Source organism: Paraburkholderia sp. 40 (genome assembly GCF_050434105.1).
Taxonomy (GTDB): Bacteria; Pseudomonadota; Gammaproteobacteria; order Burkholderiales; family Burkholderiaceae; genus Paraburkholderia; species Paraburkholderia tuberum.
On the sequence record NZ_JBNPVY010000004.1, the window covers coordinates 2,242,881 to 2,299,976 of the forward strand.

51 protein-coding genes and 1 pseudogene (2 of these 52 running past the window's edge) are annotated in these 57,096 nt (G+C 65.3%); 19 read left to right on the forward strand and 33 right to left on the reverse strand.

Annotated features, from left to right (window positions below):
* Both OKW28_RS32130 and OKW28_RS32135 read right to left on the reverse strand, forming a co-directional pair.
* Window positions 1-656 carry the 5' portion of a substrate-binding domain-containing protein gene (locus tag OKW28_RS32130; protein ID WP_429454529.1) on the reverse strand. 265 nt of this gene lie to the left of the window's left edge, so the window shows 656 of its 921 coding nt (coding positions 1-656); it begins with the start codon at window positions 654-656; its stop codon lies beyond the left edge, outside the window.
* 144 nt (window positions 657-800) lie between these two features.
* Window positions 801-1,778, reverse strand: coding sequence for an AraC family transcriptional regulator (locus tag OKW28_RS32135; protein ID WP_429451514.1), 978 nt, complete (start codon window positions 1,776-1,778; stop codon window positions 801-803).
* A gap of 377 nt (window positions 1,779-2,155) precedes the next feature.
* On the opposite strand from OKW28_RS32135, the gene dalD reads away from it, so the two are divergent.
* From dalD to OKW28_RS32150, 3 genes are all read left to right on the forward strand, one after another.
* Window positions 2,156-3,577, forward strand: coding sequence for a D-arabinitol 4-dehydrogenase (dalD, locus tag OKW28_RS32140; protein ID WP_429451516.1), 1,422 nt, complete (start codon window positions 2,156-2,158; stop codon window positions 3,575-3,577).
* 67 nt (window positions 3,578-3,644) lie between these two features.
* Window positions 3,645-5,126 (forward strand): xylulokinase, encoded by a 1,482-nt coding sequence (gene xylB, locus OKW28_RS32145; RefSeq protein WP_429451518.1) that lies wholly within the window; start codon window positions 3,645-3,647, stop codon window positions 5,124-5,126.
* Between the two features lie 77 nt (window positions 5,127-5,203).
* Complete coding sequence (locus OKW28_RS32150) at window positions 5,204-6,151, forward strand: sugar-binding transcriptional regulator (RefSeq protein ID WP_429451520.1); 948 nt, start codon at window positions 5,204-5,206, stop codon at window positions 6,149-6,151.
* Window positions 6,152-6,218: 67 nt separating this feature from the next.
* Here OKW28_RS32150 and OKW28_RS32155 read toward each other — a convergent pair whose 3' ends face one another.
* From OKW28_RS32155 to OKW28_RS32195, 9 genes are all read right to left on the reverse strand, one after another.
* Window positions 6,219-6,509, reverse strand: coding sequence for a contact-dependent growth inhibition system immunity protein (locus OKW28_RS32155; RefSeq protein ID WP_429451522.1), 291 nt, complete (start codon window positions 6,507-6,509; stop codon window positions 6,219-6,221).
* A gap of 21 nt (window positions 6,510-6,530) precedes the next feature.
* Window positions 6,531-6,941, reverse strand: coding sequence for a hypothetical protein (locus tag OKW28_RS32160; RefSeq protein ID WP_429451524.1), 411 nt, complete (start codon window positions 6,939-6,941; stop codon window positions 6,531-6,533).
* A 15-nt stretch (window positions 6,942-6,956) separates the two neighbouring features.
* Complete coding sequence (locus OKW28_RS32165) at window positions 6,957-7,787, reverse strand: RNase A-like domain-containing protein (RefSeq protein WP_429451526.1); 831 nt, start codon at window positions 7,785-7,787, stop codon at window positions 6,957-6,959.
* Between the two features lie 268 nt (window positions 7,788-8,055).
* The gene (locus OKW28_RS32170) at window positions 8,056-9,165 is read right to left on the reverse strand and encodes an ABC transporter ATP-binding protein (protein WP_429451529.1); all 1,110 of its coding nucleotides are present in this window, start codon (window positions 9,163-9,165) and stop codon (window positions 8,056-8,058) included.
* An 87-nt stretch (window positions 9,166-9,252) separates the two neighbouring features.
* Window positions 9,253-9,954 (reverse strand): HAD family hydrolase, encoded by a 702-nt coding sequence (locus tag OKW28_RS32175; RefSeq protein WP_429451531.1) that lies wholly within the window; start codon window positions 9,952-9,954, stop codon window positions 9,253-9,255.
* Window positions 9,951-10,826, reverse strand: a complete 876-nt coding sequence (locus OKW28_RS32180) for a carbohydrate ABC transporter permease (RefSeq protein WP_429451532.1) — start codon at window positions 10,824-10,826, stop codon at window positions 9,951-9,953. The genes OKW28_RS32175 and OKW28_RS32180 overlap by 4 nt, the downstream gene beginning before the upstream one ends.
* Window positions 10,823-11,758, reverse strand: a complete 936-nt coding sequence (locus OKW28_RS32185) for a carbohydrate ABC transporter permease (RefSeq protein ID WP_429451535.1) — start codon at window positions 11,756-11,758, stop codon at window positions 10,823-10,825. The genes OKW28_RS32180 and OKW28_RS32185 overlap by 4 nt, the downstream gene beginning before the upstream one ends.
* Before the next feature lie 168 nt (window positions 11,759-11,926).
* Window positions 11,927-13,249: an ABC transporter substrate-binding protein gene (locus tag OKW28_RS32190; protein WP_429451536.1), complete on the reverse strand. Its 1,323-nt coding sequence runs from the start codon at window positions 13,247-13,249 to the stop codon at window positions 11,927-11,929.
* A gap of 97 nt (window positions 13,250-13,346) precedes the next feature.
* Window positions 13,347-14,126, reverse strand: a complete 780-nt coding sequence (locus OKW28_RS32195; protein ID WP_429451539.1) for an L-iditol 2-dehydrogenase — start codon at window positions 14,124-14,126, stop codon at window positions 13,347-13,349.
* Between the two features lie 297 nt (window positions 14,127-14,423).
* Between OKW28_RS32195 and OKW28_RS32200 the strand changes: the two genes are divergently transcribed.
* The 4 genes from OKW28_RS32200 (at window position 14,424) to OKW28_RS32215 (ending at window position 17,721) form a co-directional block, all read left to right on the forward strand.
* A complete protein-coding gene (locus tag OKW28_RS32200; RefSeq protein ID WP_429451541.1) occupies window positions 14,424-14,918 on the forward strand; it encodes a Fur family transcriptional regulator in 495 nt (164 codons plus the stop codon).
* 91 nt (window positions 14,919-15,009) lie between these two features.
* Window positions 15,010-15,999 (forward strand): metal ABC transporter solute-binding protein, encoded by a 990-nt coding sequence (locus OKW28_RS32205; RefSeq protein ID WP_429451543.1) that lies wholly within the window; start codon window positions 15,010-15,012, stop codon window positions 15,997-15,999.
* On the forward strand, window positions 15,996-16,946 hold the full coding sequence (locus OKW28_RS32210) for an ABC transporter ATP-binding protein (protein ID WP_429451545.1): 951 nt from the start codon (window positions 15,996-15,998) through the stop codon (window positions 16,944-16,946). Before OKW28_RS32205 ends, OKW28_RS32210 begins: the two co-directional genes overlap by 4 nt.
* The gene (locus OKW28_RS32215) at window positions 16,939-17,721 is read left to right on the forward strand and encodes a metal ABC transporter permease (protein ID WP_429451547.1); all 783 of its coding nucleotides are present in this window, start codon (window positions 16,939-16,941) and stop codon (window positions 17,719-17,721) included. Before OKW28_RS32210 ends, OKW28_RS32215 begins: the two co-directional genes overlap by 8 nt.
* An 84-nt stretch (window positions 17,722-17,805) precedes the next feature.
* Here OKW28_RS32215 and fghA read toward each other — a convergent pair whose 3' ends face one another.
* From fghA to OKW28_RS32230, 3 genes and pseudogenes are all read right to left on the reverse strand, one after another.
* The gene (fghA, locus tag OKW28_RS32220; RefSeq protein ID WP_429451548.1) at window positions 17,806-18,657 is read right to left on the reverse strand and encodes an S-formylglutathione hydrolase; all 852 of its coding nucleotides are present in this window, start codon (window positions 18,655-18,657) and stop codon (window positions 17,806-17,808) included.
* Between the two features lie 15 nt (window positions 18,658-18,672).
* On the reverse strand, window positions 18,673-19,779 hold the full coding sequence (locus OKW28_RS32225) for an S-(hydroxymethyl)glutathione dehydrogenase/class III alcohol dehydrogenase (RefSeq protein ID WP_184023024.1): 1,107 nt from the start codon (window positions 19,777-19,779) through the stop codon (window positions 18,673-18,675).
* Between the two features lie 147 nt (window positions 19,780-19,926).
* Window positions 19,927-21,394, reverse strand: a pseudogene (locus OKW28_RS32230) (xylulokinase).
* Between the two features lie 465 nt (window positions 21,395-21,859).
* On the opposite strand from OKW28_RS32230, the gene OKW28_RS32235 reads away from it, so the two are divergent.
* Entirely contained in the window at window positions 21,860-23,269 is a 1,410-nt protein-coding gene (locus OKW28_RS32235; RefSeq protein WP_429451552.1) for a nucleobase:cation symporter-2 family protein, read from the forward strand.
* A 115-nt stretch (window positions 23,270-23,384) separates the two neighbouring features.
* On the opposite strand, the gene OKW28_RS32240 is transcribed toward OKW28_RS32235, so the two are convergent.
* Genes OKW28_RS32240 through OKW28_RS32250 form a run of 3 tightly spaced genes read right to left on the reverse strand, consistent with a single transcriptional unit; the run spans window position 23,385 to window position 29,379 of the window.
* Window positions 23,385-24,905: an efflux transporter outer membrane subunit gene (locus OKW28_RS32240; RefSeq protein WP_429451555.1), complete on the reverse strand. Its 1,521-nt coding sequence runs from the start codon at window positions 24,903-24,905 to the stop codon at window positions 23,385-23,387.
* A gap of 1 nt (window position 24,906) precedes the next feature.
* Window positions 24,907-28,137, reverse strand: coding sequence for an efflux RND transporter permease subunit (locus OKW28_RS32245; RefSeq protein WP_429451558.1), 3,231 nt, complete (start codon window positions 28,135-28,137; stop codon window positions 24,907-24,909).
* A gap of 18 nt (window positions 28,138-28,155) precedes the next feature.
* Window positions 28,156-29,379, reverse strand: a complete 1,224-nt coding sequence (locus OKW28_RS32250) for an efflux RND transporter periplasmic adaptor subunit (RefSeq protein ID WP_429451561.1) — start codon at window positions 29,377-29,379, stop codon at window positions 28,156-28,158.
* 428 nt (window positions 29,380-29,807) lie between these two features.
* Between OKW28_RS32250 and OKW28_RS32255 the strand changes: the two genes are divergently transcribed.
* Window positions 29,808-30,449 carry a TetR family transcriptional regulator gene (locus OKW28_RS32255; RefSeq protein ID WP_429451563.1) on the forward strand — a complete coding sequence of 214 codons (642 nt, stop codon included), beginning with the start codon at window positions 29,808-29,810 and terminating at the stop codon, window positions 30,447-30,449.
* 92 nt (window positions 30,450-30,541) lie between these two features.
* Here the strand turns inward: OKW28_RS32255 and OKW28_RS32260 are convergent, their stop codons facing one another.
* Entirely contained in the window at window positions 30,542-31,180 is a 639-nt protein-coding gene (locus OKW28_RS32260) for a cysteine hydrolase family protein (RefSeq protein WP_429451566.1), read from the reverse strand.
* Between the two features lie 170 nt (window positions 31,181-31,350).
* Here OKW28_RS32260 and OKW28_RS32265 point away from each other — a divergent pair, with 170 nt between their 5' ends.
* Complete coding sequence (locus tag OKW28_RS32265) at window positions 31,351-32,346, forward strand: helix-turn-helix domain-containing protein (RefSeq protein WP_429451568.1); 996 nt, start codon at window positions 31,351-31,353, stop codon at window positions 32,344-32,346.
* Window positions 32,347-32,454: 108 nt separating this feature from the next.
* On the opposite strand, the gene OKW28_RS32270 is transcribed toward OKW28_RS32265, so the two are convergent.
* From OKW28_RS32270 to OKW28_RS32295, 6 genes are all read right to left on the reverse strand, one after another.
* Window positions 32,455-33,177, reverse strand: a complete 723-nt coding sequence (locus OKW28_RS32270; protein ID WP_429451570.1) for a CoxG family protein — start codon at window positions 33,175-33,177, stop codon at window positions 32,455-32,457.
* 35 nt (window positions 33,178-33,212) lie between these two features.
* Window positions 33,213-33,593: a DUF427 domain-containing protein gene (locus OKW28_RS32275; RefSeq protein ID WP_429451572.1), complete on the reverse strand. Its 381-nt coding sequence runs from the start codon at window positions 33,591-33,593 to the stop codon at window positions 33,213-33,215.
* A 147-nt stretch (window positions 33,594-33,740) separates the two neighbouring features.
* Window positions 33,741-34,235: a carboxypeptidase regulatory-like domain-containing protein gene (locus OKW28_RS32280; RefSeq protein WP_429451574.1), complete on the reverse strand. Its 495-nt coding sequence runs from the start codon at window positions 34,233-34,235 to the stop codon at window positions 33,741-33,743.
* A 279-nt stretch (window positions 34,236-34,514) separates the two neighbouring features.
* Window positions 34,515-36,032 (reverse strand): DegQ family serine endoprotease, encoded by a 1,518-nt coding sequence (locus OKW28_RS32285; RefSeq protein ID WP_429454531.1) that lies wholly within the window; start codon window positions 36,030-36,032, stop codon window positions 34,515-34,517.
* Window positions 36,033-36,200: 168 nt separating this feature from the next.
* Window positions 36,201-37,499, reverse strand: a complete 1,299-nt coding sequence (locus OKW28_RS32290; RefSeq protein WP_429451576.1) for an ATP-binding protein — start codon at window positions 37,497-37,499, stop codon at window positions 36,201-36,203.
* 4 nt (window positions 37,500-37,503) lie between these two features.
* Window positions 37,504-38,166, reverse strand: a complete 663-nt coding sequence (locus tag OKW28_RS32295; RefSeq protein WP_027198735.1) for a response regulator — start codon at window positions 38,164-38,166, stop codon at window positions 37,504-37,506.
* Between the two features lie 271 nt (window positions 38,167-38,437).
* On the opposite strand from OKW28_RS32295, the gene dacB reads away from it, so the two are divergent.
* From dacB to OKW28_RS32310, 3 genes are all read left to right on the forward strand, one after another.
* Window positions 38,438-40,078: a D-alanyl-D-alanine carboxypeptidase/D-alanyl-D-alanine endopeptidase gene (gene dacB, locus OKW28_RS32300; protein ID WP_429454533.1), complete on the forward strand. Its 1,641-nt coding sequence runs from the start codon at window positions 38,438-38,440 to the stop codon at window positions 40,076-40,078.
* A 188-nt stretch (window positions 40,079-40,266) separates the two neighbouring features.
* Window positions 40,267-41,055, forward strand: a complete 789-nt coding sequence (locus OKW28_RS32305) for a sterol desaturase family protein (RefSeq protein WP_429451578.1) — start codon at window positions 40,267-40,269, stop codon at window positions 41,053-41,055.
* Between the two features lie 95 nt (window positions 41,056-41,150).
* The gene (locus tag OKW28_RS32310) at window positions 41,151-42,374 is read left to right on the forward strand and encodes an SGNH/GDSL hydrolase family protein (protein WP_429451580.1); all 1,224 of its coding nucleotides are present in this window, start codon (window positions 41,151-41,153) and stop codon (window positions 42,372-42,374) included.
* A 151-nt stretch (window positions 42,375-42,525) separates the two neighbouring features.
* Here OKW28_RS32310 and OKW28_RS32315 read toward each other — a convergent pair whose 3' ends face one another.
* The 9 genes from OKW28_RS32315 to OKW28_RS32355 all read right to left on the reverse strand — a co-directional run bounded on the left by OKW28_RS32315 (window position 42,526) and on the right by OKW28_RS32355 (window position 52,209).
* Complete coding sequence (locus tag OKW28_RS32315; RefSeq protein ID WP_429451582.1) at window positions 42,526-43,575, reverse strand: L-threonylcarbamoyladenylate synthase; 1,050 nt, start codon at window positions 43,573-43,575, stop codon at window positions 42,526-42,528.
* Window positions 43,576-43,585: 10 nt separating this feature from the next.
* On the reverse strand, window positions 43,586-44,782 hold the full coding sequence (locus OKW28_RS32320; protein ID WP_429451584.1) for a 5-(carboxyamino)imidazole ribonucleotide synthase: 1,197 nt from the start codon (window positions 44,780-44,782) through the stop codon (window positions 43,586-43,588).
* 104 nt (window positions 44,783-44,886) lie between these two features.
* Window positions 44,887-45,405: a 5-(carboxyamino)imidazole ribonucleotide mutase gene (purE, locus tag OKW28_RS32325; protein ID WP_429451586.1), complete on the reverse strand. Its 519-nt coding sequence runs from the start codon at window positions 45,403-45,405 to the stop codon at window positions 44,887-44,889.
* Between the two features lie 56 nt (window positions 45,406-45,461).
* Window positions 45,462-46,352 carry a phosphoribosylaminoimidazolesuccinocarboxamide synthase gene (locus tag OKW28_RS32330; RefSeq protein WP_429451587.1) on the reverse strand — a complete coding sequence of 297 codons (891 nt, stop codon included), beginning with the start codon at window positions 46,350-46,352 and terminating at the stop codon, window positions 45,462-45,464.
* A 133-nt stretch (window positions 46,353-46,485) separates the two neighbouring features.
* Window positions 46,486-47,550 carry a class II fructose-bisphosphate aldolase gene (gene fba / locus OKW28_RS32335; RefSeq protein WP_184226434.1) on the reverse strand — a complete coding sequence of 355 codons (1,065 nt, stop codon included), beginning with the start codon at window positions 47,548-47,550 and terminating at the stop codon, window positions 46,486-46,488.
* A gap of 187 nt (window positions 47,551-47,737) precedes the next feature.
* Complete coding sequence (gene pyk, locus OKW28_RS32340) at window positions 47,738-49,174, reverse strand: pyruvate kinase (protein WP_429451589.1); 1,437 nt, start codon at window positions 49,172-49,174, stop codon at window positions 47,738-47,740.
* A 487-nt stretch (window positions 49,175-49,661) separates the two neighbouring features.
* Window positions 49,662-50,855, reverse strand: coding sequence for a phosphoglycerate kinase (locus OKW28_RS32345; protein WP_429451591.1), 1,194 nt, complete (start codon window positions 50,853-50,855; stop codon window positions 49,662-49,664).
* A gap of 278 nt (window positions 50,856-51,133) precedes the next feature.
* Complete coding sequence (locus OKW28_RS32350) at window positions 51,134-51,457, reverse strand: AzlD domain-containing protein (protein ID WP_090801726.1); 324 nt, start codon at window positions 51,455-51,457, stop codon at window positions 51,134-51,136.
* Complete coding sequence (locus tag OKW28_RS32355; RefSeq protein WP_429451594.1) at window positions 51,454-52,209, reverse strand: AzlC family ABC transporter permease; 756 nt, start codon at window positions 52,207-52,209, stop codon at window positions 51,454-51,456. The genes OKW28_RS32350 and OKW28_RS32355 overlap by 4 nt, the downstream gene beginning before the upstream one ends.
* A 226-nt stretch (window positions 52,210-52,435) precedes the next feature.
* On the opposite strand from OKW28_RS32355, the gene OKW28_RS32360 reads away from it, so the two are divergent.
* From OKW28_RS32360 to OKW28_RS32385, 6 genes are all read left to right on the forward strand, one after another.
* On the forward strand, window positions 52,436-53,359 hold the full coding sequence (locus OKW28_RS32360) for a branched-chain amino acid transaminase (protein WP_429451596.1): 924 nt from the start codon (window positions 52,436-52,438) through the stop codon (window positions 53,357-53,359).
* Between the two features lie 74 nt (window positions 53,360-53,433).
* Complete coding sequence (locus OKW28_RS32365; protein WP_008920434.1) at window positions 53,434-53,628, forward strand: zinc-finger domain-containing protein; 195 nt, start codon at window positions 53,434-53,436, stop codon at window positions 53,626-53,628.
* Window positions 53,629-53,874: 246 nt separating this feature from the next.
* The gene (gene waaF, locus OKW28_RS32370; RefSeq protein WP_018421708.1) at window positions 53,875-54,900 is read left to right on the forward strand and encodes a lipopolysaccharide heptosyltransferase II; all 1,026 of its coding nucleotides are present in this window, start codon (window positions 53,875-53,877) and stop codon (window positions 54,898-54,900) included.
* Between the two features lie 150 nt (window positions 54,901-55,050).
* Complete coding sequence (locus OKW28_RS32375; RefSeq protein ID WP_429451598.1) at window positions 55,051-55,497, forward strand: nuclear transport factor 2 family protein; 447 nt, start codon at window positions 55,051-55,053, stop codon at window positions 55,495-55,497.
* A gap of 52 nt (window positions 55,498-55,549) precedes the next feature.
* Entirely contained in the window at window positions 55,550-56,602 is a 1,053-nt protein-coding gene (locus tag OKW28_RS32380; RefSeq protein ID WP_429451600.1) for a hydrolase, read from the forward strand.
* Window positions 56,595-57,096 carry the 5' portion of a DUF2946 family protein gene (locus OKW28_RS32385; protein ID WP_429451602.1) on the forward strand. Its footprint extends 74 nt past the window's final position, so 502 of the gene's 576 nt are visible here — the first part of the coding sequence; the start codon lies at window positions 56,595-56,597; the stop codon falls past the right edge of the window. Before OKW28_RS32380 ends, OKW28_RS32385 begins: the two co-directional genes overlap by 8 nt.

Genomic DNA, 57,096 nt, shown 5'->3' on the forward strand with positions numbered 1-57,096 from the left:
CCGTCGTTCACGCTGAACACGCCCTTCAGATTCGGATGCGCCTGGATCATGTTCTCGGTGACGGACAACGCGGTCGCGCGTTCCTGCTTGCCGTTCTGCGTATCGACGAGCTTCACGCCCGGCGACTTCGCGAGCGCCGCTTTGCAGCCGCGCACGCGTTCGAGAATCGGCACGACCGGAATGCCGTCGAGAATCGCCACTTCGCCGCTGCCGCCGATCGACTTCGCGAGGTAGTCGCACGCCATCACGCCCGCGTCGTAGTTCTTCGAGCCGACGAACGAATCGACCGGACCGTTCGCGTTCGCATCGACCGCGACCACGACGACGCCCGCCTTCTTCGCCGACGTGACCGCCGACTGGATGCCGGTCGAATCGGTCGGATTGACGAGCAGGATGTCGATCTTCTTTTGCAGCATGTCTTCGACGTCGCTGACCTGCTTGCTGACGTCGTGATGCGCGTCGGTGACGACGACCGTCGCGCCAGTCGACGCGGCCGCGTCGTTCAGCGCTTTCTGCATCGTCACGAAGTAAGGGTTGTTCAGTTCCTGGAACGTCATGCCGATTTTCAGCGGCGCGGCCTGCGCGGTCTGCGCTGCCGACACAGCGACTAGCGACAAACCGAACGCGAGCGAGGCGACACGGCGCGCGAACATCATCGAAGGGTTAAGTGAAAGAGTAGACGGCTTCATGGTTGTCTCCATTTTTTGAAGTGAGCACGCCCCCTCGCGCTGTGGGCGCACAGCGCGATCGATGCGTGTTGAAACGCGAGTGGAATAAAGCTGTGAACTACCGGATGGGCACTATGTGACCGGGTACGCGACGCCGCTACGCGACAAGCCCGGCGCGAGCACGATCGCCGGCGCGTTGTCGATGCCCCTGCCATGCGCGGCCGCTTGCTCGGAAGCATCGCGGCTCGCATCGTTCAGTTGCTGATAACGGCGAAACGTCGACGGCGCCATGCCCTTCATCGCTAGAAACTGCCGGTTGAAATTCGACAGGTTGTTGAAGCCCGCCTTGAAGCAGATGTCGGTCACGCTCAGTTCGCCGTCGGTCAGCAACTGGCACGCGAGATTGATGCGCATGCGGTTCACGTACTGCACGAACGGCAGCCCGGTATGACGGCGGAAATAACGCGAAAACGCGCTGACGCTCTGGCCGGCGAGTTGCGCAAGCTCCGACTCGCGCAACTCGTTCGCGAGGTTCTTGCCGATATACGCAAGCACGTGATTGATGCGGGTCGCCGCGAAGCTGGTCGGATCGACCTGATAAGCGGGACTCGCGAGCGTGTCGCGATCCGGCGCGTTGATCAGGATCTCGAGCATCGACATGAACAGCACGAGCCGGCGCAGCCCGCGCGCCGCGAGCAGTTGGACAAAGAGCGGCTTGATCTGCGCGGATGTCTCCAGACCGAACGACAGGCCGCGACGCGCATCGGCGAGCAGCGCCTCGACCTGACGCCACTCCGGAAAACTCTCGAGACAGTTCGATACGAACTCGTGGCCAAACTGCACGACCAGATTGCGCTGCGCGACGCTCTCGCCTTCGGGCACGTCGCTGACCCAGTTGTGCGGCAGGTTCGGCCCCATCAGCACGAGGTTGCCGGGCGCGAAGCTGCCGATGTGATCGCCGACGAACATCTTGCCGGTCGTCGCGACGATCAGATGGATTTCGTACTCCGGATGAAAGTGCCAGCGCACCGTGCGATACGGATAGCCATGCGACCACACTTTGAACGATTCGTCGTGGCGTACGGCCACGATTTCGAGATCAGGTTGCACTGTCTGCCTCCATGAAGCGGCGCGCGGGAGGCACCGCCGATCTTGATCTTGTAAAGCGAAAAGTAACCGCCAAACGCGTTGGCAACCACTTTAAAAGAAACCGCGGACCGATACTTTTTTGTATTCGGGTTAGCCCCAACGCGCGCACGGTCAAATTTGATGCAATGCAATATGAGTGGCGCGACTCGTTTTCTCGCCTCGGGCGCTCGTCACTGCCGCCGCCGCATCGCCCATGCCGCGCTGCGCCATCAAAAGCCCGCCCCTTGCCTTGACTTTCGTTTCTCCGGGTACGATCATTCGCTCACATACAGAGCAAATGCTCTGCACGCACAGAACGCGCGCCGCGAGCGCCGCGGACAAGTTTTTGGAGACACAACATGAACAGCGGGCAAGGCAGCGGCGCGGCCGCACACGTGATCCTGCACATCGGCGCGGGATCGTTTCATCGCGCGCATCAGGCGTGGTATCTGCACCGGCTGAACGAAGCGAGCACGGCCGGCGAGCCGCGCTGGTCGCTGAGCGTGGGCAATATCCGCGGCGACATGAACCCGGTGCTCGAAGCGCTCGCCGCGCAGAACGGCGTCTACACGCTCGAAACCGTCACGCCGCAAGGCGAACGCGTCTACGAGACGATCCGCTCGATCGAGCGCGTGCTGCCGTGGAGCGAAAGCCTCGATGGGCTGATCGAAGCGGGCGCCGATCCGGCTTGCAAGATCATCGCGTTCACCGTGACCGAAGGCGGCTATTACCTCGACGAACACGACCGGCTCGACACCGCGAATCCCGATCTCGCCGCCGACCTCGCCGGCGGCCACACGACGATCTACGGCGCGCTCGCGGCGATTCTCGACGCGCGCGCGAAGCGCGGCGCGGGACCCGTCACGCTGCAGACCTGCGACAACCTGCGCAGCAACGGCGAGCGCTTTCATGCGGGCATGAGCGAGTTTCTCGAACGACGCGGCGCGAACGAACTCGCGCAATGGTTCGACGACAACACGTCATGCCCGTGTTCGATGGTCGATCGCATCACGCCGCGTCCGACGCCCGACGTGCGCGAGCGCGTGAAGGCCGCGACCGGCGTCGACGACGCGAGTCCGGTGATGGGCGAGGCGTTCATCCAGTGGGTGATCGAAGACCGCTTCATCGCGGGACGGCCGGCCTGGGAGAAGGTCGGCGCGGAACTCGTCGATTCGGTGCTGCCGTACGAGGAAGCGAAGATCCGCATTCTCAACGCGACGCATAGCTGCATCGCGTGGGCGGGCACGCTGGTCGGCCTGAACTACATCCACGAAGGCACGCTCGACGCCGACATCCGCCAGTTCGCGTACGACTACGTGACCGAGGACGTGATCCCGTGTCTGACACCGAGTCCGCTCGATCTCGAACGCTATCGCGACGTCGTGCTCGAGCGCTTCAGCAACCCGCATATCCTCGACACGAACCAGCGCGTCGCCGCCGATGGCTTCTCGAAGTTGCCCGGCTTCATCGCGCCGACCCTCGCCGAATGCTTCGAGCGCGGCGTCACGCCGGCGGCGACCGCGATGCTGCCCGCATTGTTCTTCCGCTTTCTGGAACGCTGGCACACGGGCAAGCTGCGCTACGCGTATCAGGACGGCGTGATGGAAGAGCGCGTCGCGCACGCCTTTTTCACGGCGCCCGATCCGCTGCGCGCGTTCGCGGCCGACCGGCTGCTGTGGGGCGGCATGGCGCAGACGCCCGAGCTCGAAGCGGCGCTCGCGGGCGCGCTCGAGCGGGTCGACGCATGGCTCGCCGAACGCGGCGCGACTAGCCAGGCTTAATGCGCATGACAGCGCGCGCGATGAACCGCTAAAGTAGCGCATCCCCAACGACGAAGGTTTCGCTCCCATGTACCTTGGCATCGACCTCGGCACGTCCGAAGTGAAAGTTCTGCTGCTCGCCTCCGACGGCCGCGTGATCGGCACCGCAGGCTCGCCGTTCACCGTTTCGCGTCCGCACCAGCGCTGGGCCGAGCAGAATCCCGAAGACTGGTGGGCCGGCACACGCACGGCGCTCGCCGCGTTGCGCGCGCGTCATCCCGACGAATTCGCGCAGATTCGCGGCATCGGCCTGTCGGGGCAGATGCACGGCGCGGTGCTGCTCGACGCGGAAAACCGCGTGCTGCGGCCCGCGATCCTGTGGAACGACATGCGCAGTGACAAGGAGTGCGCGGAGCTGACCGAGCGCGCGCCGGAACTGCACAGCGTCGCCGGCAATCTGGCGATGCCCGGTTTCACGGCGCCGAAGCTGCTGTGGGTCGCGCGTCACGAGCCGGAGATTTTCGCGAGGACTGCCTGCGTGCTGCTGCCGAAAGACTATCTGCGCCTGCAACTGACGGGCGGCAAGGTGTCCGATCCATCGGACGCGGCCGGCACATTGTGGCTCGACGTCGCGAAACGCGATTGGTCCGATTCGCTGCTCGCTGCCTGCAACATGACGCGCGCGCAGATGCCGGCGCTGCGCGAAGGCAGCGCGCCGGCCGGCACGCTGCTGCCGGAACTCGCGCGCGAATTCGGCCTGCGCGACGACGTGATCGTCGCGGCCGGCGGCGGCGACAACGCGACCAGCGCGATCGGCATCGGCGCGACGCAACCGGGCGACGGCTTCGTGTCGTTGGGCACCTCGGGCGTGCTGTGCGTGGTCGGCGACAGCTTCCGCCCGAACCCGGCCTCCGCCGTGCACGCGTTCTGTCATGCGATCCCGGACCGCTGGCATCAGATGAGCGTGGTGCTGTCGGCGGCGAGCTGTTTGCGCTGGGTCTGCAAGCTGACGTCGACCGACGAGCCGACGCTGCTCGCCGAAATCGAGGCGCTGCCCGCCGAGGCCTTGACCACCGCGCCGCTCTTTTTGCCGTATCTGTCGGGCGAGCGCACGCCGCACAACGACCCCTATGCGCAAGGCGTATTCTTCGGCATGACTCACGCAACCGACCGCGCGCTGCTCGGCTACGCGGTGCTCGAAGGCGTGACGCTCGCGCTGACCGACGGCCTCGACGCGCTGCGCGCGGCCGGCACCGAGGCGAAGATGTTGTCGCTGCTCGGCGGCGGCGCACGCAGCGACTACTGGGCCCAGTTGCTCGCCGATGCGCTCGACACCGTCACCGTCAAGCACGGCGGCGGCGAAACCGGCGCGGCGCTCGGCGCGGCGCGTCTCGGCTGGCTCGCCGCGGGTGGCGAGCCGGCCACCGTGCTGACCAAGCCGCCTGTCGAAAAGGAGTTCACACCGAATCCGCGCCGCCACGCGCAATTGCGCACCCGGCACGAAGCGTATCGCGCGCTGTATCGACACGTACGGCCGCTGTTCGATCCCGCGCGCGCACCGCTCGCCTGAGCGTCAACCGCGGCCGGCCCGCGCGACAGACGCGCCGCCGGCCGCTATCATCGGCGCACTTCAACCGAAACCTCATCGTGCCCAGGTCCACAGAAAAACTCGATCTCGCCACACGCGCCGCGTGGCTTTATTACGTCGCGGGCAATACCCAGAACGAAATCGCCGAGAAGCTGCAGGTGTCGCGGCCGGTCGCGCAGCGGCTCGTCGCGTTCGCGGTCGAAAAGAACCTGATCCGCGTGCGGGTCGATCACAAGCTCGCTGATTGCCTGTCGCTCGCCGATCAGCTGTCGAAGCGCTATGGCCTCAGCATGTGCGAGATCGTGCCGATCGACGGCGATACCTCCGAGGAAGTCGACCGTAAGCTCGCGGTGGCCGGCGCGCAGGTGATGGAGCGCTATCTGAGCGAGGAAAAGCCGATGGTCGTCGCGGTCAGCAGCGGCCGCACGCTGAAGGCCGCGGTCGATCAGATCGCGCAGCTAGACCGTCCGCAGCATCGGCTGGTATCGATGGTCGGCGCGATCGCGCAGGACGGCTCCTCGAACCGTTACGACGTCGCGTTGCACATTTCCGAAAAGACCGGGGGCAAGCATTTTCTGCTGCCCGCGCCGCTGCTCGCCGACAGCGAGGCCGAGCGCGCGCAGTGGTGCAATCACCGTCTCTATCGGATCGTCGAATCGCTGTCGGCGCAGGCCGATGTCGCGTTCGTCGGCATCGGCAACATTGGGTTGACCTGTCCGTTGCACGAGGATGGCTTCATCACGGAAGGCGAGGTGAACGAGTTGATGCACAACGGCGCGGTCGCCGAAATGCTCGGCCTGCCAATCGATGCGGCCGGCGCGCACGTCGAATCGCCGACCGGCCGACGCGTGACGAGCATCGCGCTCGACACGCCGCCACGCCGGCCGACCATCGGCTTCGCGGGCGGGCTGCGTAAGCGCGAGGCGCTGATCGCGGTGCTCAAGGGGGGGTGGTTGTCGGGGCTCGTTACCGATGAGGTGTGCGCGCGGGCGGCGTTGGAGGCGTGAACTGCGGACGCGGAAAAGGCGGGCGCGATCGGTGTAGACGCGCCGCGAGTTGACGCAGTCGAGAGGCTTACTCGCTCAGGATCTGCTTCAACTCGTCGAGAAGCGAGGCGGTCGTGTGACCCCACAGGTCTGGCGAGAAATCTTGGCCGTAAGCGTTGCCGAATGCCTTGTCCAGGTCAGGATGTTCGCTCTTGAATCGCTCTATCTCGGACAGCATCCTTTCATGCGCGTCCACAGGCGTCCCCTGTTTGTAGCATTCGACGATCTCCGCGATCGTGTTTCCTGAAAGGTCGTAATCCTGATTCAGGTAGACTCCGAAGAAATGACTAAGTTCTGGATAAGTTGACTGGTTTTCCATGACTTGTCTGAATGCGTCAAATCAATCTTCATCTTCAAACCAGATACAGAAATATCGCCCTTCCCCACTACTTATAATAACGCCTGAGTCAAAGGTCGATCCCGTAAGGCCATTCCACGAATTCGAAGATGGTGATTCCTTGTTTGAAAAATAACCACTGTCTTTTGATTCATTTTCAGAAATTATTTTTTCAGCAAGCTGTTCCGCTTTACTCCTACTCATGCGTTCACAATCATAAGCCTGTCCTTTCCATAGCAGGTTCATGAGAATAGCAATGGCCCCGGCTCTATGTTGGGGCACAAGCATCGTCTCGTCTGGAGTCAGGCCGAATTTGGACAGTACCAACGACAGATCATTTGAATAGTCCAGTACATTGGAAATTCTAACCATAGTTGGGCCTCTCGCCGCTAGGATATCCGTAATTAAACTCACTTTCACTTCCCTCAATTAGGCATCCAGATAAGCGGTAAGAATATAGTATGGCATTCCGTTGTATGCCTGATTTCTAAGAATAACGGTGACCTTGCTCGAATTTATCAATCTTCTTGATTCTTTTAACAAGGTGTAGCCAACGTTTTTTCCGACATCTTTCTTTAAAACCAATTCTCTTCCCGGTGAAGCAGCCCACGACTTGATTGCATTGGCGTTCGCCTGCATCGCCTCCGAGATGGCCCATTCCGCCGCAGGAATATTCGCAAATGACGAGACTCGGTCTCGCCACGGTTCCTTCAACAATCTCTCTGACAATTGTGCCTCAGTGCGCCCGACATGTTTCCGCAGCGTGTGCCCGCCAATCCCGCTGCCCGCCTTCGCTTCGTGCATCATCAAGTTGATCCGGCCCATCGTAATCGCGGACGCCCGTACCGCCTTGATCGAGCCGGCGACGCCAACCGAGACGGCGATATCGAGTGACAGGCCGATATTGTTGGCCATGTCGGGGCTGGCCTTCATTGCTTCCGCCAGCTTCGCCGTACCGCGTTGGGTGAGCGTGGCGGTGTCCTGCCCGGTCCAAAGCTGTCGCAGACCCGTTGCAGCGGTATCCGAGCCATGCACGCCAAACACAATGCACCCGGCTTTGCTTGCCATCGTCGGGTCTGGCAGCACGCATAACGCACCGGCGCCTACCATTTCCAGCACTCCGCCGACAACCTGCAAACCGCCCCATAGCCGGTTGGAAAGCATCTCAGTCATGCTAATCGACTGACGGGCCAGTACGGCCGCCAGTTGCGGAGCACTCAGTACGACGCGGACGCCATCTGACTCATTCACCTGTGACATGCAAAAGTCCTCTTCATTCGTATCGGACTTTCACGTTAGCCGGTGAATGCACGGTCCTGCTATGGGCGAAGGATGATTCTGAGAGGGAACGCTGTTCGGCGTCCCAATATCGGGACGCGGCAGCTGCTCTGACTAATCGATAGTCAGACCGCGCAGCGGGAACCAAACAAGGATGCGCGGGCGCGCATGAACAGCTGCCGCCCGTGCTGGTGACACACGAAAAGCCTTGCATTCGCGAGCAGCGGCGCCCTCGCGCCGCTCCGCTTCATCACGCCGCCAGCACCTCAACAATCTTGCGCTGGAACGCCTTGCCTTCGCTATCAAACAGATGGCAATGCTCGGGCGTCGCGCCCAGCTTCTGCGTATTGCCCTTCGCATGCCGTTCGAGCGGCGGAATCCGCGCGATCAACCCATCGGGCGCGACGCTCGACTCCGCGTACAGATACGCGGCATCGCCGAGCGATTCGACCGTCATCGTGCGTGCCTCGATACCATCCTCGGTCGTGCTGACGTGCAGATGCTCGGGGCGGATGCCGACCGTCACCTTGTCGCCCTGCCTGGCCGCGCCCGGCTCGACCAACACGCGCTGCGTCTCGCCGGTCTCGTAACGCACCGAGACGCCGTCGTGCGACACCGACTGCACGACGCCTTCCATGAAGTTCATCTTCGGCGAGCCGATGAAGCCGGCGACGAAGCGGTTCGCCGGCGCGTGATACAGCATCGTCGGACTGCCGACCTGCTCCAGATTGCCCGCCGACAACACGACGATCTTGTCGGCCAAAGTCATCGCCTCGACCTGGTCGTGCGTCACGTAGATCATCGTCGTCTTCAGCTCGTCGTGCAGGCGTGCGAACTCGAGGCGCATCTTCACGCGCAGCGCGGCGTCGAGATTCGACAGCGGCTCGTCGAACAGGAACACCTTCGGCTTGCGCGTGATCGCGCGGCCGATCGCGACGCGCTGACGCTGCCCGCCCGACAGCTGCTTCGGCTTGCGATCGAGCAGATGGTCGATGTGCAGGATTTTCGCAGCGTTGCGCACGGCTGAGTCGATCTCCGGTTTCTTCGCGCCGGCGAGCTTCAGGCCGAACGCCATGTTGTCGTACAGCGTCATGTGCGGATACAGCGCGTACGACTGGAACACCATCGCGATGCCGCGCTTGGCCGGCGGCACGTCGTTCATGCGCACGGCGTCGATGTTCAGATCGCCGCCCGTGATGTCCTCGAGGCCCGCGATCATCCGCATCAGGGTCGATTTGCCGCAACCGCTCGGCCCGACGAACACGACGAACTCGCCATCGGCGATGTCGAGATTGATGTCGCGCATCACTTCGTTTTCGTCATAGGCCTTTCTGATGTTGCGCAAGGTTACGCTTGCCATGATGTGTCTCCGTGTAATGCTGTTCGATGCTGCTCGTTACTTCGTGCTGCTACCTGATGCCGTGTCGTGTCGCGTGCATTCGTGCGCTCATGGCGCCGCGGCCGTCGCGGAGAGCGTCCATTGCGCGACGAGGTCGGGCAACTGCCGCATGTCCTCGAACACATGACGCGCGCCCGCCGCGTGCAATCGATCGATCTGCGCATCGCTCGCATGACCGCCGCCGATAAACCCCAGCACCGCCATGCCCGCCGTGGCCGCCGCCGTGACGCCGGTCACGCTGTCCTCGACGACGAGGCACGCACCCGGCGCGAGCCCGAAGCCTTGCGCCGCCGCCAGATACACGTCCGGCGCGGGCTTCGGATTCGGCACCGCATCGGCGCAGAACAGCCGCTCGCCGAAGAAACGCTTCAGGCCCGTGCGCGCCAGCACCGTCTCGACGTACGGCCGGAAGCTATTGCTCGCGCAGCCTTTGACGAGCGGCACCTGGGTCAGCGCCATCTCGATGCCGTCGACGGCGGGCGCCTCGATCGCCGCCGCTTCGACCGCGCGGCGGATCGCAACGATATCGTCGGCGCCGAGTTGTTTGCCGAGCTGAGTCGCGGTGTCCTGCAACACGCGCTCGATGCGCAGCCCGAGCAGCGGCAGCACGACTGGCGCGGCGTCGATGCCGGGCCAGCGCGCCTCGAGTTCGCGCACCAGCATGCGCGCGGCCACCGCTTCGCTGTCGATCAGCACGCCGTCGCAATCGCAGATCAACGCATATCGCGCGATGCCAGGGCCTGCCGTCATTTGACGGCCCCGAACGTGAGCCCGCGCACCAACTGCTTCTGCGACAGCCAGCCGACGATCAGGATCGGCGCGACCGCGAGCAAAGAAGCGGCCGACAGCTTGGCCCAGAACAAACCTTCAGGACTCGAATACGACGCGATGAACACGGTCAGCGGCGCCGCGTTCGAGCTCGACAGGTTGATGCTCCAGAACGCCTCGTTCCACGACAGGATCACGAGCAGCAGCGCGGTCGACGCGAGCCCGGGCAGCGCCATCGGCATCAGCAGATAGACGATCTCCTGCCACGTCGCCGCGCCGTCGATGCGCCCGGCTTCGAGAATGTCGCGCGGAATTTCAGCGAAGTACGTGAACGCCATCCAGACCGCGATCGGCAGATTGATCAGCGTGTAGACGATGATCAGGCCCGACACGGTATCCAGAAGGCCGCTGTTTTTCCACAGCAGATAGATCGGCACCAGCACACCGACCGACGGCATCATCTTCGTCGACAGCATCCATAGCAGCACCTTCTGAGTGCGGCGCGTCGGGAAGAACGCCATCGCGTACGCGCACGGCACCGCGAGGATCAGGCACAGCAGTGTGACGCCGACCGAGATCAGTATCGAGTTCCACGCGAACGCGAAGTAGTTGCTGCGCGCGAACACCTCGCGGAAGCTGTCGAGCGTCGGCACGAAAAACAGCGACGACGCATAGGCCTGCTGCTCGGTCTTGAACGCGGTGATCGTCATCCAGAAGATCGGGAAGAACAGCAGCAGCGCGACGAGCCACGCGATCACGCCGGGAATGCCGCGGCGAATCGTGTCGAACGGCGATTTGGTCGGCACCGCGACCGGCTGCGTCGCCGATGCCGAAGTGGAGGCAACGTGGCTCATTTTTCGTACTCCCCTTTCAGGTTCTTCGCGAGCATCCGCACGAGGAAGAACGACACGATGTTGGCCAGCACGACCGCGAGAATACCGCCCGCCGAGGCGAGACCGACGTCGAACTGTTGCAGGCCCAGCGCGAAGATCAGGTACGACAGGGTCGTGGTCGCGTTGCCCGGACCGCCGCCCGTGGTCGTATAGATCTCGGCGAAGATCGACAGCAGGAAAATCGTCTCCATCATCACGACGACCGCGATCGCACGTCGCAGGTGCGGCAGCGTGATGTAGAAGAACATCGAGAACGGACCGGCGCCGTCGATCTTCGCGGCTTCCTTCTGCTCCTGGTCGAGCGACTGGATCGACGTGAACAGGATCAGGAACGCGAACGGCAGCCACTGCCACGCGACGATCATGATCACCGCGGTGAGCGGATAGTCGGCGAACCAGTCGATCGGCTGCATGCCGAGCGCCCGCATGCCCTGCGCGACGAGGCCGTACACCGGGTGCAGGATCATGTTCTTCCAGATCAGCGCGCTGACCGTCGGCATCACGAAGAACGGGCCGATGGCGAGCAGGCGTGCGACGCCCTGCCCGTAGAACTTGCGGTCGAACAGGATCGCCATCAGTACGCCGCCGCCCACGGTGATCACGAGCACCCATACGATCAGCTCGATCGTATGCGCGATCGACGGACCGAACGACGGATCAGTCGCGAGATAGCGGTAGTTGTCGAAGCCGGCGAAGCCGCGCAGATCGGGATTGAGCAGGTTGTAGTGCGAGAACGAGAACCAGATCGTCATCGCGAGCGGAATGACCATCCACAGCACGAGCACGCCGACCGACGGCGCCACGAGCCAGCGGGCCGAACTGGCCTTACGCTCCTCGCGTTCTTTTTCTGTCTGGGGATGGGTTTGCATCAGAGGTAGGCGCAAAGGACGCATGATGGACCACCTGTTCGGTAATGCGCGGAGCGTTCGCCCGAGCCGCGTATGTGCGCCGCGGCGCGCCGTGCCTGAATGGCGCACGACACGCGCCGCATCGCATCCGGCGCAGACGAACGGCCGCCCTGCTGCATGAGCCGCATCGGTCGATGCGGCGGGCCTGCCGGGTTACTTCTGATAACCCGCCTGCTTGACCGCGCGATCCGCCGCCGCGTTGCCGGCCGCGAGCGCCTGGTCGACCGTCATCTGACCGGCGATCGCGCCGGAGATGCTCTGCCCGACCACCGTGCCGAACGACTGGAATTCGGGAATTCCGACGAACTGCACACCGGTGTACGGGACCGGCTTCAAGGTCGGATGATCCGGGTCGGCGGTCTGGATCGCCTTCAGCACGAAGTCGCCGAACGGCGCGGCCTGCTTGTACTCGGGGCGCGCGTAAGTGGACTCGCGCGTGCCCGGCGGCACCGAGGCCCAGCCTTCGTCCTTCGCGACCAGTTCAATGTACTCCTTCGAGGTCGCCCACTCGATGAACTTCTTCGCCGCATCTTGCTGCTTCGACGACTTCGGAATCGCGAGCGCCCACGCCCACAGCCAGTGCGAGCCCTTCGGCGTGACCGCGACGGGCGCCGCGGCGAAGCCGACCTTGTCGGCGATCTGCGACTGCTGCTTGTTGTAGAGCATGCCGGCCGCGACCGTCGCGTCGATCCACATCGCGCACTTGCCCGACGACATCAGCGTCAGGTTTTCGTTGAAACCGTTCGAGCTTGCTCCCGGAGGGCCGTCCTTCTTCAGCAGATCGACGTAGAACGTCATCGCCTTCTTCCATTCCGGCGACGTCAGCTGCCCGTTCCACTTCTCGTCGAACCAGCGGCCGCCGAAGGTGTTCACGACCGTCGTGCCGTACGCCATGTTCTCGCCCCAGCCCGCCTTGCCGCGAAGGCAGATGCCGTATTGCTCCTTGGACTTGTCGGTGAGCTTGTCGGCGAATTGGGCGATCTGGTCGTAGGTCGGCTGGTCGGGCATCTTCAGACCGGCCTTGTCGAACAGATCCTTGCGGTAATAGGTCATCGAGCTTTCGACGTAGAACGGCAGCGCGTACAGCTGGCCGTTCGCGGACAGGCCGTCGCGGGCCGTCTTCACGACGTCGTTGAGGTCATAGCTCGCCGGCAGGTTCGTGATCGGCGCGAGCCAGCCGCGCTTGCCCCATTGCGGGGTTTCATACGCGCCGATCGTCATTACGTCGAACTGGCCGCTGCCGGTCGTGATGTCGGTCGTCGCGCGCTGACGCAGCACGTTTTCCTCGAGGATCACCCAGTTCAGCTTGATGTCCGGATTCGCTTTTTCGAACGCGGGCGACAGCTTCTTCAACTCGATCATGTCCGGATTGTTCAGCGTCGCGATCGTCACCGTCGCCGCCGATGCGCTCAGCGCGAAGCAGGTGGCCGCGCCGGCACCGGCCGCCTTCAGCGCGAATTTGAAAGCTGGTTTCATCGTTGTCTCCTTTCTCGTACGTTATGTGATGCTGCGTTCGTTTGACGGACTGACGCGCCGCTCAGAGCAGTCAACGTGCCCGCTCCCTGCTCTTTATTCAGCTCATCCAGTTGCCGCCGTCGACGTTCAACGTCTGCGCGGTGATGTAGTCGGCATCGGCCGACGCGAGGAACAGCGCGGCGCCGGTCAGGTCGTCGGGCACGCCCATGCGGCCGAGCGGCACGGCCTCGCCGACGAGGCGCTTCTTCTCCCCGAGCGGCCGGTTCTCGTAGCGCGCGAACAGCGCGTCGACCTCGTTCCACATCGGCGTGTCGACGACGCCCGGCGCGATGCCGTTCACATTGATCTTATGCGGCGCGAGCGCGAGCGCCGCGGACTGCGTATAGCTCAACACCGCCGCCTTGGTCGCGCAGTAGTGCGACACGAGCGCCTCGCCGCGCCGCCCGGCCTGCGACGACATATTGATGATCTTGCCGCCGTGGCCCTGCTCGACCATCTGCCGCGCGACCGCCTGCATCAGGAAGAACATGCCCTTCACGTTGACCGCGAACAGGCGGTCGAATACGTCCCAGGATTCGTCGAGGAGCGGGCGCATGTCGAACAGCGCCGCATTGTTGAACAGGATGTCGATCTGGCCGAAGCGGCCGAGCGTGCTCGTGACGATGCGCTCGATGTCCTCGCGGCGCCGGACGTCGGCGCTGACGCTCAGCACGCGCTCGCCGTAGGTGCCGCGCAGCGCGCCGCCGATGCTGTCGGTCGGCTTCACGTCGACCAGCACGCAGCGCGCGCCCTCGTCGAGATAGCGCAGGGCTACCGCTTCACCGATACCGCTGGCCGCGCCCGTCAGAATGGCGACTTTGTCCTGCAATCGTGCCACTGCCTGTCTCCGGTTCGTTTTTACATTTTGGCGCGCAGTGAGCGAACGCTCATCAGGCGATCAATTGCTCGGTTAGTGATCGAATGATCGGATACGGACCGGGTCATGTCAAGGCACGCGGACGAATTTCGATGGTGCAGCGCGGCAGGAGCAAGCCCATTGCGCCACGGTCGCCACGACGCATTCGCTGCGTGCCGCCGCGCGAAGATTCGCGCCGCTGACAAAAAATCGCGATACGTTATATCATTTCGACCTTGCAGCCCGCTCGGGGGCCGCTATGTCAGGAGATTCACGCCGATGACTACCTCGCTCGCCGAACAGCACGCCATGCGGCTCGCGCATGCGGACGCGCACGCCGCGGCGCAGGGGCTCGCGCTGACGCCGCTGCGCCGCCAGGTGTACGCGGCGATCGTCGCGTGCGAGCGGCCGGTCGGCGCGTACGAGTTGCTCGACGCGCTCGCGCCCGAGCGCGGTCGCATGCCGCCGACCACCGTCTATCGCGCGCTCGACTTCCTCGTCGCGCACGGCTTCGTGCACCGGATCGAATCGAAGAACGCGTTCGTCGCCTGCTGCGAAATCGGCGTGCCGCATCGCAGCCAGTTCCTGATGTGCGACGGCTGCGGCGCGACTGTCGAGATTCCCGGCGACGAACTCGCCGACCGCCTGTCGCACAGCGCACCCGCGCATGGCTTCGAGGTGCATCGTCAGGTGATCGAGCTAAGTGGACTGTGCGGGCCATGTGCGCGAGCGGCGAAGCCTGGCGCCGGCGGCGCAGCAGGCAATTCGTCGTGATCAGATGCGCGGCGCCGCGCTAAGCGCCACCCCATATTTGGCCTTGCCACCGCGAGTGGCTGATTCAACTCTCACCCAGCAGGAAACAACGATGAAAACAATCGGCTCGATGTTGTCCAGAGCGCACCGCGCGCTGAAGCGTTCGACGTCTGTGCGCACCCATCTGTGCACCTACCTGCTCGCGATCGCGGCGCTCGGCTTCGGCCACAACGCGTTCGCCGCCGACACGAAAATTCCGGTCGTCGCCGCGGAGAACTTTTATGGCGACGTGGTGCGGCAACTCGGCGGCGATCGCGTCGACGTGACCAGCATCCTCAGCAATCCGGATCAAGACCCGCATCTGTTCGAAGCGAGCCCGGCCACCGCGCGCGCGTTGCAGCACGCGAGCCTCGTCGTCTACAACGGCGCCGACTACGATCCGTGGATGGTGAAGCTGCTGGCCGCATCGAAAGGCGCGCATCGCACAGTGATCGTCGCGGCCGACCTCGTCGGCAAAAAAGGCGGCGACAATCCGCACCTGTGGTACGACCCGGCGACGATGCCGAAAGTCGCGCGCGCGCTCAGCGACGCGCTCAGCGCTGCTGACCCGGCGCACAAGCCGGCGTACGATGCGAACCTCGCGAAGTTTCTCGATTCGCTGAAGCCGATCGACGCGAAGGTCGCCGAGCTGCACGGCCGCTATGCGGGCTTGCCGGTCACGGCGACGGAGCCGGTGTTCGGCTATATGTCGGACGCGATTGGCCTCGCCATGCGCAACCAGCGCTTCCAGCTCGCCGCGATGAACGACACCGAAGCGAGCGCGGCCGATATCGCCGCGTTCGAACGCGATCTGCGTGAGCGGCGCGTGCGTGTGCTGATCTATAACAGCCAGGCCACCGAGGCGCTGACCCGACGGATGCTGAAGCTCGCGCAACAATCGAAGGTACCGACGGTGAGCGTCACCGAAACCCTGCCGGCCGGCAAGACCTATCAGACGTGGATGCTGACGCAGCTCGATGCGTTCCAGAAAGCGCTCGCGGCGGGTGACACGAACGGCGCGATTGGCGCGACCAGCGCGAGCGCGAAAGGAAAGGCTCCATGATTCCGACTGGCCATCAAACGCCAGCAGGTGCGCAATCAGGCGCACCCACCGCGCGCGGCGACAGGCCCGTGCTCGAACTCGACAACGTGACGCTCGATCTGGGCGGCCGCACGATCCTGCGCGATACCAGCTTCGTCGTGAACCAGGGCGAGTTCATCGGCGTGCTCGGGCCCAACGGCGCGGGCAAGACGACGCTGATGCGCGCGGTGCTCGGCCTCGTGCCGGCCGCGGGCGGCGCGATTCGCGTGCTCGGGCGGACGGTCGAGCGCGGCAACGCGTCGATCGGCTATATGCCGCAGACGCGCAGCGCGCTCGCCGGCCGTCGCGTGCGCGGCCGCGATCTGGTCGCGATGGCCGCCGATGGTCATCGCTGGGGCTTGCCGCATGCGGATGCAAAAACGCGCGCGGACGTCGATCGGGTGCTCGAGCTCGTCGGCGGGACGACTCTGTCGAAGCGGCCACTGTCGGAGTTGTCGGGCGGCGAACGGCAGCGGCTCCTGCTCGCGCAGTGCCTGCTCGGCAATCCGAAATTGCTGCTGCTCGATGAACCGTTGATCAGTCTCGATCCGCATCACCAGAAGAGCGTCGTCGAACTGGTGCGGCGCGTGCAGCAGGAGCTCGGCATCGCGGTGCTGTTCTCCGCGCACGAACTCAATCCGCTGCTGAACTCGATCGATCGCGTGCTGTATCTCGGCAGCGGCGTCGCGGCGCTCGGCACCGTCGACGAAGTGATCACGCGGCCGGTGCTGTCGCGTCTGTACGGCTCGCCGATCGACGTGATGCGCGTGAACGGCCGCATCTTCGTGATGTCGGGCGGCGTCGAAGTCGAGAAGCACGATCACGAGCACGAACACGACGAGGACGGCGGACATACGCATTCGCACAGCCACTCACAAAGTCGCCCAAACCCGCACGACTTACGCGACGGACACACGCACGATGTTTGAATACGATTTCATGGTGAACGCATTCGCGGCCTCGGGGATCGTCGCGGTGCTGGCAGGCGTGGTCGGCTATTTTCTGGTGATGCGCGGACAGACGTTCGCGGGCCACGCGCTGTCGCACGTCGGCTTCACCGGCGCGACCGGCGCGGTGCTGATCGGCATCTCGCCTATCTGGGGGATGGTCGGCTTCACGCTCGCGGCCGGTGTGGGCATGGGCGCGCTCGGCGAGCGGCTCGCCGGCCGCGACGTCGCGATCGGCGTAATCCTTTCCTTGTCGCTCGGCTTTGGGCTGCTGTTTCTGCATTTCTTCACCGCCTACGCGACGCAGGTGACGGCGCTGCTGTTCGGCAACGTGCTCGGCGTCAATGCAGCGACGCTCGGTGTGCTCGCGGCGTTGGGCGTCGTCAGTCTGGTCGCGCTCGCGGCCATCATGCGGCCGCTACTGTTCGCGTCGCTGCAGCCGGAGCTGGCCGAAGCGAAGGGCGTGTCGCTGCGCCGCGTGTCGGTGCTGTTTCTCGCGATCGCCGCGCTGGCCGTCGCCGCTTGCACGCAGATCGTCGGCGTGCTGCTCGTGTTCACGCTGATGGTGGGGCCGGCCGCCGCCGCGCAGAACCTGAGCACGCGGCTGTCGACGGGTCTCGTGCTCGCGGCCGTGTTCGCGCTCGCGCAGGCGTGGCTCGGGCTGACGCTCGCGTTCTATACCGATTGCCCGACGAGCTTCTGGATCACCGTGCTGTCGGCGGTGGTGTATGGCGGGAGTCTGTTGAAGCGGCATTGAGCGGCGCTTACGCCGATCAAATGAAAAAACGGCGGCACATGACGTGCCGCCGTTTTTTATTTCATGCCGCGCTACCCGACGTTTTCAGCCGAGCAACACCTTCGCATGATGCGCGAGATGATCCTCGACGAACGTCGAGATGAAGTAGTAGCCGTGGTCGTAGCCTTCGTGCCGGCGAAGCGTAAGCGGTTGACCCGCGGCCTTGCACGCCGCTTCGAATACGTCGGGATTGAGCTGCGTGGGCAGGAACTGATCCGCGAGCCCCTGATCGACGAGAATCCCTTCCGCGAACTTGTGCGTCGCGTGCGAAACCAGCTCGCTCGCGTCGTACTGCTTCCACGCTTCACGGTTCTCGCCGAGATAACCGCTAAACGCCTTCTCGCCCCACGGACAACGCATCGGCGCCGCGATCGGCGCGAACGCCGACACCGACCGATAAATGTCTGGATTGCGCAGCGCGAGCATCAGCGCGCCGTGCCCGCCCATCGAATGACCGAAGATGCCGAGACGCGCGCGATCGATCGGCAGGTTCGCCAGCGCCGTTTCGCGCAGCTCGTCGCGCACGTACGAGTCCATGCGGTAGTTCCGCGCCCACGGCTCCTCGGTCGCGTCGACATAAAAGCCCGCGCCGACGCCGAAGTCCCACGCATCGCTCTCGCCTGGCACGCCCGCGCCGCGAGGGCTCGTATCCGGCGCGATCAGCGCGATGCCGTGCCGGGCCGCGAAGCGCTGCGCGCCGGCCTTGATCGCGAACGTCTCTTCGGTGCAGGTCAGCCCCGCGAGGTAGAACAGCGCGGGCACCTTCGCATTGCCCCGCAACGCCTGCGGCGGCAGATAGACCGAGAAGCGCATCGGCAGACCGATGGTGCGCGACTCGTGCCGGTAAAAGCGCTGCTCGCCGCCGTGGCAGGCGTGCGACGATAGTAGTTCGAGCATCGCGACGCTCCTCGCTTAGTAGAGCACGACCGAGCGGATCGACTCGCCCTTCTTCATCAGCTCGAAGCCCTCGTTGATGCGCTCGAGCGGCAGACGGTGCGTGATCAGATCGTCGATATTGATCTTGCCTTCCATGTACCAGTCGACGATCTTCGGCACATCGGTGCGGCCGCGCGCGCCGCCGAACGCCGAGCCCTTCCACTCGCGGCCCGTCACGAGCTGGAACGGCCGCGTGCTGATCTCTTCGCCCGCCGCCGCGACGCCGATGATGAACGACTGGCCCCAGCCCTTGTGCGTGCATTCGAGCGCCTGGCGCATCACCTTCACGTTGCCGATGCATTCGAACGAGTAGTCGGCGCCGCCGTCGGTCAGCTGCACGATGTGATCGACGACGTTCTCGACTTCGTTCGGGTTGATGAAGTGCGTCATGCCGAACTTCTTCGCGAGCTCGACGCGGCCCGGGTTGAGATCGACACCGATGATCTTGTCCGCGCCGACCATCTTCGCGCCTTGAATCACGTTCAGCCCGATACCGCCGAGCCCGAACACCACCACGTTGGCCCCCGCCTCGACCTTCGCCGAATACACGACCGCGCCGACGCCGGTCGTCACACCGCAGCCGATGTAGCAGATCTTGTCGAACGGCGCGTCTTCACGCACTTTCGCGACCGCGATCTCCGGCACGACGATGTAGTTCGAGAACGTCGAAGTCCCCATGTAGTGAAACAGCGGCTTGCCATCGAGCGAGAAGCGCGAGGTCGCGTCGGGCATCAGACCTTTGCCCTGCGTCGCGCGGATCGCCTGGCAGAGATTCGTTTTGCGCGACAGACAGAACTTGCACTGACGGCATTCGGGCGTGTAGAGCGGAATCACGTGATCGCCCTTCTTCAGCGTGCCGACGCCCGGCCCGACATCGACGATCACGCCCGCGCCTTCGTGGCCGAGAATCGCCGGGAAGATGCCTTCGGGATCGGCGCCCGACAGCGTGTAGTAGTCGGTGTGGCAGATGCCCGTCGCCTTCACTTCGATCAGGACTTCACCGGCGCGCGGACCTTCGAGATCGACTTCCTCGATCGTCAACGGGGCGCCGGCTTTCCATGCGATTGCTGCTTTGGTCTTCATCGTCAATGCTCCTGTGAGTCCGTGAATGCGAAATGGCATCGCGTGCCGGCGACTACGTGGCGCGCGAAAAGCGTCATGGTATTGCATAGTGCGCGAAGGCTGCGTCGCCGATGGCTGCGCTCGGCACCGTGTTCAACGCCGTCGCTGTCACTGCGCTTCGCACGGCGCGCTACCACCAAACCACGGCTCGACCCGGCCATACAGATCGATGAAGCGCGCATAGCGTTCAGCAAGCGCCGCATCGCCGCGTGGACCCGCGACGCGCGTCGCGCCCGGCGCGAGCGCGGCGAGATCGCGCGTCTGCCAGTGGCCGCACGCGAGACCGCCGAGGATCGCCGCGCCGCGCGGCGCCGCGTTCGGGCAATCGACCGGCATGCAGGTCGACGTCGAGCGCATCGGCGAGCAGTTGTCGCCAGCGCGCATCGACGGAGCCGCCGCCCGCGAGCTTGAGCGCCGTTACCGGCGCGCCGCTCGCGCGAATCGCGTCGAGCCCCGCGCGCAACGAGAACGCGACGCCCTCGAACGCAGCAAGCATCATCGCGCCGCGCGTATGCTCGAGCGACAAACCGAGCCAGCCGCCGCGCGCCTGCGGGTTCAGCCACGGCGTGCGCTCGCCGGTCAGGTACGGCAGGAAGCTCAGCGTCGACGCCACTTCAGCGGCGGCATGAGCGCCTGCATCAGCCGCATCGTCAAAGGCCTCTCGGTAAGCCTCCGCCCACCCAAACGACAGCCACCCGCGCACCCGCTCCAGCGCGATGCCGACGTTCTGCATCGCCGCCATCCGATACCAGTGATCGCTCGCCGCGCGATAGCGATGCAAGCCCTTCAACGGCGCAGGCTCGTCGTTCGCGAGCACGACGATCTGTCCGCCGGTGCCGGTCGTCAGCAGCGCGTCGCCGTCACGCACGAGTCCGCTGCCGAGCGCCGCGCACGGCGTATCCGCGGCGCCGGTTGCGAGCGCGATACCGGCGCGCAAGCCGAGTGCCTGTGCGGCCTGCGGCGACAGCGCGCCCGCCGCCGCATACGACGGCGCCACAGGCGCGAACCACTCAGACGGAATCTCGAGGCGTTGCAGCAGCGCCGTGTCCCACGCGCCGGCGGGATCGGCGAGCGCGGTCGCGCACGCGTCGGACGCATCGGTCACGCACGCGCCGCCGAGCGCGACGCGCAGCCAGTCCTTCGGCTGCAGCGCCCAGCGCGTGCGGCGCGCGGCATCCGGTTCTTGCAGCACGAGCCAGCGCAGCAGCGGTCCGGCCATGCCGGGCGCGACCGGATTCGGTTGCGGCTCGGGCCACGCGTCGAGCATGGCGAGCGCGCGAGAATCGGGCCACAGCATGGCGCGCCGCACCGCTGCGCCGTTTGCATCGAGCAGCACGACGCCGTGCATCTGGCCAGAGAAGCCAATCGCGCGCACGCCGTCACGCAGTTCGCGCGGCAGGCCCGCCATCGCATGGACGAGCGCGTGCCACCAGGTCTCGACGTCGATTTCGGCCCAACCCGCGTGCGGAGTTACAAGCGCATAAGCGACGCTCGATACCGCCTGCTCGCGTCCATGTTCGTCGACGATTGCCGCTTTCAGGGAGCCGGTGCCGAGGTCGATGCCGAGAAAACTCATGAGCGCAGGGACGTTGAAATGAGGTGGAGGAAGAGTCAGCGAGACTGGCGACGAAGTCGGAAAGCGAAGCTCAAAGGCGAAGCTGCACAGACGCCGCGAACGTTGAACAAACAGCTCGGATAACACGCGAAAAAAACTATTCGCGGGTTAACCCCGCCGTGCTGCGAGCGTCATCAAAACAGAACTATGCGTGAAGCGTGATACACGTCATTGATTCTCACACATATCCCCTCGCGCGACGAACCCGCGCCGCGCACGCCATGCACCGCCCGCGGCCCACACTGCATAGGGTTCTCTGGCGTCCGACGGCCGATCCGTCCCACGCGTGGCTTTAATTTGCCTTTCAAAATAGGTCTCTGCATATCGTTGCCGGGAATGCCGGAATAGCCACGTATGGTCTTGTTGCGACTTTTCGTCCCCGATACCTTGGAGTCATCCCAAAACGAGATGGTGGAGACAGACGATATGCAAGCGAACACGGTTCACCCGTGCGACGAGCGCCTACCGGCGGGCCAGTTGCTCACTCTCGGCATCCAGCACGTGCTGGTCATGTACGCTGGCGCGGTCGCGGTGCCGCTGATCATCGGCGCCGCGCTGAAGCTGCCGAAAGACCAGGTCGCCTTCCTGATCAGCGCCGATCTGTTTTCGTGCGGCATCGCTACGCTGATCCAGACGCTCGGACTGTGGATCTTCGGCATCCGTCTGCCCGTCATCATGGGCTGCACGTTCGCGGCCGTCGGCCCGATGGTCGCCATCGGCACCAATCCTTCGCTCGGCATCCTCGACATCTTCGGCTCGACGATCGCGGCCGGCGTGATCGGCATTCTGCTCGCGCCCGCGGTCGGCAAGCTGTTGCGCTTCTTCCCGCCGGTCGTGATCGGCGTCGTGATTTCGGTGATCGGCCTGTCGCTGATGGAGGTCGGCATCAACTGGGCGGCCGGCGGTGTCGGCAATCCCGACTACGGCAATCCGGTATATCTCGGCCTGTCGCTGCTCGTGCTGACGCTGATCCTGCTGATCAACAAGTTTGCGAGGGGGTTCGTCGCCAATATCTCGGTGCTGCTCGGCATCGTCGCGGGCTTCGCGATCGCGCTGATGCTCGGCCGCGTCAACCTGGACGGCGTCATGCACGCGCCGTGGGTGGGCTTCGTGATGCCGTTCCACTTCGGTCTGCCGCGCTTCGATGCGCTGTCGATCGCGACGATGGTCACCGTGATGTTCGTCACGTTCATCGAATCGACCGGCATGTTTCTCGCGGTCGGCGACATGGTCGATCGTCCGGTCGATCAGAAAACGCTGGTGCGCGGCTTGCGCGTCGACGGTCTCGGCACGCTGATCGGCGGCATCTTCAACTCGTTCCCGCATACGTCGTTCTCGCAGAACGTCGGGTTGATCGGCGTGACCGGCGTGAAGAGCCGCTTCGTCTGCGCGATGGGCGGCGTGATCCTCGTGCTGCTCGGCCTCTTCCCGAAGATGGCGCAGGTGGTCGCGTCGGTGCCGGCGTTCGTGCTCGGCGGCGCGGGCATCGTGATGTTCGGCATGGTCGCGGCGAACGGCATCAAGGTGCTGTCGCGCGTCGACTTCGTGAGGAATCAGCACAACCTCTTCATCGTCGCGGTCAGCATCGGGCTCGGCCTCGTGCCGGTCGTCTCGCCGCACTTCTTCTCGCAACTGCCGCCGGCGTTCTCGCCGCTGCTACATAGCGGGATTCTGCTCGCGTCGGTGTCGGCGGTCGCGCTGAACCTGATCTTCAACGGCGTGAAGAGCGAGAAGAAGGCGAAGAGCGAGCTTCGCCGCGCCGGGCACGATCTCGACGCCAGCGCGGGCGGCGAACCGCAGAGCAACGAGATGCTGCGGGCGGCGGATCTGCACTGAGCTTTTGATGCATCGATGATGCGGCGAGCGGCACCGAACGCCGCGAATCAACAAAAACGCCACGGCATGCCGTGGCGTTTTTGCTTTACTTCAGCGGTTCATCGAGCCGAAGCGCTTACCCTGCCGTCGCCGCCGAAGCCGCGACCGGTGCGCTCGCCGCACCGTAGTCGACCGGCGCGTCGGCGGGACGCGGCTGATCGCCGTTGTGCTCGATCCAGCCGCCGCCGAGCGCCTGGTACAGCGTGACCAGGTTCTGCAGACGTTCCATGCGCGCGGTGACCAGCGCCTGCTGAGCCACGTACAACGAGGTCTGCGCGGTCAGCACCGAAAGATAGCTGTCGATACCGTTCGTATAACGGAGGGTCGACAGATCCAGCCGGCGCTGCTCGGCCGCGACCTCCCGCTCGAGCGCCGCGATCTGCTCGTCGTACGTGCCGCGCGCGGCCAGTCCGTCCGCCACTTCGCGGAAGGCCGTCTGGATCGCCTTTTCATACGTGGCGATCTGCACGTTCTTCTCGATGTTTGCGAGATCGAGGTTGGCCATGTTCTGACCGCCCTCGAAGATCGGCAACGTGATCGACGGCGCGAAGCTCCACGCCGCCGAACCCGGTTTGAACAGCCCGCCGAGCGTCGGGCTCAGCGTGCCGGCGCTGCCGGTCAGCGTGACCTTCGGGAAGAACGCCGCGCGCGCCGCGCCGATGTTCGCGTTGGCCGCGAGCAGATTCTCCTCGGCTTCGATGATGTCGGGACGACGCGTCAGCAGATCGGACGGCAGGCCCGCCGGAATATCCGTGAGCAGGCTCTGGTCGTTCAGCGGCAGGCCGCCCGGCAGATCAGCCGGCAACGGCTCGCCGATCAGCAGCACCAGCGCGTTGTCAGCCTGGGCCCGCAAACGCGTCTGCGTCTGCAGGTCCGCGCTCGCGGTCTCGACGACCGTTTGCGCCTGACGCAGATCGAGTTCCGAACCGGTGCCGTTGTCGAACTGCAGCCTGGTGATCCGATACGACTCCTGCGCCGTCTTCAACGTGTTCTGCGTGACCTTCAGCAGATCGTCCAGTTCGAGCACCGTCATGTACTGGTTCGCCACCTGCGACACCAGCGCGATTTCCGCGGACTTGCGCGCCTGCGCGGTGCCGAGGTACGTGGCCAACGCCTGATCCTTCAGGCTCTGCACGCGCCCGAAGAAGTCGATTTCCCACGACGCGTTCAAGCCCACCGAATACGTGTTGGTAATCGTCGGGCCGTTGGGCGACGCCAGCAGATCGCGCGGCGTGCGCTGCCGGCTTTGCGAAGCCGCGGCGTCGAGCGTCGGGAACAGGCCCGCGCGCACGATACGGTACTGCGCCGCCGACGCCTGCATGTTCAGCACCGACACGCGCAGATCACGGTTGTTCTTCAGCGCGATTCCGATCAGCTGCTGTAGACGCGGATCGACGAAGAAGTCGCGCCAGCCGATGTCCGCGGCGGCCTGGCTGTTCGCGCTGCGCGCGCCCTGCGCGCCCGGCTGCTGGTCGTACACGCCGCCCGTCGGGAAAGTCGCCGTCACGGGCGCCGCGGGCCGCTGGTAATGCGGCGCCAGCGTGCAACCCGTGGCGAGCAGCGCGACCGCCACTGCAATCAAAGAGTGTTTTTGCATCTCAATGCCCATCCTTGCCCGAGCCATTGCCATCCGACCCGTCGGTCGTGCCACCCGCCGCGCCGCCTTGCGGATCGTGCGGATGGTGCTGTTCATAGTGGCGCAGCGCCTCATCCGGGTCTTCCTTCTCACCGCCGAACTTCGCGCGAATCACGACGAAGAACATCGGGATCATGAAGATCGCGAGGAAGGTCGCCGTCAACATGCCGCCAATCACGCCGGTACCGATCGCGTGCTGGCTTGCCGAGCCCGCGCCGTTACTGATCGCGAGCGGCAGCACGCCGAGAATGAACGCGAGCGAGGTCATCAGGATCGGACGCAACCGCAGACGCGCCGCTTCGAGCGCGGCTTCGATCGGTCCCATGCCTCCACTCTGCTGCAGTTCTCGCGCGAATTCCACGATCAGAATCGCGTTCTTCGCCGACAGACCCACGGTGGTCAGCAGACCCACCTGGAAGAACACGTCGTTCTCGAGCCCGCGCAGCGTCGCGGCCAGCAGTGCGCCGATCACGCCGAGCGGCACCACCATGATCACCGAGAACGGGATCGACCAGCTTTCATACAGCGCCGCGAGACACAGGAACACGACGAGAATCGAGATGCCGTACAGGATCGGCGCCTGCGAACCCGACTGACGCTCTTGCAGCGACAGGCCCGTCCACTCGTAGCCGACCCCCGCCGGCAGCTTGGTGACGATCTGTTCCATCGCCGCCATCGCCTGACCGGTCGACTTGCCCGGCCCGGCCGCACCCTGGATTTCCACCGACGAAATACCGTTGTAGCGCTCGAGCTTCGGCGAACCGAACGTCCACTCGGTGTTCGCGAAGGCCGAGAACGGCACCATCGCGCCCGCGCCGTTGCGCACGAACCAGGCATTCACGTCTTCCGGTTTCATCCGGAACGGCGCGTCGCCCTGCAGGTAGACCTTCTTGATCCGGCCGTCGGTGTCGAGGAAGTTGTTCACGTACGCCGAGGCCCACGCGATCGAGAACGTCTGGTCGATCGAGGCGAGCGACACGCCGAGCGCCGAAGCCTTCTCGTGGTCGATGCTCACCTTGAACTGCGGCGTATCGTTCAGGCCGTTCGGACGTACCTGCGCGAGCGTCGGATCTTTCGCCGCCAGACCAAGCAGCATGTTGCGCGCTTCCATCAGCTTCGCGTGACCGATACCCGCGCGGTCCTGCAGCTGGAAGTCGAAGCCCGCAGCCGTGCCGAGTTCAGGAATCGACGGCGGATTGACCGGGAACACCGTCGCGTTCTTGTAGGTGCTGAAGTGCATGTAGAGACGGCCCACCAGCGCTTGCACCTTCTGGTCCGCATGCTGGCGCTGCGCGTAGTCCTTCATCCGCACGAACACGAGACCCGCGTTCTGGCCACGACCCGCGAAGCTGAAGCCGTTAACCGTGAAGGTCGATTCGACGATCGCCTTTTCTTCGTTCAACAGGTAGTCCGACACGTCCTTCAGCGCGCGCGCGGTGGTTTCCTGCGTGGAACCCGACGGCGTTTGCACCAGCACGAACATCGTGCCCTGGTCTTCGTCAGGCAGGAACGACTTCGGCAGTCGCACGAACAGCAGCCCCACCGCGAAGATCACCACCATGTAGATGATGAGCCAGCGGCCCGAGCGCTTGATCACGTGGTGCACGCCCGAGTGATATTTGTCGCGGCTCGTGTTGAAGGTACGGTTGAACCAGCCGAAGAAACCAGTGGCTTTTTCGTGATGACCCTTCGGAATCGGCTTCAGGATCGTCGCGCACAGCGCCGGCGTCAGAATCAACGCGACGAGCACGGACAGCACCATCGCCGCGACGATCGTCAGCGAGAACTGCCGGTAGATCGCGCCGACCGAGCCGCCCGAGAAAGCCACCGGCACGAACACCGCCGACAGCACGAGCGCCACGCCGACGAGCGCGCCGGTGATCTGGTCCATCGCCTTGCGAGTTGCATCGCGAGGCGACAAGCCCTCCTCCTGCATCACCCGCTCGACGTTTTCCACCACCACGATCGCGTCGTCCACCAGCAGACCGATCGCGAGCACGAGACCGAACATCGACAGCGTGTTGATCGAGAAACCGACCACGCTCATGATCGCGAACGTACCGAGCAGCACCACCGGCACCGCGATCGTCGGGATCAGCGTGGCGCGCAGGTTCTGCAGGAACAGGTACATGACGAGGAACACCAGCACGATACCTTCGAGCAGCGTCTTGACCACTTCCTCGATCGACAGGCGCACGAACGGCGTCGTGTCGTACGGGTACTGCACGACGAGACCGTGCGGGAAGTACTTCGACAGTTCTGCGATCTTCGTGCGCACCGCCTTCGCGGTGGCGAGCGCGTTCGCGCCCGTGGCGAGCTGGATACCGAAGCCTGCCGTCGGCTGACCGTTGTACTTGGTGTCGAAGTTGTAGTTTTCGCCGCCGAGCTCGACGTGCGACACGTCGCGCAGACGCACCTGCGAGCCGTCCTGATTCACCTTCAGCAGGATATTGCCGAACTGCTCGGGGGTATTGAGCAGCGTCGCCTGCGTGATCGTGGCCTGCAGCACCTGACCCGGCACCGACGGCGTGCCGCCGAGCGAGCCGCCCGCGACCTGCACGTTCTGCGCCTGCAGCGCGGTTTCGACATCGAGCGGCGTCAGACCGAAGTTATTCAGCTTGTTCGCGTCGAGCCAGATGCGCATCGCGTACTGCGAGCCGAACAGCGTCACCGTGCCCACGCCGTCGATACGGCTGATCGGATCCTGAATGTTCGACGCGACGTAGTTCGCGAGGTCGTACTTGTTCATGCTGCCGTCGGTCGACACGAACGCCATCACCAGCAGGAAGCTGCTGCTCGACTTCGTGACCTTGGTGCCGAGCTGCTGCACCGCTTGCGGCAGCAGCGGCGTGGCGAGCTGCAGCTTGTTTTGCACCTGCACCTGCGCGATGTCAGGGTTGGTGCCGGCCGCGAACGTCAGCGTGATGGTGGCCGTGCCCGTGTCGTCCGAGGTCGACGCGAGGTACAGCAGGTGGTCCAGACCACTCATCTGCTGCTCGATCACCTGCGTAACGGTGTTTTCCACCGTCTTCGCCGAAGCACCCGGGTAGGTTGCGCTGATCTGGATGGACGGCGGCGCGATGGTCGGGTATTGCGCGATCGGCAGCGTGAACACCGACGCGAGACCCGCGAGCATCAGGATGATGGCGATCACCCATGCAAAAATCGGGCGATCAATAAAGAACTTTGCCATGAGGCGGGCTCCCTGTTATTACGCGCCCGAAGCGGCGGAGGCAGGCTGAGCCGCGGGTTGACCTGTCGGGGCGCCGTTTGCGGCGGCGTCGGAAGCCGGGTTGCCGGGCAGCTGCGCCGGCACGGGCTTGACCTGCTGGCCGGGACGCGCCTTGTCGGTGCCCTGGACGACCACGCGGTCACCCGGCTTCAGGCCGTTCGACACCACCCAGTACGAGCCGAAGGTGCCCGAGGTGACGAGCTGACGCAGCTCGACCTTGTTGTCGTTGTCGACGACGAGCGCGGTGGGCTGACCCTTCTGGTCGTGCGTGACGCCCACTTGCGGCACGATCAGCGCGTTCTGGTTGACGCCCTCGTCGATCTTCGCGCGCACGAACATGCCCGGCAGCAGCACGTGGTTCGGGTTCTTGAAGATCGCGCGCACCGTAACCGAACCGGTGCCCTGGTCGACGGTCACGTCGGTGAACTGCAGCTTGCCCTTCTCGGAATAGATGCGGCCGTCTTCCAGCACCAGCGTGACCTGCGCGGCGCCCGGGCCGGTCGTCTTGAGACGCCCTTCCTGCATGTCGCGGCGCAGCTTCAGACCATCGAGGCTCGATTGCGTGAGGTCGGCGTACACCGGGTCGAGCTGCTGAACCGTGGCCATCAGCGTGGCCGCGCTCTGCTGCACGAAGGCGCCCGGCGTGACCTGCGACACGCCGATCTGGCCGGTCACGGGCGAGGTCACGTCGGTATAACCGAGGTTGATCTGCGCGGTATCGACCGCGGCCTTGCCCGCAGCGACGTCGGCGGCGGCCTGGCCTTCGGCGGCAACCGCGTTGTCGTAGTCCTGCTTGCTGACCGCGTTCGCCGCGACCAGCACCTTGTAGCGATTGGCCTGCGCGGTGGTCGTCACCAGGTTCGCCTGCGCCTTCGCGAGTGATGCCTTCGCGTTGTTCAACGACGCGATGTACGGCGCCGGATCGATCTTGTACAGACGCTGGCCGGCCTTGACCTCACTACCCTCGGTGAACTCGCGGCGCAGCACGATGCCGTCGACCCGCGCGCGCACCTGCGCGACGAGGAAGGCACTGGTACGGCCGGGAAGTTCGGTGACGACGGGCACGGTCGTCGGCTGGAGGGTGACGACGCCGACTTCGGGCGTCTGTGGCGGCGGGGCAGATTGTTTTGGTCCGCACGCCGCCAGCAAGATGGCAGCCGTCGCGGCACTGATTAAGCGGAATGGAACCCGTTCGACGCGCATGGAGCGACCTCTGTCAAAGACTGAGTAATGAAAAAGTGCGCGCATCCCTACCCCGGGGACGACAGCGCACACAAGCGTCTCGCGACGCTCGACCGGAAGCCCATGGATGCAAACCTGCGCCTGCAGGGCACCCTGCTACGAATGCGCCATACAGGGGAATGCCGCGCAGCGCCGCCGTTTGGCGGCCGCGAAAGCGCTTTCGAAAGGCAACAGTGACGGATATTAACCGCTCGTCACGGCTTGGGCTATCCGTTCGTGGGGTGCTATTATATATACATTCACGAATGCATGTAAAAGTGCATTCATATCTTCCGAGGCTGGGGTACCGCAGATTCGCGTCGCAATTCGCTTCAGAAGTAGTCAAAGCATCATCAGACTGACTTAAAACTGTCCGCATAAACCCCAGGATCAGCGCAGGCTACACCAATATGGTCAGAAGAACCAAAGAAGAGGCGCTGGAGACGCGCAACCGGATTCTCGACGCGGCCGAACAGGTCTTCTTCGAGAAGGGTGTATCGCGCACGTCGCTGGCCGATATCGCCCAGGCCGCGGGCGTCACGCGCGGCGCCATTTATTGGCATTTCGCGCATAAGAGCGAGCTGTTCACCGAAATGTTCGACCGCGTGCTGCTGCCGCTCGACGAACTGAAGGCGGCGTCGCTCGATCCCAACGAAGTTGATCCGCTCGGGCGCCTGATTGAAATCTGCGTGGTCTGCCTGCGCGACACTGCCAACGATCCCCGCCGCCGCCGCGTGTTCGACATTCTGTTTCTGAAGTGCGAGCTGGTCGAAGATATGGGGCCGGTGATGGAACGGTATCAGACCAATATGCGCGAGGGGCTCGCGAAGATCGAGGGCGGTCTGCGCAATGCGATCTCCAAAGGCCAGATGCCCGCCGACCTCGACACGAAGCTTGCCGCGGCGATGGTCCACGCGTTCGTCGGCGGCTCGTTGCGCGACATGCTGTTTTTGCCCGACGCGACCGACTTCGGCTCGCAAGCGCAGCAGATGGTGGAAGCGATGTTCGACGGCTTGCGCCTGAGTCCGGCGTTGCGCAGGAAGGCGGCGTAGAAGGCGCGCCAGGGTGACGGATTGGAAAAGCGGGCGGTTCGGTGAACCGCCCGTTTCTGTTTTTGGACCGGACCACCGCCCCTGCGCCGGGTTCAGGCAACCGCCCGGCGCGCTCGCGCCGCCTGATTCGACGCATAGATGTTGCCGCGCTCGAGCGGCGCGCCGCTCTTTAGCGCCGCGATCCATTGATCGGTGCTCGCGACCGCCGCGAAGCGCGACTGCAGCACCACGCTGAACACGCGATGAATCTCCTCCGCGCTCGCGAAGCCCGCGCTGTTTTCATACGGCACCGAGCCGGTTGCGTCGTGCAGGAACTCGACGGCGAGGCCAGCATGCACCGCGTGGTTGATCGTCGAGGCATCGCAATTGTGGGTCATGTAGCCGGTGACGCTCAGCGTATCGATCTGCCGGGCGGCGAGCCACTCGGCCAGATCGGTCCCTGCGAATGCGCTCGGCAGCGACTTCTCGACGAAATGATCATGAGCGCGCGAGCTCACGACCGTGTGCAGTTCCGCGCCCGCGCTGCCGCGCGCGAACAGCGGCGAGGTGGCGGGCGCGAGGTTCTGCACGATCACGACCGGCACGCTGGCGGCGCGCGCTGCATCGATCGCACGACCGATGTTGGCGAGCGACGTGCGCACGTCCGGAAATTCGATCGGCAGGTCGCCGCTCACGTATTCGTTCTGCACGTCGATGACGATCAGCGCACGGCGCGGCGCGGGTGTGCTCATGGCAAGGCTCCTTGTCAGAAAAAGCGGTCGATGGTGCGCGCCCAGCGCGGTGGCCGCGGCGCAACGGCAATGACGGCATTGTTGCTCCGCTGCCCGCCCGTCGACAGCGGCCCGAATGACAACCTTCGCTAGAATCGGGCCATACTTATGGCTTTCATGAGGCGCCCGGCATGACCACCTTCGCATCTTCCAACGACGTCTCCGATCAGGCGCCGCGCCACGTCGTTGCCGTCGTCGCGTTCGACCGCATCAGCCCGTTTCATCTGTCGGTGCCGTGCGTCGTGTTCGGCGAGGACCGTCGCGGCGGCGGTGTTCCCGCCTTCGACTTCCGCGTCTGCGCCGCGGAGACAGGCGCGCTCGCGACGACCGCGGGCTTTTCGATCGCGGTCACGCACGGACTCGAAGCGCTTGCCGACGCGCAGACGATCATCGTGCCGAGCTGGCGCGATCCCGCCGAAACCCCGCCCGCCGCGCTGCTCGACGCGCTGAGGGCCGCGCATGCGCGCGGCGCGCTGCTCGTCGGCCTGTGCCTCGGCGCTTTCGTGCTGGCCGCCGCGGGCATCCTCGATGGACGGCCAGCTTCGACGCACTGGGCCTGGGCCGACGACTTCGCGCGCCGCTATCCGCGCGTGCGGCTCGACGCCGACGTGCTGTACGTCGACGACGGCAACGTGCTGACCTCGGCCGGCACCGCCGCCGGCCTCGACTGCTGCCTGCACGTGCTGCGCAAGATCTGCGGCGCGCGGGTGGCGAACCACGTCGCGCGCCGGCTGGTCGTGTCGCCGCATCGCCAGGGTGGCCAGGCGCAATACGTGCAGCAGCCGATGCCGCCGAACCCGCGCGGCGATCGCCTGTCCGGCCTGCTCGACTGGGTGAGCGGCAACCTGGCCGCGCCGCATACGCTCGACACGCTCGCCGCGCGCGCGTTGATGAGCCGCCGCACCTTCACGCGGCGCTTCCGGCTCGCGACCGGCACCACCGTCGGCGCGTGGCTGCTCGCGCAGCGGCTCGCGCGTGCGCAACAGCTGCTGGAAAGCACCGACGAGTCGGTCGAAGCGATCGCGGCGAGCGCCGGATTCGGCTCGGCCGCATCGCTGCGGCAGCATTTCGCGGACGCGTTTCGCACGTCGCCGAGCGCGTGGCGGCGGGAGTTTCGCGGGGATTAGATGAAGGCGGCGGGAGCACCGCTATTTCGTAGTGCGTCACCGGGATTTCGTAGTCGCGCGGGGATGTTTGTCGCGCGTTCCATCAGGGGCTGCGCGCGACTCGCGGCCTCAATGCTCGCTGAACCAGCGCGCGACATACAACAATAGTGCGACCAGAAAGATCATCCCGGCCCACGCCCAGTACGGCACGACATGCTGACCGGGCTCTTGATGCGACCAGCTATGCGACGCGCTCGCCGCGCGCCCCGACAGCGCATGGCTGTGCTCGATTCGCGCTCGCCGCGCGATGCCGCCGAGCGTGATCGGCCGCAAAAACACGTACTGGCGACGCGGCGCCGTGCCACGCGCGCGGTTCGGCCCTTTGCCGTGCTTGGCGCGCACGACGGCGTCGAACTCGGCGAAAAAATCGTCGGCGATCTGACGCAAGGCGTTCTCGAGCTGGCGCGTCGGCAGCTCGGCGAGCGGTCCCGACGACGTCGCCCACAGTGCGTAGTCGATGCGCGTGCCGCGCTCCCGCCCCTCGTCCGCGCGCAAACGCACTTCGATCTGACCGCGCAACGCGCCGATGCCCTCGGCCAGGGCCTTGAAGTTGATGGTGCGGCGCTGCGCGTCCGCCGGGCCGGAATCCTGGCCGGCGACGTGCGCGCGCGCCTGATAATGCGCGCGCAACGGGCCGAGCGGCACGGTCATCGTCAGCGCGTATTCGCCGTGGGCGAGACGCACGAACGACTCGCAGTTGTCGAGGCTGGCACGCAACAGCGCGAGGTCCTGCAACGCGTCCCAGACCTCGGACGGCGCCAGCGGAATCCGTAACGCGTCGTTCAGTTCCATGACAACCTCCCCCGATGAACGCGCCGACTGCGGGATCAGGACGTCTGATCGATGCGGTCGACGCGCGATGCGTAAAAAGCGAGATAGCCCTTGATGCGACTGACCTGCTCGAACGGCGCCTCGTAGCACCACACCGCGTTCTCGATCACGCCATCTTCGGTGCGCAGATGGAAGTACGACGCGTCGCCCTTGAACGGGCAATGCGACGTGTGCGTCGAGCGTTCGAGCCGGGCCATGTTCACGTGCTCGCGCGGGAAATAGAACACGTCGGCGAGGCCGGTCTCCGATAGCGTCAGCGCGGCCTGGGTGTCGGCCATCGTCACGCCGCCGTGAATCACGCGCACGCGGTGACCGTTGTCGCGGATCATGATGGTATGGCCGTCCAGCCGTTCCGCAGATGTCGACGCATCGCTCATGTCCAGGCTCCGTGATGGGGTGGGTGCTGCACTGCCGGCTGTTGCCGCCGGAACGGCAAAGCCACGGGAGCTGCCCGTGGCTTCATTATCGGCCAAACTTCGGCCGATTGCGCAAGCTTGCTGCGCGGCGGCGGACGGATCGACCCGTTACTTCGCGTTCCAGATGAACGCGGATTTGACGTTGCCGTGCGCCAGCACGCTAACCGAGCGGGCTTGCTCGCTGTCGTTGTATTTCGCGTGCACCGTATAGCGGCCGGGGCTCAAGCGCACCAGCATGAACGGTCCGCGCGACGTCGTGTTCAGCACTTCGCCGTTATGGGCATCGACGATACGCACGTGCACATCCGCGAGAAACTCGGCGTTGGGTCCGGTGAAGCGCAACGTCAGTGGCCACTGGCTTTGCGCTTGTCGCAACGCCCGCGATTCGTCGAGGCCGACGCCGCCCGACACGTACGACACGTCGCCCTGCTGCTGGACTTGCGGCAGACCGCCGCCGTTGGTGTTGCCCGCGCTGGTGTTGTCGGTCGTCGAGCCACCGGTCACGCCCGCCTGCTGCGCGTACGCACCGCGCGCCGGTCCGAGCGCGAGCGCCGCGCACAGCGCGACGGCTACGATCCCTTGCTGAATGCGTTGGGTTTTCATCGGTTCGCTCTCCTTGTTGCAGTCCTTGCCCAGTCCCCGAACAGGCCCAAATCAAGGTCGAAGCAACCTGCGTGCCAACCGTCCGGTCGCGTCGACTGGACATGCGCGACCGCGGCACCAAGTCGCGTGGCGCGCTTCGCCCTATCCGCGCTGCTCGCCGTAGCACGGTGCGGACAGGCGAAAAAAAAACCGGTCCTTGCAGTAAATGCAAAGGACCGGCAATCGCTACTACAGCTCAAACTGGGGTGGGCGATCCGTTCGAACCGCCCGGATACTGGATCAGCCGAGATCTACGGGCACGAAAATCTGCGCGTTGTCCCGCTGGATCAGCAGCGCAATGCTGTTGCCTGCGCCCGAAATCATCTGCTTCAGCTGATCGATGTTGGTGACCGGACGGCCATTGACCGCGAGAATCACGTCGCCCGCCTGGATGCCGGCGCTCGCCGCCGCGCCGCCTGCCTGCTGCACGAGCAGACCGTGCGACACCGACGCGCTGCTCTTCTCTTCCGGCGTCAGCGGCCGCACCGCGACGCCGAGACGGCCTTGCAACTGGGTCTGCTGATCGGTCTTGTTCGCCGACGCAACCTTCGCGTCCGAGAACGAGCCGATCGTCACCTTCACGTCCTTGCTGGCCTTATCGCGCCACACTTTCAGCGTCGCCGAGCTGCCCGGCGCGAGACCTGCGATCTTCGCCGGCAGATCCGCCGAATCACTGACTTCGTCGCCATTCACCGACAGGATCACGTCGCCCGGCTGCAGGCCAGCCTTGGCCGCCGGCCCGTTGGCGTCGACCGAGCTGACCAGCGCGCCTTGCGGCTTCTGCATGCCGAACGAGTCGGCGAGCGTCTGGTTCAAGCCCTGTACTGCGACGCCGAGGCGGCCGCGGCTCACGTGACCGGTCTTGACGAGATCGTCTTTGACCTTGATCGCCTCGCTGATCGGGATCGCGAACGACAGGCCCTGGAAGCCGCCCGTCTGCGAGTAGATCATCGAGTTGATGCCGATCACTTCGCCTTGCAGATTAAAGAGCGGACCGCCCGAGTTGCCAGGGTTCACCGGTACATCGGTCTGGATGAACGGCGTGTAGTTCTCGTTGGGCAGCGAACGCGACTTCGCGCTGATGATGCCCGAGGTCACGGTGTTGTCGAAGCCGTACGGTGAGCCGATCGCGACGACCCACTGACCAACCTTGCTTTGGCGCGGATCGCCAATCTTCACCGTCGGCAGATCGCTCGCGTTGATCTTCAGCACGGCGACGTCGGACTGCTTGTCGGCGCCGACCACCTTCGCCTTGAACTCGCGCTTGTCGGTGAGCTTCACGGTGACGACGTTCGCGCCATCGACCACGTGCGCGTTCGTCAGAATGTAGCCGTCATTGCTGATGATGAAGCCCGAGCCGAGGCTCGCGCTCGGCTGGTCTGGCGCGTCTCCGCCATCGCCGCCCTGCATGCCGGGCACCCCGCCAAAGAACCGCTTGTAGAACTGATAGAACGGATCGTTCGGATCGATCGGCAGCTGGTTGCCATTGAGGTTGCCGCCATTACCACGCATCGCGGTTTGCTTGACCACGTGCTTCGCGCTGATGTTGACGACGGCCGGACCATAGGTCTCGACGAGACCGGAGAAATCGGGGATACCGGTTTTGGCGGCTGCTTCGGCTGGCATCATCGCGGCGGCTTCCGCCGGCGAGACGATCTGCGGTGCTGGCACGTCGCGATGGCCCGCCACATAACCGGCTGAAAGCGCAGCGGCCACAGCTACCGCAACGGCGCCGCGGGACAAGGTTTTCGCGTTCATCATGAGCTCCTGACTGGAGAAAGTGACTTTGGATGTCGAGGAGCGTAAGGGGCATCACTTAAAAGAGTCTTAAGCAGCGCCAGATCATGGGAACCTTGTCGGACCGGCCGCTACGGACCACCACGCCAGCATGAACGCCGGCGTTGGCCGAACAGTAAATCACCATGATCAGAAGCGTACGATGACCTGCAAACCACCGGCCGGCGAGTCATCGAGCGATACTTGCGCATGATGTTGGGTGGCAATCCGACGCACGATCGCGAGACCGAGGCCGCTGCCCGCCACGTCGGTGCGCGCGCGATTCGCACCCGCTTCCGCGCGATAGAACCGGTCGAACACGCGCTCGCGATCGGCGGGATCGATACCGGGGCCGCTATCGGCGATCCGCACGACCGGATGGCCGTCCTCGACACGCAGGCTGACGTCGACGCGGCCGCCACGCGGCGTGTACTTGGTCGCGTTGTCGACGAGGTTGTTGAACATCACGCGCAGCGCTTCGGCGTCGCCGGTCACGCTGGCGGCCGCGCTCGCCTCGATGCCGAGGTCGACGCCGCGATTCATCGCGAGCGGCGCGTAGGTCGCGACGCACTCCCGCAGTAGCTCGCGCAGATCGAGCATCACTGCGCCGCCGGCGCCGTCCGGCTCGGCGCGCGCGAGCGCGAGCAGTTGCTCGGCGAGGCGCGTCGCGCGCGTGACACCCGCCTGCAGATCGACGAGCGCCTCGCTGCGGGCTGTGTCGTCCTTCGCGCGCGCGACCAGTTGCGCCTGAATCTGTACCGCGGCAAGCGGCGTGCGCAATTCGTGCGCGGCATCGGCGACGAACGCCTTCTGGATATCGAGCGCGGTCGCGAGCCGCTGCAGCAGCCCGTTCAGCGCACGCACGAGCGGCCGCACTTCGAGCGGCAGGCGCTGATCAGGCAATGGATCCAGCGCTTCGGGATGACGGGTGTCGAGCGCGCTCGTCACGCGCCGCAGCGGCTGCAGCCCGCGGCCGACGATCACCCATACCGCGAGTCCGAGCAGCGGCAGCAGCACGATCAGCGGCCACAGCGTGCGCAGCGCCACATTGGCGGCGAGCCGGTTGCGCACCGACAGCGGCTGCGCGAGCTGCACGACGTTGTCGCCGACGATCGCGCCATATACGCGCCATTCGCCGCGGTCGGTGTGCTCGGTCGAAAAACCGAGTTCGGCGCGCGGCGCGAGCGGCGCACGCGGCCGCGAGTAATACATCAGCATGCCGTTGCGGTTCCAGATCTGCAGCACGATGCCCTCGTCGCCGGTATCGCGGCCGAGCACCTGCGAGAACGGTTCCGCCGGCAGCGCCGCAGCGATCTGCTCGAGCTGGTAGTCGAACAACTCGTTCGCTTCGGCGAGTGCCTGCCGGTAGATCAGCCAGCCCGCGATGCCGACGCCGAGCAGCACGAGCGCGAGCAGCCAGAACAACAGTTGCCGGCGAATCGAGCGCATCGGCTCAGGCGTCCTTCGCGATCATGTAGCCAAGCCCGCGAACGTTGCGGATCAGATCGGCGCCGAGCTTCTTGCGCAGCGCGTGGATATAGACCTCGACGGTATTGCTGCCGATCTCCTCGCCCCAGCCATACATCTTTTCCTCGAGCTGGCTCTTGGACAGCACCGCGCCGGGTCGCGCGAGCAGCGCCTCGAGCAACGCGAATTCGCGCGCGGATAGCGCGACCAGGGCGCCATCGAGCGTCACCTGGTGCGACGCGGGATCGAGGGTCAAATTGCCGTGGCGAATCGTCGAATCGCTGCGGCCGGACTGGCGCCGGATCAGCGCGCGCATCCGCGCACCGAGCTCGTCGAGATCGAAAGGTTTGACAAGGTAATCGTCAGCGCCGGCGTCGAGGCCCTTGACACGATCGGCGACCGCGTCGCGCGCGGTGACGATCAGCACCGGCAGCGCATGGCCGCGCGCACGCAGTGCGCGCAGCACCTCGAGACCGTCGCGCTTGGGCAGACCGAGGTCGAGCAACGCGAGGTCGTAAGGCTGGGCCGCCGCCGCGCGCAGCGCCGCTTCGCCGTCCTCGACCCAATCGACGGCGAAGCCTTCGCCGCGCAGCGCCTTGCGCACGCCTTCGGCGATCATCCGGTCATCTTCGACTAGCAGGATGCGCATGGTTGTCCGTTCCAAAACGTTCGATGATGCCGCATTCTAGCGCCCGCTTCCGACCCGTGCGGCGTGTGGCGCTTTTTTCACCGCAGCCTCGCGGGATGTCACTACAATGGGCGCTTTGCGTCGCGCGACGGCCGTCGGGTAGACTGCGGCGCGCTACCGCGCCGTCAAGGCGCCCAGCTTGCCGTTCCATCGTCCCTCGCACGGCGCACGCCGCTCGCCGCTCGCCGCACACCTTGAAATCCTGCTCGTCCGTTTGCCCGTTCACCCGTTCATGACGCACCCTTTTCTGTCTTCCGTCGCACGCCGTATGGCGCTGCACTCGCGCCGTATGTTCGATCGCGCAGCCTTCATGCCTAATCGCGTCGTGCCGCGCGCGGCCGTCTGGCTCTGCGCCGCCGCGCTCGGCGCAGGCACGCTGCTGCCGCTGACGGGGGAGGCACGCGTCAAGGCCACGCATCTGAGCGTCAACGTCACGACGGTACTGCCGCAGCCGGTGATGGTCGGCCTGCAGCGCGCGCACGTGCCGTTGTCGTCGATCAGCGTGGTCGTCGAAAAGGTGGGCGATCGCACGCCGATCCTCGCGCTGAACGCCGGCAAGCCGATGATGCCCGCCTCGACGATGAAGCTCGTCACCACCTACTCAGGCCTGTCGATCCTCGGTCCCGGTTACCGCTGGCGCACCAGCGCGTACGCGGACGGCCCGCTCGACGCGAGCGGCGTGCTGCACGGCAATCTGTACATCCAGGGCACCGGCGACCCGAAGCTCGTGCCCGAAGAACTGATCGACCTCGTGCAGAAGATCCACAAGGCGGGCATCAACGGTATCGACGGCGCGCTGGTGCTCGACAAGCGCTACTTCGATCCGTCGACTCGCGACCTGCCCGCGTTCGACGACGACGTGAACGCGCCGTACAACGTCGGCCCCGATCCGCTGCTGTACGCGTTCAAATCGCTGTCGTTCACGCTGACGCCATCGCCGGACGGCACGGTGGCGATCGACGTGCTGCCCGCGCTCGCGCAACTGCGCATCGACAACCAGCTGCGTGCGACGAGCGGCCCATGCCGGGGCGAGCTGCCGACGCCGACCGTCACGCCGGAGCCTGACGGCACGCTCGTCGCGTCGTTCATCGGCGACTTTCCGGTGCGCTGCGACGCGCGCACGATCAACGTCGCCGTGCTCGATCACTCGACGTTTTTCGCGCGCGGCTTCCTCGCGCTGTGGCAGCAAACCGGCGGCACATTCACCGGCGCGACCCGCGAAGGCGCAGTGCCCGCCGGCGCGAAGCTCGTCGCCAGGCACGAGGGGCCGATGCTGTCGGACATCGTTCGCGACATCAACAAGTTCAGCAACAACACGATGGCGCGCAACCTGTTCCTGACAATCGGCGCCGCCGAGGAAACGCCGCCCGCCACGCCCGCGAAAGCCGCGCACGCGGTCGAAGCTTTCCTGACGCGCGACAGCCTGAACACCGAATACCTGTCGCTCGATAACGGCTCGGGCCTGTCGCGCGACGAACACATCACCGCGCTCGCGCTCGCCGATGTTCTGCAACGCGCGAACGCGAGCCCAGTCGCGCAGGTGTTCGTCGACTCGCTGCCGATCGCCGGTGTCGACGGCACGATGCGCAACCGCCTGACCAGCCAGGGCGCGGGCGGCAACGCGCACATCAAGACCGGCACGCTGCGCGACGTGCGCGCGATCGCCGGCTACGTCGCGTCGGCCGACGGCAACAGCTATGTCGTCGTCAGCCTGATCAACGATCCGCATTCGGAAGCGGCGCGCGCCGCGCACGACGCGCTGCTCGAATGGGTGTACGAAGGCCCGTCGCAGGGCTTTACGAAGGTTTCCGCGCCCATCGAGGAAGCGCGCGGGAAGCCCAGGAAAAACCCGCGCAAGCGCGGCAGCCACTGAGTATTCCTTCTAGCGATGCCGCGCGCGGCAAGCTCCTAACCGTGTACGCTGTCGGGCAGCATGCGGCGCGCGACATCACGGGCTTGCCGCGCAGGGCGCCGGTCGTGCAGACCGCGCGACCTCACGAACGATAACGACACCACCCGCCGCGTACCGCGCGGCGGTCAGGGACCAGGAAGGGAGACAAGATGCAATTCGATGCCGAATTGCTGCTGCTCGCCATGGCGCCCGTCTTTCTTGCCTGCATCGGCTGGGAGGCGTGGCACGTGAGCCGCACGCGCCCGGCCGAGCGGCTCTACAGCTGGCGCGACACGCTGTGCAACGCCGCGCTCGCGCTGCTGCAGCAGGCCGCCGACAAGCTCGCGTGGCTCGCGATCATCCCTGTCTACGCGTTTTTCTACGAGCATTACCGCATTCATGCATGGCCGGCGACATGGCTGTCGTTCGTCGTGCTGTTCGTCGCGCAGGACCTGCTCTATTACGTGTTTCATCGCTGCAGTCATCGCGTGCGCTGGCTGTGGGCCGCCCACGTCGTGCATCACTCGTCGGAGTGGATGAATTTTTCGACCGCGTTCCGCCAGAGCCTGATGTACCCGATCGCGGGCATGTGGGTGTTCTGGATTCCGCTCGCCATTCCTGGCTTTGCTCCGAAGCAGATCGTCGCGATCGTGCTGATCAATCTCGGCTTCCAGTTCTTCGTGCACACGCAGGCGATCGGCAAGCTCGGCTGGCTCGAATACGTGTTCAATACGCCGTCGATCCATCGCGTGCATCATGCGCGCAACGAACGCTACATCGATCGCAATTACGCAGGTGTACTGGTGATCTGGGATCGTCTGCTCGGCAGCAGCCTCGACGCGGGAGCCAACGCGCATACGCATTCGGGTACGGACAACATCGTGAGCAAAGCCACCGCAGAGCTACCCGGCTTGAACTCAAACCATACGGTCGCGCTTCGGACATCGCGCAGGCCGTAGAAGATTCTGTAAGCTGTCGTCACGCCGCCAACGCGGTGGACGCCGCCTGCAACACATGGCATCAAGGGCCACACATACGAGGAGATGCAGTCAACATGAATCAAACCGCTTCGAAGAAACAGCAATGGTTGCGCGTCACGCAGATCGCAGTGGCGAGCGCAGCGTTCGCCGCGCTCGCGGCATGCGGCGGTGGCAGCGACAACAATAGTTCGAGCAGCAGCAACACGCCGCCGGGGGGCGTCACGCTGCAGGTCGTGTCATTCGGCGACAGCCTGTCGGATGTCGGCACATACATGCCGGCGGTCCAGGCGAACGTCGGCACGGGCGGCGGCCGCTTCACGACGAATCCGGGTGAGGTCTGGACGCAGAAGGTCGCCGAGTACTACGGCGGCACGCTCACCGCCGCGTACGTCGGCGGCTTCGGCATGCCGCTCACCGCGACGGGCGGCCTCGGTTACGCGCAGGGCGGCTCGCGTGTCGATCTGCAGCCGGGCGAAGGCTACGCGCCGAACAACATGGCCGCGACGACGGTGCCGGTCACGACGCAGGTCGCCGAGTATCTGGCCGGGCACAATAACAGCTTCAATTCGAACCAGCTCGTGCTGATGAACGGCGGCGCGAACGACATCTTCGTCGCGGTGCAAGCGGTCTCGGCTGCCGGTACGGCAGCGGCGACGCAGGCGCTCCTGAAAGGCGGTACCCCGGCCGACGCGCAGACGGCCGCAGCCGCCGCGTCGCAGACGGCCACGCTGGCCGCGCTGCAGGACATCACCACCGCGGCGACCACGTTCGTCGGCACGGTGCAGAAGGTCGTCGCGTCGGGCGCGACGCACGTGGTGGTGTCGGACGTGCCGGACATCGCGCAGACGCCGCAAGGTCTCGCCGCGGGCGCGCAAGGCCAGGCGCTCATCAACGCGCTCGTCAAGACCTACAACGGCGTGCTGCAGCAAGGCCTCGCGTCGAGCAAGCAGGTCATCTACGTGAGCGCGTTCGCGTGGATCGACCGGACGTTGCAGAACTATCAGTCGCTCGGTTTCACCGTGTCGAATGCGGGCACCGCGTGTAACCTGGCGTCGATGGCCCAAAGCGCGACCACGTACGCGACGAACAATCCAAGCGTGCTCGCATCCGGCCAGACGGCGGCGGACTTCGGCAGCGCGTTCGCGAAGTCGCTGTTCTGCTCGCCGCAAACCTACACGGTGGCCGGCGCGGACCAGACCTACATGTTCGCCGACCTCGTGCATCCGACCACGCATCTGCAAGCGCTGTTCGCACAGCAGGTCGAGACGCAGATCGCTGCTAGCGGGCTTGGCAAGTAACGCGGGGTTGGCCGTGGGGTTAGCGGTATTCACATGACAGCTAACCTGCATCGCTAAGGCTGGCTAGATGGCAAAAGGCCCGGCTCGTTGAACGAGCCGGGCCTTTGTCTTTTCCGGTGGCCACGCCATGCAGCGCAGCGAGCCGATTGCGTCAGTGCTGCGTTTCGAACGCCGCCGCCGCGCGCCCGAGCCGATCGTTGACCGCGATCCATTCGATCGTATCGGGCAGCTTCTCGATCAGAATCCGCGTGACGTTCGCGCGATCGAGCGCGCGCAGCAAGCCGTAGAGTTCGCGTGCATAGACGTGCGGATCTTCCGGCGCGGCGACGAAATGCACGCCGTCGACATCGGCCCAATGTCCCGCACGCGACGCGCGCGCGACCAGCGCGACGCGCTCGCCCGGCTCGCGCACCGCGAGAAGCGGCTCGAGCTCGCCGAATGGCAGCAGCACGAGCGGCGTGCGCGGCGCGTAATGCGCTTTCAACGTGCCCGACGCGCGCGGCGCGGTCGCGTCCGACCCGTCGGGCAGACGCGGCGCCTCGCCGAGCACGTCGGCGATATCCTGCGGCGTCACGCGACCGGGCCTCAGCAGCGCCGGAAAGCCGCGCGATAGATCGAGAATCGTCGACTCGATACCGACATCCGACGCGCCGCCATCGAGCACATGAATCGCGCTGCCGAACTCGTCGCGCACATGCTGCGCGGTGGTCGGGCTCACATGCCCGAAGCGGTTCGCCGACGGCGCGGCGACGCCGCCATGCCCGCCGCGCAACGCGCTGAATGCATCGAGCAACGCCTGCGCAACCGGATGCGACGGGCAGCGCAGTCCCACCGAGTCCTGCCCGCCGCTGACCGCCGCCGGAATGCGCGCAGCGCGCTTGAGGATCAGCGTGAGCGGTCCCGGCCAGAACGCGTCGATCAGGCGCTGCGCATCCGCCGGCAAATGCTCGACCCAGTAGTTCGGATCGCCATGCGGCGCGAGATGCACGATCACCGGATGATTGGCCGGCCGCCCCTTCGCCGCGTAAATGCGCGCGACCGCGTCCGGGTTCTCGGCATCGCCGCCGAGGCCGTACACGGTTTCCGTCGGAAACGCGACCAGTCCCCCCGCGTCGAGCAAGGCCGCCGCGTGCTCGATCTGCGCGGCGCTGACCGGCAATGCGTTGGTAGCGTCCTCGGCGGGTTTCAGTTGATCCGGCATGGCGCGCGCGTCAGCTGGTAGCGATGTGCAGCAGCCGCGCGCAATCGCGCGCCGCGGTGCGGGCTTCTTCGAGGGTCGGCGCGGTGAAGTTCACGTGGCCCATCTTGCGGCCGCAACGCGCCTCTTCCTTGCCGTACAGATGCAGGCGCGCTGACGGCATCGCGGCGACTTCCTGCCACGGCGGCGTGACCGCCGCGCGCTTCGGACCGTCCGGAAACCACACGTCGCCGAGGATGTTCAGCATCACCGCCGGCGAATGCTGGCGCGTGTCGCCGAGCGGCATGCTGGTCATCGCGCGCACCTGCTGCTCGAACTGGCTCGTCGCGCACGCGTCGACCGTGTAGTGGCCGGAGTTATGCGGGCGCGGCGCCATTTCGTTGGCGACTAGCGAGCCGTCTTCGAGAATGAAGAATTCGACGCACAGCACGCCGACGTAGCCGAGCTTCTCGGCGATCTGCAGCGCGGCCTGTTGAGCCTGCTGCACGAGCGCCGGCGACGCGTCCGGCGCGGGGACGATGGTGTGCGACAGCACGCCGTCGCGATGGGTGTTCTGCGCGAGCGGATAGACGACCGACGCCCCGCTCGCCACGCGCGCGATCAGCGCCGACACCTCGAACTTCAGCGGCAGGCGCTTCTCGAGCACACACGGCACGCCGCCGAGCGACGCATGCGCCTCGCGCACTTCCTCGGCGTTGCGCACGCGAATCTGGCCTTTGCCGTCGTAACCCATGCGCGCCGTTTTCAGGATGCCGGGCAGCACCGCTTCGAGCTCGCCATCGCCCAGCGCCGCAAGCGCATCCGACGACTCGATCACGACGTGCGGCGCAACCGTCACACCCGACGACGCGATAAAGCGCTTCTCGGCGATCCGGTCCTGCGCGACGGCGACACAACGCCCCGCCGGGCTCACGAAGGTGGTCTTGCCGAGAAAGTCGAGGCTCGCGGACGGCACGTTCTCGAATTCGGTCGACACCGCCGCGCACAACCGCGCGAGTTCGGTCAGCGCCGCTTCGTCGTCGTAGGCCGCGCGCAGGTGGCGGTCGGCGACCGCGCCGGCCGGGCTGGTTTCGTCCGGATCGAGCACGGCGACGCGATAGCCCATCGCCTGGGCGGCGAAACAGAACATGCGGCCGAGCTGGCCGCCACCGACCATGCCAAGCCATGCGCCGGGCAGAATCGGTGAAATCGGTATGTTGTCAGGGTTCATCTTGGTGGTCGGTCGCGGCCGGATACGCGTCGCGCTCGCACCGCGAGCGGCGGGCATCCGGCCGGGGGTCGGACAGGAGACGTCTTATAAAACAACCAGCGCGCTTACAGCGCCGGCAATACCATCGCGTGAGCCACTTCGTTCTGGCGCACACGGAATGCAGCGAGCTTGTCCGCGTATTCGGGGCTGGTGCCGGAGAGCAGGGACACCGCAAACAGCGCCGCGTTCGCGGCACCCGCCTCGCCGATCGCAAACGTCGCGACCGGCACACCCTTGGGCATCTGCACGATCGAATGCAGCGAATCGACGCCCTTCAGATACTTGCTCGCGACCGGCACGCCGAGCACCGGCACCGTGGTCTTCGCGGCCAGCATGCCCGGCAGATGCGCGGCGCCGCCCGCACCCGCGATGATCGCGCGAATGCCGCGCTCGCGTGCGCTTTCAGCATAGGCGAACATTTCGTCGGGCATGCGGTGCGCGGACACGACCTTCGCTTCGTACGGCACGCCGAATTCCTGCAGAATCGCGACGGCGTTTTTCATCACTTCCCAGTCGGAACTGGAGCCCATCAATACGCCGACGACCGGCGCATCATGCGTATGGGCGGTTTGTGCTTCACTCATCTTACGGCTTCCTTGTTTCCCGGCGATGCGCGCCTGACACGGCGCGCGCGATCAGATCAGTCGAGCTTGTGGCCGGTCAGGCGCTCGAGCGCTTCCTGGTACTTCTCGCCCGTTTTCGCGACCACGTCGTCCGGCAGCTTCGGCGCCGGCGGCTCTTTCTTCCACGGCTGGGTTTCGAGCCAGTCGCGCACGAACTGCTTGTCGAACGACGGCGGGTTCGTGCCGACCTGGTACTGGTCCGCCGGCCAGAAGCGCGACGAATCGGCGGTCAGCGCCTCGTCCATCAGGTACAGCTTGCCGTGGTTGTCCAGACCGAATTCGAACTTCGTGTCCGCAATGATGATGCCGCGCGTGGCCGCGTAATCAGCGGCTTCCTTATACAGACGGATCGAAATGTCGCGGATCGTGGCCGACAGTTCGGTGCCGATGCGGCGCTCCATCTCGTCATAGGTGATGTTTTCGTCGTGGTGGCCCATCTCGGCCTTTGCGGCCGGCGTGAAGATCGGCTCGGGCAGCTTCTGCGCGTTCTGCAGACCCGGCGGCAGTTGCACGCTGCAGACCGAACCGGTGGCCTGGTAATCTTTCCAGCCACTGCCGGCCAGATAGCCGCGCACCACCGCTTCGACGAGGATCGGCTCGAGACGCTTGACGACCACCGCGCGCCCCTTGACCTGCTCGACTTCGTCCGGCGCGACCACCGACTCCGGCGCGACGCCCGTCAGGTGGTTCGGCACCACGTGCTTCAGTTTCTCGAACCAGAAGTTCGCCATCGCGTTGAGCACGCGACCCTTGTTCGGAATCGGCTCGCCCATGATCACGTCGAACGCCGACAGACGGTCGGTCGTGACGATCAGCAACTGGTCGTTGCCCACCGCATAGTTGTCGCGGACTTTGCCGCGGCCGAGCAGCGGCAGCGAGCGGAGCGTGGATTCGTAGAGGGTAGACATCGTCGTGGTTCGCTAAAAGTGGTGCAAAAAATGTGACCGGAACAAAAGGGAAACGCCGTTCCCCCGATGATGCGGGAACGGCGATCGGACGACAACCTGGCCAAACGGCCAGGCGCGGAGCCAAAACTACAGCTTAACGGACGACTTGCGCGAGCTCGCCCGACTTGTACTTCTCCGCAATTTTATCAAGCGAAACCGGCTTGATCTTGCCAGCCTGGCCTTCGCAGCCGAATTGTGTGTAACGGTCGATACAGATCTTCATCGCCGCTTCGCGCGCCGGCTTCAGGTAATCGCGCGGATCGAACTTGCCCGGGTTGGTCGCCATGTAGCGACGGATCGCGCCCGTGATCGCCAGACGCAGGTCGGTATCGATGTTGACCTTGCGCACGCCGTGACGGATGCCTTCCTGGATTTCTTCGACCGGCACGCCGTAGGTTTCCTTCATGTCGCCGCCGAATTCGCGGATTTCCGCGAGCAGCTCCTGCGGCACCGACGACGAGCCGTGCATCACGAGGTGCGTGTTCGGAATGCGCTGATGGATTTCCTTGATGCGCTGGATCGACAGAATATCGCCCGTCGGCTTCTTGCTGAACTTGTAGGCGCCGTGCGAGGTGCCGATCGCGATGGCCAGCGCATCGCACTGGGTCAGCTTCACGAAGTCGGCGGCCTGCTCCGGATCGGTCAGCAGTTGTTCACGCGTCATCGTGCCTTCGGCGCCGTGGCCGTCTTCCTTGTCGCCCTTCATCGTTTCGAGCGAACCGAGCACGCCCAGCTCCGCTTCCACGGTGACGCCGATCGAGTGCGCCGCCTCAACGACCTTGCGCGACACTTCGACGTTGTACTCGTACGATGCGACCGTCTTGCCGTCGGCTTCGAGCGAACCGTCCATCATCACGCTGGTGAAGCCGCTGCGAATCGCCGCCATGCACACCGCCGGCGACTGACCGTGGTCCTGGTGCATCACGACCGGAATGTGCGGATACGACTCGACCGCCGCTTCGATCAGATGACGCAGGAACGGCTCGCCCGCGTACTTACGCGCACCGGCCGACGCCTGCATGATGACCGGGGCGTTGACCTTGTCGGCCGCGGCCATGATCGCCTGCACCTGCTCCAGGTTGTTCACGTTGAATGCCGGAAGGCCATAGCCGTTTTCCGCGGCATGGTCCAGCAGTTGACGCATTGATACGAGAGGCATGCTGAAACTCCTTAGATTGAAACGAATTCTTTTGCCGTCGGCATCTTTTGCGGCGATTTTATCGCGAAGCAGGGGGCGTTCCCGCGATGACACCGGCGCTTTGGTGCGCCGTCGCACATGGACCGTGCGGGTTTCGCCGCCCTGCTTCGCACAATCGAGCCTGTGCCGATCGAGCAGTCCTGCCTGATCAGTACGGTTCACCGACCCGCACGATCTTCAACGTGTTGGTGCCGCCCGCCTGACCCATCGGCTCGCCGACCGTCAGCACGACCATGTCGCCGTGCGACGCGTAGCCCTTGCCGACCACCGTTTCGAGCGCCTGCTGCAGCGCCGTGTCGCGGTCGGTGTTGGTGTCCAGATGCAGCGACGTCACGTTGCGGTACAGCGCCATCGCCCGTTCGCTGCCGACGCGCGGCGTCAGCGCGAAGATCGGCACATGGGTCCAGTGACGCGACATCCACAGCGCGGTCGAGCCCGATTCGGTCAGCGCGACGATGGCCTTGGCGCCAAGGTGATAGGCGGTGAACAGCGCGCCCATCGCGATCGACTGGTCGATCCGCGTGAACGTGCGGTCGAGGAAGTCCTTGTCGAGCTCCGACTGCTCGGACTTTTCCGCTTCGACGCAAATCGCGGCCATCGTCTCGATGGTCTGCACCGGGTACTTGCCCGCCGCCGATTCCGCCGACAGCATCACCGCGTCCGTGCCGTCGAGCACCGCGTTGGCGACGTCCGACACTTCCGCGCGGGTCGGTACCGGCGCGTGGATCATCGACTCCATCATCTGCGTCGCGGTGATCACGAACTTGTTCGATTCGCGCGCCATCCGGATCATGCGCTTTTGTAGCGCCGGCACCGCGGCATTGCCCACTTCCACGGCCAGATCGCCACGCGCGACCATGATGCCGTCCGACGCGTCGAGGATGCCTTGTAGCGCCGGAATCGCTTCCGCGCGCTCGATCTTCGCGATCATCTTCGGCTTGATGCCGTACGGCGCGCCGGCGATGTTCGCGAGCTGGCGGGCCATTTCCATGTCGGTCGCGTTTTTCGGGAACGACACCGCGACGAAATCGACGCCGAGCGACATCGCCGTGCGGATGTCCTCCATGTCTTTCGCGGTCAGCGCGGGCGCCGACAGACCGCCTCCCTGGCGATTGATGCCCTTGTTGTTCGACAGCTCGCCGCCGATCTTCACGACCGTGTGGATCTCCTGGCCGATCACGCGTTGCACGCTGAGCACGATCAGACCGTCGTTGAGCAGCAGCACGTCGCCTGGCTTCAGGTCGCGCGGCAGATCCTTGTAGTCGAGGCCGACGCGCTCGTCGTTGCCGAGCTCGCATTCCCCGTCGAGAATGAACGGATTGCCGGTGACGAGCGTCGTGCGGCCGTTCTCGAATTTGCCGACGCGGATTTTCGGGCCTTGCAGGTCGGCCATGATGGCCACTTCGCGGCCGGCCTGGCGGGCCGCCTCGCGCACGAATTCGGCGCGCTGGCGATGGTCGTCCGCGGTGCCATGTGAGAAATTGAGCCGCACCACGTCCAATCCCGCCTGAATCATTTGCAGCAGGATTTCCGGCGTGCTGGAAGCCGGACCGATAGTAGCGACAATCTTGGTGGCGCGATGCATGAGTCTCCTCGTCTGGATAGGATCGCTGGTAAGAGCGCTGCGGGGCTGCTGCGGAGTTCGCGCATCGAAAGATGCTGCCTGGGGTCGCGCGCCGGTTGTGGCCGGTGTCGCTTTGTGGAGTGATGCGGGTGATGCGGTATTCGAGACCGGCGCCTCGCGCGCCGGAGATTTGCTGTCCTGCTTGCCGGAAGGCTGTTCCGGCTGGGCCGAACCGTGTTGAGCAGATTCGACCTGCGCCGTTGGGGGCTGCTCCGCGTCGCCGGTCGGAGCATGCGCTTCAACCGGTCCCGCGGGCGCTCCGGCGGCTAGCGCCGGTTCGGTGGCCGCGGGCGCTATCGGCGCTTCGGCAGCCACGTCCTGTCCGGCCGCTGCCGACGCAGCGGCCGCGCGTGTCGCGCGCTCCCCTGCCGGCGTTGCCGCGTTACCGCGCGGCGCTTTCACGCCACGCGCCTTGGTCGACTTCGCCGCTGGGGAGCGCGTCGCCACGTTAAGCCCGCGATTCCAGAACTTCTACCGCCGGCAGCTTCTTGCCCTCGAGGAACTCGAGGAATGCGCCGCCGCCCGTCGAAATGTAGCTCACCTGGTCGTGGATGCCGTACTTGGAGATTGCCGCGAGCGTATCGCCGCCGCCTGCGATCGAGAACGCCGCCGAGCGCGCGATCGCGTCCGCGAGCGTCTTCGTGCCGTTGCCGAACTGGTCGAACTCGAACACGCCGACCGGGCCGTTCCACACGATCGTGCCGGCCTTCTCCAGTTGCGCGGCGAGCACCTTGGCCGTTTCCGGGCCGATGTCGAGGATCATGTCGTCGTCCTGCACATCGGCGACGGCCTTTACTTCTGCCTTCGCGGTCGGCGAGAACTCCTTGGCCGTGACGACGTCGGTCGGGATCGGCACCGAGGCGCCGCGGGCCTTGGCCGCGTCGATGATCGCCTTCGCTTCGTCGACGAGATCGGCTTCGGCGAGCGACTTGCCGATCTTCAGGCCGGCCGCGAGCATGAACGTATTGGCGATGCCGCCGCCGACGATCAGCTGGTCGACCTTCTCCGCGAGCGACTTCAGGATGGTCAGTTTGGTCGACACCTTGGAGCCCGCGACGATCGCCACGAGCGGACGCTTCGGTGCGCCGAGCGCCTTGCCGAGCGCTTCGAGCTCAGCGGCGAGCAGCGGACCCGCGCAGGCAACCGGCGCGTACTTCGCGATGCCGTGCGTAGTCGCTTCGGCGCGGTGGGCGGTACCGAACGCGTCGTTCACGTAGATATCGCAGAGCTTGGCCATTTTCTGCGCGAGCTCGTCGGAATCTTTCTTTTCGCCCTTGTTGACGCGGCAGTTTTCGAGCAGCACGACCGAGCCCGGCGCGACGTTCACGCCGTTTTCGACCCAATTCGCGACGAGCGGGACGTCGCGGCCGAGCAGCTCCGCGAGACGCTTCGCCACTGGTGCGAGCGAATCTTCCGGCTTGAAGTCGCCTTCGGTCGGACGGCCAAGGTGCGAGGTGACCATCACTGCGGCGCCGGCGTCGAGCGCGGCCTTGATGGCCGGCACGGAGGCGCGGATGCGGGTGTCTTCGGTGATGTTGCCTTGATCGTCCTGCGGCACGTTCAGATCGGCGCGGATGAACACGCGTTTGCCGGACAGCTTGCCTTCGGCGATCAGGTCGGAGAGACGCAATACCTTGTTCATGGGCTTGAGTATGCGAGTTGATGAGAAGGCGGTGACGGACAGCGCGCGGGGACGAGGCGCAGCGAACTCCAGCGCTTCGGCCCAACGGCTCCGCGGGATCGGGCGCCTGCGGCCGGCCGCGGCACCAGGCGCCTAGCTGCGGCGCGCTCAACCCGGAAAAAGCATTTTAACTGATCCCAACGGCCTTCTGATCCGCGACGCGGCGAATCTCGCGCATTTGATCGCAAGGCCGCAGATGCCGCGACGTAGCATTCATCGCCGCACCCCGGGCCCGGCCGTCACAGGAAGACGCGCATCAGCGTGAACACGACCATTCCGGTCACGATCGTGCCGAGCATGGTGCGCCGCCACAAAAACCAGCCGAGGCCGGCGAGCGTCGCGTAAAGCTCATGGTTGGAAGGCGCGAACGACAGCCCATCGGACGTCGTCAGCACGTCGGGCACCACCACCGCGGCGAGCGCGGCGGCCGGCGCGTAGCGCAGCATCTTCTGCACGCGCGCCGGCAGTACCGTGCGCTCGCCGCCGATCAGGAACATCGCGCGCGTGAGCGCGGTGACGAAGGTCATGCCGAAAATGGCGAGCCAGATTTGCGTGGAGGTCATCGGGAGTCTCCGGCGCGATCGTTCACGCCACGAATGCGGCGCAGGTCGGCGCGCTCGATCATCAGGTCGGCCGCACTGCCGGCCGCGATCGCCGCGATCACCGCGAGCGGCAACGCCAGCCGGTACGGCAAATCGAGCGCGAGCAGCGACACAATGCCGGCCACGCTGACCGCGACCAGCGTCGAGCGGGTGGCGATCGCCGACACCATCACCGGCAGCAGCGCGAGCGTGCCGGCCAGCGCGAGCCCCCAGTTGTCCGGAATCAGGCTCGCGAGCAGGATGCCGATGATCGACGACACCTGCCACGACAGCCAGCTCGATACCGCCATGCCCCAGAAGTACGCCTCCTTGCCCGGCACGTAGCCGGTCGGAAAGCTCTTCTTGACGAATAGCAGATAGATCACGTCGCCGTTGAAATAGCCGAGCACGATGCGCCGCCACATCGACAGATACGAGAAGTGCGGCGCGAGGCCGGCGCTGAAGATCACGAAGCGGGTGTTGACCATCGCCGCGGTCAGCAGCACCGTCCACACCGGCAGCTTCGCCGCGAGGAGCGGCAACACCGCCAGCTGCGACGATCCGGCGTAGCACAGCAGCGACATCGTGAGCGCCTGCGGCAGCGTCAGCACGGACTTGCTCATCGCGATGCCGGTCACGAGGCCCCAGGAAAAAATCGCCATCAGCGTGGGGGCATAGGCGCGCGCGCCTTCACGAAAAGCGCGGCGATCGGTGTCGGACAGTCGAGCGAGCATCGGGCGAAGGGTGCGGGCGCAGGAAACGCCGTCAAGAAGGCCAGGTCGGCGCCAGCTTGCGAGACGACCCGCTGGCGCATCCGGATTTGATTTATGCGTGCGCTGGATTATAGCGTCCGGGGTGCGCCCAAATGCCCGTGGTGTGTGCAAAAGACGCTAAAATAGCGCTCCCGGCTATGTCCTGCGCTCATGGCCGCATCTCATAACGCACCTGCTGGAGAACCGTATGTCAATGGCCGACCGCGACGGCAAGATCTGGATGGATGGCGAGCTCATCGAGTGGCGTGATGCCAAAATCCACGTGCTCACCCACACGCTGCACTACGGCATGGGCGTGTTCGAGGGCGTGCGCGCTTACAAGACGGCCGACGGCGCCACCGCGATTTTCCGCCTGCAGGAGCACACCAAGCGCCTGCTGAACTCGGCGAAGATCTTCCAGATGGCCGTGCCCTTCGACCATGAAACGCTCGCCGCCGCGCAGCGCGAAGTGGTCCGCGAGAACAAGCTCGATTCGTGCTATCTGCGCCCGATCATCTGGGTCGGCTCGGAAAAGCTCGGCGTGTCGGCCAAGGGCAACACGATTCACGTCGCGATCGCCGCGTGGCCGTGGGGCGCATACCTTGGCGAAGACGGCATCACCAAGGGCATCCGCGTAAAGACGTCGTCGTTCACGCGCCATCACGTGAACGTGTCGATGGTGCGCGCGAAGGCGTCGGGCTGGTACGTGAACTCGATCCTCGCGAACCAGGAAGCGATCGCCGACGGCTACGACGAAGCGCTGTTGCTCGACGTCGACGGCTACGTGTCGGAAGGCTCGGGCGAGAACTTCTTCCTCGTCAACAACGGCAAGCTGTACACGCCTGATCTGTCGTCGTGCCTCGACGGCATCACGCGCGACACCGTCATCACGCTCGCGCGCGACATGGACCTGCAGGTGATCGAAAAGCGCATCACGCGCGACGAAGTCTATACCTGCGACGAAGCGTTCTTCACCGGCACGGCGGCCGAAGTCACGCCGATCCGCGAGCTCGACAACCGCACGATCGGCGCTGGCGCGCGCGGCCCGATCACCGAAAAGCTGCAGTCGGCTTTCTTCGACGTCGTGAACGGCAGGAGCGCGAAATACGCGCACTGGCTCACGAAGATCTGAGCGACGTTTCGAGATACCCCGCGCGGCCCAACGGCGGCGCACTGCAAGCACCCCGCATACAACGAGAAAGTCTCATGAGCGAAATCAAGGAAATGCCGCTGGTCGAACTGTCGGCAAAAGATCTGCCGGCGTATTGTCCGAACCCGGCTATGCCGCGCTGGAGCGCGCATCCGCGCGTCTTCATCGACGTATCGCACGGCGAAGCGCGTTGCCCGTATTGCAGCACGCGTTACAAGCTGCGCGACGGCGAAGTGATCAAGGGCCATTGATCCAACGCATCGAGCGATTCTGAGCCAGCTTGCATGGCACGAGGCGCGCGTTTTGAATCGCGCGCTCGCCGCGCCGCAGGCTCGATCGCACGACCCGTGCGGCCGCACCGCCGCCGCGCCGCCATCGCGGCGCGTGTGGCCAAACGGCATCGCGCGGTGCGGCTTTCCGCTTTCCCCATTTACCTATCCGAGTGCCGCGCACATCGCGCGCGCGGCGCTTGTTATCGACACCGGACACTCACTCTGATGCGTCGCGCGTTGGTTATCGCACCGAACTGGATCGGTGACGCATTGATGGCGCAGCCGCTGTTTGCGCGCCTCGTGAAATTGCATCCGCGCATCGTCATCGACGCGGTCGCGCCCAGCTGGGTCGCACCCGTGCTCGAACGCATGCCGGAAATCCGCGACGTCTACGCGACCGATCTCGCCCACGGCAAGCTGCAGATGCTGCGCCGCTGGCAGCTGTCGAGCGATCTGCGCGACGTCGGCTACGACGCGGCCTACGTGCTGCCGAATTCGTTCAAGTCGGCGCTGATTCCGTGGCTGGCGGGCATTCCGCTGCGCATCGGGTACACCGGCGAGAGTCGCTACGGCGTGCTGAACGTGCGTCACGCGAATCCGCGCAAGGACGCCCGCCCGCCGATGGTCGGCCACTACGCCGCCCTCGCCTATGCGCCAGGCGCCAAGGTCCCCGAAGATCTGCCGATGCCGCGCCTCGACACGGACCTGAACGAGGCCTCGCGCGTGTCGGCGCGGTTCAATCTCGATACGCGCGTGCCGCTGCTGGTGTTCTGCCCCGGCGCAGAATACGGTCCCGCGAAGCGCTGGCCGCCCGAGCACTTCGCGTCGCTCGCGCAGATGGTCGGCCAGTCGTTCCCCTACACGCAAATCGTCGCGCTCGGCTCGCCGAAAGACGCGCCGCTCGCACAGGCGATCGCCGAGAAAGCGCCGAACGTGCGCAACCTGTGCGGCCAGACCGCACTCGGCGAGGCTTGCGCGCTGATCTCGCGGGCCAACGCGGTCGTCACCAACGACTCCGGACTGATGCACGTCGCCGCCGCGCTGCGCCGCCCGCTCGTGGCCGTCTACGGTTCGACCGATCCGCGCCACACCCCGCCCTTGTCCGAGCTCGCGAAGGTACAATGGCTTCATCTCGAATGCAGCCCCTGTTTTGAGCGCGAGTGCCCACTCGGTCATCTGAACTGTCTGAAACAGCTGAGCGCGGAGCAGGTTTTCGGCGATTTGCGCGGCATGCTGCTCGCGCAGCGCTGAGCCGACTGGTACTTGCACGCAACACCGCACGCCCCGAGCGCGTCGCGTCATGTTCGCGCCTTGCGGCACGGGCAAGCTGACGCCGGGGCGATGGTCCGGCGATCTGGACCGTCCCGCAACCGCGCGCCGCGCACAAGAGACTGACAAGCCATGCCACGTTTTGCCCATATCTTCGAAGCCGCCGCCGATACCCTGAACGCCTACTATCAGGCCGTCGCCGAGGTCAATATCGACAGCTTGATGGGCTTGTGGATCGACGAGGAGTTCGTCAGCTGCATCTGCGCGGACGGCTCGCATCTGCACGGCCTCGAGAGCATCCGCAATGGCTTGCAGGTCCAGCTCGAAGCGCTGCCGGTGTCGATCGAGCCGCTCGACATCCGCGTCTACGACAGCCTCGGCACCGTCGTCTATGCGATTGCCGAAGCGCATCGTCCGGCCGACCCGACCGCCACGCCCGCGATGGTCTTCACCACCTACGTGATGGTCCATGAACGCGGCGAATGGCGCATTGCGCATATTCACGCGAGCCCGATGCCGAACGAGACCGCCAGCCAGTTCGCGACGAAGATGCGGCATGGCCAGGGCTCGCTGCACTGACGCGCGGCACCACGACAGATTCAGAATCACGTTTTCTCGCTTTTCCGCCGGTATGAGTTCGACGCCACATAAACCCGCTTCCTCCGGTACGGCCCCAGCCAAGGTGGCGGCCGCCGTCGAGGCGACCGTCGAGCTGCTGTACCGCGCGCCGCTCTGGCTGCCGAACCGGCATGTGCAGACGATCGTCCCGTCGCTGTTCGCGCGCCGCCCCGCGGTATCGTTTCGCCGTGAGCGCTGGGACACCCCGGACGGCGATTTCATCGATCTCGACTGGGTCGCGCACGATACTCCGCCCACCGACACCGCGCCGCTCTTCGTGCTGTTTCACGGCCTGGAAGGCAGTTCGTCGTCGCACTACGCGGTCGCGCTGATGGCCGCCGCGCGCGAATACGGCTGGCACGGCGTGGTGCCGCACTTTCGCAGTTGCAGCGGCCCGCTGAACCGGCTGCCGCGCTTCTACCATCTCGCCGACAGCAACGAGGTCGACTGGATCCTGCGCCGCCTGCGCGCCGCGCATCGCGGGCTGGTGGTCGCGGCGGGCGTGTCGCTCGGCGGCAACGTGCTGCTGCGCTGGCTCGGTGAGCGGCAGGCCGATGCGGCGCGGGTGGTAGCCGCCGCTGCCGCGATTTCGACACCGATCGACGTCCATGCGGGCGGCCGTGCGCTGTCGCAGGGCTTCGGCCTCGTCTACACGCGCAGCTTCCTGAAGACGCTGAAACACAAGGCCAACCAGAAGCTCGAGCAGTTCCCGGGCCTGTTCGATCGCGACGCGATGCTCGCGAGCCGCACGATGTACGAGTTCGACAACGTCGTGACCGCGCCGCTGCACGGCTTTCGCGATACCGACGACTACTGGAGAACCGCAACCACCCGCCCGCTGCTGCCGAACATTCAGGTGCCGACGCTCGTGCTCAACGCGCGCAACGACCCGTTCCTGCCGGCCGAAGCGCTGCCGTCGCGGCACGAGGTGTCGGCGGCGGTCGAGCTTTATCAGCCTGAGCACGGCGGCCATGCGGGCTTCATGACCGGGCCGTTCCCGGGCCGCATCGACTGGCTGTCGCGGCGCGTGTTCGGCTATCTGGAGCGACACGTCGATCATGGATGACATCGTCAAACAGGCGCTCGCCAAATGGCCGAACGTGCCGAGTTGCACCGGCTGGCTGATGCTCGACCGGCGCGGCAACTGGCGCATGCGCGACGAAGCGGCCCAGGCGAGCGGCGCGCCCGGCGTGCCGATCCGGCATGAGGCGCTGCTTGGCTTCATCAACCGGAACTACGAGGCCGATGAGCGCGGGCAGTGGTTTTTTCAGAACGGACCACAGCGCGTGTATGTCGAGCTCGCTTATACGCCGTGGGTGGTCAGATTGTCCGCGCACGCGGATGGAACGCTCGCGCTGCACGACCAGGGCGGCGGCGCGTTCGAGCCGGCGGCGGTGTTCGTGGATGAAGACGGCGGCATTCTGTTTGCCGATCGCGCGCAGCCAGCACGTATCGCGGTGCTGCACGATCACGACCTCGAGATCTTCTCCGATCACGCGACGCTCGCCGACGATGGCTCATTGAGCGGTGCGTTCCACTGGAGTGTTCAGCGCACCTTGC

Excerpts from the sequence above, each read along its gene's own strand:
- dalD (WP_429451516.1), top strand. The coding sequence starts at position 2,156 with ATGAACAGCGGGCAAGGCAGCGGCGCGGCCGCACACGTGATCCTGCAC.
- xylB (WP_429451518.1), top strand. The coding sequence starts at position 3,645 with ATGTACCTTGGCATCGACCTCGGCACGTCCGAAGTGAAAGTTCTGCTG.
- OKW28_RS32155 (WP_429451522.1), bottom strand. The coding sequence starts at position 6,509 with ATGGAAAACCAGTCAACTTATCCAGAACTTAGTCATTTCTTCGGAGTC.
- OKW28_RS32165 (WP_429451526.1), bottom strand. The coding sequence starts at position 7,787 with ATGTCACAGGTGAATGAGTCAGATGGCGTCCGCGTCGTACTGAGTGCT.
- OKW28_RS32170 (WP_429451529.1), bottom strand. The coding sequence starts at position 9,165 with ATGGCAAGCGTAACCTTGCGCAACATCAGAAAGGCCTATGACGAAAAC.
- OKW28_RS32175 (WP_429451531.1), bottom strand. The coding sequence starts at position 9,954 with ATGACGGCAGGCCCTGGCATCGCGCGATATGCGTTGATCTGCGATTGC.
- OKW28_RS32180 (WP_429451532.1), bottom strand. The coding sequence starts at position 10,826 with ATGAGCCACGTTGCCTCCACTTCGGCATCGGCGACGCAGCCGGTCGCG.
- OKW28_RS32185 (WP_429451535.1), bottom strand. The coding sequence starts at position 11,758 with ATGCGTCCTTTGCGCCTACCTCTGATGCAAACCCATCCCCAGACAGAA.
- OKW28_RS32190 (WP_429451536.1), bottom strand. The coding sequence starts at position 13,249 with ATGAAACCAGCTTTCAAATTCGCGCTGAAGGCGGCCGGTGCCGGCGCG.
- OKW28_RS32200 (WP_429451541.1), top strand. The coding sequence starts at position 14,424 with ATGACTACCTCGCTCGCCGAACAGCACGCCATGCGGCTCGCGCATGCG.
- OKW28_RS32205 (WP_429451543.1), top strand. The coding sequence starts at position 15,010 with ATGAAAACAATCGGCTCGATGTTGTCCAGAGCGCACCGCGCGCTGAAG.
- OKW28_RS32210 (WP_429451545.1), top strand. The coding sequence starts at position 15,996 with ATGATTCCGACTGGCCATCAAACGCCAGCAGGTGCGCAATCAGGCGCA.
- OKW28_RS32215 (WP_429451547.1), top strand. The coding sequence starts at position 16,939 with ATGTTTGAATACGATTTCATGGTGAACGCATTCGCGGCCTCGGGGATC.
- fghA (WP_429451548.1), bottom strand. The coding sequence starts at position 18,657 with ATGCTCGAACTACTATCGTCGCACGCCTGCCACGGCGGCGAGCAGCGC.
- OKW28_RS32225 (WP_184023024.1), bottom strand. The coding sequence starts at position 19,779 with ATGAAGACCAAAGCAGCAATCGCATGGAAAGCCGGCGCCCCGTTGACG.
- OKW28_RS32235 (WP_429451552.1), top strand. The coding sequence starts at position 21,860 with ATGCAAGCGAACACGGTTCACCCGTGCGACGAGCGCCTACCGGCGGGC.
- OKW28_RS32240 (WP_429451555.1), bottom strand. The coding sequence starts at position 24,905 with ATGCAAAAACACTCTTTGATTGCAGTGGCGGTCGCGCTGCTCGCCACG.
- OKW28_RS32245 (WP_429451558.1), bottom strand. The coding sequence starts at position 28,137 with ATGGCAAAGTTCTTTATTGATCGCCCGATTTTTGCATGGGTGATCGCC.
- OKW28_RS32250 (WP_429451561.1), bottom strand. The coding sequence starts at position 29,379 with ATGCGCGTCGAACGGGTTCCATTCCGCTTAATCAGTGCCGCGACGGCT.
- OKW28_RS32255 (WP_429451563.1), top strand. The coding sequence starts at position 29,808 with ATGGTCAGAAGAACCAAAGAAGAGGCGCTGGAGACGCGCAACCGGATT.
- OKW28_RS32260 (WP_429451566.1), bottom strand. The coding sequence starts at position 31,180 with ATGAGCACACCCGCGCCGCGCCGTGCGCTGATCGTCATCGACGTGCAG.
- OKW28_RS32265 (WP_429451568.1), top strand. The coding sequence starts at position 31,351 with ATGACCACCTTCGCATCTTCCAACGACGTCTCCGATCAGGCGCCGCGC.
- OKW28_RS32270 (WP_429451570.1), bottom strand. The coding sequence starts at position 33,177 with ATGGAACTGAACGACGCGTTACGGATTCCGCTGGCGCCGTCCGAGGTC.
- OKW28_RS32275 (WP_429451572.1), bottom strand. The coding sequence starts at position 33,593 with ATGAGCGATGCGTCGACATCTGCGGAACGGCTGGACGGCCATACCATC.
- OKW28_RS32280 (WP_429451574.1), bottom strand. The coding sequence starts at position 34,235 with ATGAAAACCCAACGCATTCAGCAAGGGATCGTAGCCGTCGCGCTGTGC.
- OKW28_RS32285 (WP_429454531.1), bottom strand. The coding sequence starts at position 36,032 with ATGAACGCGAAAACCTTGTCCCGCGGCGCCGTTGCGGTAGCTGTGGCC.
- OKW28_RS32290 (WP_429451576.1), bottom strand. The coding sequence starts at position 37,499 with ATGCGCTCGATTCGCCGGCAACTGTTGTTCTGGCTGCTCGCGCTCGTG.
- OKW28_RS32295 (WP_027198735.1), bottom strand. The coding sequence starts at position 38,166 with ATGCGCATCCTGCTAGTCGAAGATGACCGGATGATCGCCGAAGGCGTG.
- dacB (WP_429454533.1), top strand. The coding sequence starts at position 38,438 with ATGACGCACCCTTTTCTGTCTTCCGTCGCACGCCGTATGGCGCTGCAC.
- OKW28_RS32305 (WP_429451578.1), top strand. The coding sequence starts at position 40,267 with ATGCAATTCGATGCCGAATTGCTGCTGCTCGCCATGGCGCCCGTCTTT.
- OKW28_RS32310 (WP_429451580.1), top strand. The coding sequence starts at position 41,151 with ATGAATCAAACCGCTTCGAAGAAACAGCAATGGTTGCGCGTCACGCAG.
- OKW28_RS32315 (WP_429451582.1), bottom strand. The coding sequence starts at position 43,575 with ATGCCGGATCAACTGAAACCCGCCGAGGACGCTACCAACGCATTGCCG.
- OKW28_RS32320 (WP_429451584.1), bottom strand. The coding sequence starts at position 44,782 with ATGAACCCTGACAACATACCGATTTCACCGATTCTGCCCGGCGCATGG.
- purE (WP_429451586.1), bottom strand. The coding sequence starts at position 45,405 with ATGAGTGAAGCACAAACCGCCCATACGCATGATGCGCCGGTCGTCGGC.
- OKW28_RS32330 (WP_429451587.1), bottom strand. The coding sequence starts at position 46,352 with ATGTCTACCCTCTACGAATCCACGCTCCGCTCGCTGCCGCTGCTCGGC.
- fba (WP_184226434.1), bottom strand. The coding sequence starts at position 47,550 with ATGCCTCTCGTATCAATGCGTCAACTGCTGGACCATGCCGCGGAAAAC.
- pyk (WP_429451589.1), bottom strand. The coding sequence starts at position 49,174 with ATGCATCGCGCCACCAAGATTGTCGCTACTATCGGTCCGGCTTCCAGC.
- OKW28_RS32345 (WP_429451591.1), bottom strand. The coding sequence starts at position 50,855 with ATGAACAAGGTATTGCGTCTCTCCGACCTGATCGCCGAAGGCAAGCTG.
- OKW28_RS32350 (WP_090801726.1), bottom strand. The coding sequence starts at position 51,457 with ATGACCTCCACGCAAATCTGGCTCGCCATTTTCGGCATGACCTTCGTC.
- OKW28_RS32355 (WP_429451594.1), bottom strand. The coding sequence starts at position 52,209 with ATGCTCGCTCGACTGTCCGACACCGATCGCCGCGCTTTTCGTGAAGGC.
- OKW28_RS32360 (WP_429451596.1), top strand. The coding sequence starts at position 52,436 with ATGTCAATGGCCGACCGCGACGGCAAGATCTGGATGGATGGCGAGCTC.
- OKW28_RS32365 (WP_008920434.1), top strand. The coding sequence starts at position 53,434 with ATGAGCGAAATCAAGGAAATGCCGCTGGTCGAACTGTCGGCAAAAGAT.
- waaF (WP_018421708.1), top strand. The coding sequence starts at position 53,875 with ATGCGTCGCGCGTTGGTTATCGCACCGAACTGGATCGGTGACGCATTG.
- OKW28_RS32375 (WP_429451598.1), top strand. The coding sequence starts at position 55,051 with ATGCCACGTTTTGCCCATATCTTCGAAGCCGCCGCCGATACCCTGAAC.
- OKW28_RS32380 (WP_429451600.1), top strand. The coding sequence starts at position 55,550 with ATGAGTTCGACGCCACATAAACCCGCTTCCTCCGGTACGGCCCCAGCC.